The organism is Fervidobacterium riparium, assembly GCF_025370035.1.
Lineage (GTDB): Bacteria > Thermotogota > Thermotogae > Thermotogales > Fervidobacteriaceae > Fervidobacterium > Fervidobacterium gondwanense.
The window spans coordinates 535001-592671 of the sequence record NZ_CP009277.1; the positions used below are offsets into that span (position 1 = coordinate 535001).

Consider the following 57671-nt stretch of genomic DNA (forward strand, 5'->3'; position numbering starts at 1 on the left):
AGGCTACGGATGTCTTCTCCCCATATTGCATATCTTGATGGAGTTGCCTTGCATTCTTCATCACATGAGTCAAAAATCGCTCTTTCTAGTCTGTCCATGCACATTCTTTCACTGTCGTGTTCTTTTACTCTTGTGATTACTACGGGATCATTTCTGTTGTTAAAATTATAAAAGTTTATTACAGCCCGCATCAATGATTGTATTTGAGCCAATCTTTATCAGCCCTTTCATCTTAACAATCAATTATAATCAGTTTTCACTGATAAATATGTTTCAGACTGTTGGTAAGGATAAATCACTTCAAAATTCACATCATGGCTGTTTTTCATGTATACTACATTTAAATTCATCGCAATATCCTAAACCATCATCAAATTCCTTAATCTTTCCCTTTGTGCAGCACTTAGGTATACCATTTTCGTCATGTTTGCAAAACCAGCAAAAATCGCAAACTGGATCACAAACGGGGTCATTACAGATATACATTCTAATCCTCCTTCAACTTAATGTAGTTGCCTGGCAATGCTTCAAACATATCAGGGTAATGCCCGCACCTTGCCCTTATCTGTGTATATTCCGCCTTACTGCCATCCTTTTTTAAATACAGCCTACGCTTATATATCTCATCGGCAAGTTCAGCTGCATGCATCGTCTTGTTTTCTGCCTCAGATAAAACAATTCTCATGGCTTCATGAAGTGTATAGTTCGGCATCTCTTGCATGCCAATTCCTGCATCACTTAAATGGTTTTCATCATATTTTAAGACTATATAAATCGGCTTATTATCTTTAAGCAGAACGACTTTTCCGTTTTTATCAACTACAGAGAACACATGGTCTATATTGGTTTTCAATGAATCAAAGGGAATTAAGCTGTCTATTCTAATATCCATAATTCACCACCTCATTACAATTATATATGAAAATTATTTATTTGTCTATATTTGTTTATACATTTGTATAAAACAAATATGCCGCCAATTAAGAAGGTTTCCTCCTCAACTGGCGGCAATCTTATTACAACCTTATAAGTTTATTTCTATTTCTAACCCTGACTTAAACTCTACCACTAGCCTGTCATTATATACAGTTGCCTTTTCAATTAGTTTTCTAACCAGTTTATCATCAAATTCCGTAATACCACCGGTTTGCATATTAAGGAAGTCCGTCATCTCAGCGATCCGATCCCGCTTATCTTGACGGAGAGCGTTTCTTGAAAGGGTTTCTTGCCTTAAGTCCCGTAAGCGGTAAATCTCATTGACAATATTATCATATGCTTCCTTTGAATTTGCCAATTGGATCAACTCGGCTTGAAGCTCTTCCAGCCTTTTATCAATATCTGCCGTACTCTCGTCCAAATCCTCGTTTAATACGGTTTCAATATTCTTTTTCAGTATGGCCAGGAAAGAGTTTTTCCCGCTGACGGCTATATTGATAGCTTCTACAATCTTCTCTTTGAGAGTATCTTCAAGTATAGTGGAAGCGGTACAAAACAAACCGGTGTTTTCCAATCTGCTGACGCATCTCCATACGATTGATTTCTTTCCTCGGTTATTCCAATGAACCCTGCGGAATACTTCATGACACTTGCCGCAGAACACCATTTGGGATAAGGGATGATTATTGCTGTAGTTTCTCTTCTTTCCGTTCTTACTTATATGCACACATCTTCTTTTGACAAGCTGTTCCTGCACCTGCATAAAGATTTCACGCGGGATTATAGGCTCATGGCTGTTTTCTACATAGTATTGTGGAACTATACCGTTATTGGGTACCCTTTTCTTCGATAAAAAATCTACCGTATAGGTTTTCTGCAGCAGCGCATCACCGATGTATTTTTCATTCCTCAAAATCTTATTGATAGTGCTGGTATGCCATCTGGGATTGCCCGCGCCTGTAAGAATTCCGTCAGCTTCCAGACCTCTTGCTATCTGCAGCATACTGGAACCTTCGAGGTATTCTCTATAAATGCGTTTAACAATTTCTGCTTCTTCTGGCACGATAACTAAATTACCGTCTTTATCCTTTGTATAGCCAAGAAACCGGTTGTGATTAATATGGATTTTCCCTTGCTGATATCGGTACTGAATACCCAGTTTTACATTCTGGCTTAACGATTGGCTTTCTTGCTGTGCCAAAGATGCCATAATTGTCAGCAGGATTTCCCCTTTGGAATCCAATGTGTTTATATTTTCCTTTTCAAAGTAAACCGGAATATTTTTTTCTTTAAGCTGCCTTATGTACTTTAGGCAGTCCAGCGTATTTCTTGCAAACCGGCTGATAGATTTCGTAATTATCATATCGATTTTGCCCTGCATGCATTCTTCTATCATCCGGTTAAATTCTTCACGCTTTTTTGTGTTAGTTCCGGTAATGCCTTCATCTGCAAATATACCGGCTAACTCCCATTCTGGATTGCTTTTAATGTAATTTGTATAATGCTCGATTTGTGCTTCATAACTGGTTGCCTGCTCCTCGCTGTCCGTAGAAACACGACAGTAAGCTGCTACCCGAAGCTTAGGCAATTCCTCAGCCTTTGCACTATTCCCAATTCGCTTACGAGCAGGAATTATCGTAACATTCCTGGTTGTCATCTAAAATCACCTCGCTCTTAATAGAACTATAAGCATACTCTGCCTGCTGAAATGGATCATCGTATAGATTATCTGGCATTGAAGCATGAAACCTAAAATTCAGGCATTTCTTTTCATTTCCTTTATGTTCATAAATCCTGCCAAGCGCCTTAGCTCGTCTGCGTCTTTCCAGTTGTGCTTTTTCGAATGTGTCCCTGCTGATAATTGGCGGATAGAATTTGTCTTCAACATACCGTTTATCTGTCAGCATTCTTGCAATAGATGTATGGCAGCGCTTAATACCTGCTTTTTGTGCCGCTTTGCTTAAAGAAAGCCCGGAAAGATAAGCCTCAAATAGTTTCTCAATCTTAACTGCTTCCTCTTCATTAACGACAGCCCTGCCGTTTTGAATGTTATATCCAAAAGGTATATGGCTCATCATTTCACCAGCCTTTCTCTTAAGTTCAACCCGCATTTCATTTTGAAACTTATTTCTTCTTGTGAAAACACAATGATTTCTTCAATAAAATCCTCAAATATTTTTCTATCGAATGCATCAATCTGCTTTTCAGTGTTATTGTCAATACCTTTTCCCCACTTTTGATAATATTTTTTCCCCACCTGTTTTCAAAAAAATTTAATTATCATTATCTAACTGATTTGACTCATTCTTGGAATCATCTGTTAAAGCTTTTATAGCCCCTTCCCGTTGTTTCATCCTATAACTTTCACCCTTGATAACTACAAAATGACAGTGATGTACAAATCTATCTAAAATTGCCGTTGCTAAGACTGGGTCATAAAATATCCTCGGCCACTCTTCAAATACCTTGTTTGTAGTTATTATTATTGATCCTCTCTCGTACCTCTTCGATATTATCTCATAAAAATCATCTACACTGCTTTGGTTAAATTTCCTTAAGCTTAGCTTATCTATTATCAACAGGTCCACATTAACATAGTTTTTTAACTTTTGTTGATACGAATTATCAGCTCTTGAAATATACAGCTCTTCTAACATCTCGTTTGCTGTGGTAAACAAAACTCTATATCCAAGTGCTACAGCTTTTAGTCCTATTGCTATTGCAAGGTGTGTTTTTCCTGTCCCTGGCGGTCCTATTGATGCACACATTTTCTTTCTTGCAGACAAATTCACAGGTCGCCAAATTGTATATAAACCTCTTATTAATTGAAGGCTGATAACTAAAATTGTATTCTTCTAATGTCTTGTGCCATGGAAACCTCGCTTTGCTTATCCTCTTTTGATTACTGTTTATTCTCCTGTTACTCACTTCATCGTTTATCAATATTTCAAAAAACTCTTGATAAGAAAAGTTATTCTTAATAGCTTCCTCTACTCTTAAATCAAAACTCTTTATTATCCCAGATAATTTCAAATCCCTTAGCTTCCCCAACAAAAGATCATTCATCTTTGCAATTCTCCTATCTTAAGCAATTTGTCATATTCCCTGATATCCCTGTAAAGCTCTGTTATTTCCTCATTGATATAGCTCTCATCTTCATACTCAGGCAAATCGCTTATCCCTTTTTCACATATATTCTTCACAACCTTGTAGCTCAATCCTCCAAATTTTAAAGCCCTCTTACACGCATTGTCCACTGCCTCTGCTCCATATCTCTCTTTTAGTGCTATTATCCCACTTATGCTTCTGTAATCATCATGTTAATGATAAAATAAAAATGTACTGAAAGTGGAATATAAGGATGTACAAAATTGTACATTGATATGATATCCTTTCTCATAGTGAGGAGGGATATCAAATGCAGAACTTAACAGCACATTTAAACATGATAAGGGCGATGAAAATGAAACCTAACTTTTCAGAACTTGCAAGAATATATGGGATAGACAGAAGAACAGTAAAAAAGTATTATGAGGGTTATGAAGGAAAACCTAAGAATAGAAATAAACCAAGTAAATTGGACAAATACTATGATGAGATAAAATCAAAGCTTGCTATCAAAGGAGTTACAGTCAAGGGTGTTTATGAGTATTTAAAATCAAAAGATGAGACAATAGGAACATACTCAAATTTCAATAAGTATGTTAAGAAAAAAGGATTAAAGCCAGAGAAGAAAGTAAAAGGTCACCCAAGATTTGAGACAGATCCAGGTGAGCAAGCGCAAGTTGATTGGAAAGAGAATATAAAGCTTGTCTCAAGAAATGGAGAGGAGTTTGTTATTAATGTTCTTGATTTTAAATTAGGTTATTCAAGATATTGCTGCTTTGAGATAAACAGGACAAAAACTCAAGAAGAATTAATAGAAAGTCTAATAAGAATATTCAAAGATATAGGCGGAGTACCTAAAGAGATTTTATTTGACAATGCAGCAGCAGTTGTTGATATAACAGGTGAGAAAATTAAAGTAAATTCAAGATTTAAAAGTTTTGCAAAAGACTTTGGGTTTGAAGTGAAACTGTGCAAACCAAGACATTCGTACACAAAAGGAAAAGTTGAAGCAGCAAACAAGTTTATATATTGGATACTGCCATATCAGGGTGAATTTGAAACAGAAGAGGACTTAGTAAGGATAATAAAAGAGATAAACGCAAAGGTCAATATGCAGCCAAATCAAACAACTCAAGTCCCACCTGCTCTTCTGTTTCAAAAAGAAAAAGAGTATTTACAACCCTTGCCAGACAAAAGGTTAATAGAGAGTTACCTAAATTCCTACAAGTCAGTTAAAGTCCAAAAGGACTCTCTGATTTACTACAAGGGAAGTAAATACTCTGTTCCACCCGAATACATAGGAAAGACAGTCCAAGTAAAGGAGGTGGAAAACAAAATTTATATTTATTATAACACAAACCTGTTAAGGATACATGTTATTGATGAAAAAAGTATCAATTATCACGATGAAGATTACAAACAGCTAATGCTAATGAGAGTTGGTCAAAAAGAAGAGCTTAACAAGATATGTGAGGAGAACCTAAAGAAATTTGATAATCTGTTGAAAAACTAAAGAAAGGAGAAAATCTAAAAATGAGCAACTATGTGAAACTACTTAACAACTTAGAAGAGTTAGGTCTTCACAACATAAAGAATAACCTTGACAAATACTTAGATTTAGTGGCAAGCGGAGAAAAGAGTATGACAGATGCATTATATGAACTTAGTAATTTAGAGATAAAAGCCAAAGAAGAAAGGGCGATATTAGGATGTGTGAGGGTGGCAAATTTCCCATTTATAAAAGGTATAGAAGATTTTGATTTTTCATTTCAGCCAAGTATAAACAAGCAACAGATAATGGACTTAATGAGTTTGAGATTTTTAGAGGGTAATGAAAATATACTATTTGTCGGAACACCAGGGGTAGGGAAAACGCATCTAGCCACAGCAATAGGTATAGAGTGTGCAAAACGAAGGTATTCAACATATTTTATACATTTTCAAGAGTTAATAGCTCAGCTAAAAAAAGCACTGTTAGAGAACAGATTAGAATACAGGCTTAAACATTTTTCAAAATATAAAGTTTTAATAATAGATGAGATAGGTTATTTGCCAATAGACAATGATGGAGCGAATTTATTTTTCCAGCTGATATCGAGCAGATATGAGAAGAGCAGTACAATAATAACAACTAATGTTGTATTCTCTGAATGGGGAGAGATATTTGGTGGAGCGACGATAGCAAATGCAATTTTGGATAGGCTACTCCATCATTCTTACGTGATTTTCATAAAAGGTCCTTCATACAGATTGCAGTCAAAAACAGCATATTTTAGCAACACAAACCAGCAAAACTAAGTTTATTTTTTGTACATTTTTATTTTCGATTTTTTGTTCATTTTGATATTGACATTTACAGTAGGAGATGATAAAATAATATAAACAAGATTTAAAAGGAGGTATAAACCAATGGGAAAAGTTACATTTAAGGCTGAAGGAAAATGGCTTGGTAACCTCAAAGTAGAGGCAAAAATTAGAAACAAATTCACCATTAACATGGATGAGCCACCTTCCCTTGGAGGAGAGGATACCGCTCCCAATCCAGTGGAAGTAGTATTAGCAGCCCTTATTGGATGCTTAGGAATCGTAATACCAGTGGTAGCTAAAGAGAAAAATATCCCTCTTCAGAATGTAGAGATTCATACAGAAGGTGACCTTGATCCAAGAGGATTTATGGGAGATCCCAATGTAAGAGCGGGATATGATGAGGTAAGAGTAAAGATTAAGATTGAAGCTTCCGTAGATAGGACAAAAATTGAAGAGCTTATGAAAGAAGTAGAAAGAAGATGTCCAGTATCGGATATCATTAAGAATCCTGTAAACTTAAAGATATCCTTAGAATAATTTAAGCATTAACAAGAACTTTATAAAGTTCCCTTCTATGGGTATAAATGATAATACTAAAATTGGCTAAATAGAAATATAAAATATAAATATCCCCTGTAAAAACTTTATAAATTACAAAGGGAATCAAACACAAAAAACCATAAAATACCTTGAGAGCATCCTCTTCGGGGGATGCTCCGTGCCATTTTGCCAGATTAAATATAAACATGGAAAGACCCAAAAAGAGTGGTCTTTGTAGACCAGTTACTACTGTCCAAGCCCCAAAAGAAACTGAAATAGCCTTTCCTCCTTTTCCTCCAAGAAAGGGAGAAAAAACATGACCCAATATTCCTGCCAAAGCAGCTGTAGTGATTACAAACCTATCTCTTAGATCCCTATATTTTATAAACCAAAAGAGAGGAAATATCCCTTTAAGATAATCAAGAAGTACTCCTAATATTCCAATTTTCCAATTGGTAGAGATCCATAGATTATATGCTCCAGGATTACCATCCCTTACCTTTGTTAAATCTATATTAAGAAGCTTAGCTATAAAATAAGAATACATCATGGATCCAGAAAGAAACTGAAGAAAAATTATCATTAAACTATCCCACATTTATTTTTCTCCCCTTCCATGAAACAGATTTTAAAAAGGAGCCTTTCACTGTGGAATAGATAAGTACAAAGAGGAAAAAAAGAAAATGTAAAGGATAAAGTAAGGAATCTAAAACGTTATAATCTCCAAGTTTTCTTGTAAATATATAGAGCTGAAAAACAAAAAGTAGATAAAAAATATTAAAAACACCATCATAAAAAGAGCTTCCTAAAATTCCATAAAACCAAGCTAAAAGATACAAAACCTTTTTAAGACTCAAAGAAGATATAGCTTGAGAAGTATTCTTTGTAAATCCCTCCAATAAATCCCAAAAACCTCCAGGATACATCCTAAATCTTACATGCTCTCCTCCAAGAAGATTTGTAACATTTATTCCCTTTTTCATACAAAGATTCCCAAAATAAAAATCCTCCACTACCTTATCCCTTATCTCCAAATGTCCCCCAACTTTCTCATAATCTTTTCTGGATATGAGCATTACTGGTCCATAGGCACCTTCTTTCCCTAAGGAAGACATGGTAATAACCGCCCCAAGATTAAATATAAAATTCAAGTGTTCATAAAATTTTTCAAATCTTTGATAAGGCCAACAAGATACTAATCCTTTATATCTCTCATAGCTTTCTAAAAGCACTTCTATAAAATCTTCCCTTGGCTCTACATCAGCATCAAGAAATAAAAGTAGATCTCCTCCTGACTCCAAATATCCATTCCATATTGCCCAATTCTTTCCTACCCATCCTTCTGGTGGATCCTCATGTAAAGATATCACCTTCACATTAAATTTTCTTGCTACCTCTTCTGTGTTGTCCTCAGAATTGTCATTTACAACTATGATTTCATATGGTTTATAGGTTTGTTTCTCAAGAAGGGAAAGAAGTTTAGGAAGATTTCTTTCTTCATTTCTTGCTGGGATAATTACCGATATCTTATAGTCTTTTAAATTTTGATCTTCCCTCCTGAGAAACCTAAGAGTCTTGTAATATAACCAGCCTATCCCCCAAGAGAAAAGATAAATTATATCTCTCATAACAGAAATATTATAAATTATAAATGAATAAAATTACAAGGACAGATAAATTTTAAAAACTTTTCTATCACTCCCCTCCATAATAAGCAGTAAATCTTGCTCTTGGAAAGCATAATGATATTCCATGGATATTGTAAGGATGATAAGGACAGAGGTTTATCTTTACTTATCTCTTCATACTGGTGCTTATCTCCATACCTATTTACAACATTCCTATTTTTCTCTTGCCATCTTTTTATAATTATTATAAAATTTATAATATGAAAAATAGGGGTTTTACTTTATTAGAAATCTTAGTTGCCCTTTTCATAATTGGTATTTTGGTTGCTATAGCAACACCCCTATATTTTGATGCCATTAGACAGGCAAAAAGAAATGCTCAACTTGAAAACATGAGAATTATAAAAACTTCTTTAGAACTATATTATTTAAAAAACCATTCATATCCTGACGGAGGATCTGATCATACAGGAGATGCCTGGGCTTTTACCACATATTTTTTCAATAATCCTCAATATTTTCCTGAACCCTTAATATGCCCATATAATAATAGACCATATAGTGTGATTTTTTGGCAGGATGATTATACTGATTGGGATAGCATTTGGGACTGGATAGAAAGCACAAAAAACTATCACATTATATATTATAGAACTGATAAACCCACTAAGGATTACGCCCTTACCTATTACTCCCGTTGATTAAAAACCAAAAAGTATAGTAAGATAACTAAATAGGTAAATTTTGCATATAAGGAGGGATTTTTGTGCCCAAAGTATTAATCCTATATGATAGTGTTTCTGGAAACACAAAGAAGATGGCAGAAGAAATTGAAAAAGGTGTAAAAGAAGTAGAAGGTGTAGAAGTTACATTAAAATATGTGGATGATGCAAAACCTGAAGATCTTTTAATTTATGATGGAATTATAGTGGGATCCCCTGCCTATTGTGGTACCCTTACATGGAAACTTAAAAAGTTCTTTGATGAAAGTGTTAGTGTAGCTTGGGGAAAAGTAAAGGGGAAAATTGGATCCGCCTTTTCCTCTTCTGGAGGACTTGGGGGAGGAAATGAAGCTACTTTATATTCCATACTAACCATACTTATGAATTATGGATACTTAGTATTTGGACTTCCTGATTATTCAGCACCAGGTGTGACCGCCCATTATGGAGCAGTCTCTGTAGGATATCCCAAGGAGGCAGAACAAAAGGCATGTAGACTTCTTGGTAAACAGATGGCAGAATATGTGAAGATGATAAATTGTGGAAAGGAGAAATAAAAAATGAAGGTAAAATTTTTATTAAGTCCTATAGCTTATGATGTAGAAAATAAATTAAGAGAAGCAAAAGAATACTTTGGGAAATATAGACCCTGGCCAAAGTGGGATGTGAAATTGGAGGGATGAGTTAACAAATAAAAAAGAGAGTTAACAAAAAGGGGGAACCGTGCCAAAATTGTATCGAACACCAATCAATACGAAAGGAGGCACAGTTCCCCGTGATCAAAGTTATTATACCAGAAAAATCATTAGAAGCTATTGCGAAAATTGTCTTTAAGAGGTCAAGGAGGATGTTTACGAGGAAATATTCGGATTTAGACATATTAAGAGTCATCATTGCAATGTGTTTGACGAAATGTCAGTATGTGAGGGAGTTCTACGATGAAGTCAAGAGAGGGAATATCTATTATCCATACAAGTTACCAACTCGGCAGACGTTAACGTATCGGATGAAATATATAGACAAAGCGAAGATATCAGGAATAATGAAGAAGGTAGCAGGGAGCATACTTGCGATAGATTCGAGCGAGTTGAGAAATAAGAAAGAGAGATTGCATGCGTTGTACAACAGCAAAGAGAAAGTAGTAGTGGACTTCGAGGTAAGTGAGAGGCGAGAATGGGACGTAGGGATAGAAATGACGAAAGGGTGCAAAGGTAGTTTAATAATAGGAGACAGGGGATATCACGTTAAAAAGTTCAGGGCAGAAGGGGAAGGAGAAAAGATAATCAGGCCGAGGGGAAAAGCTGGTGAAGAATTCATGAAAAGTGAGCTGATGAGGGCGATATACAGGAAGAGGTGGGAGATAGAGTACTATTTTGAAAGGTTGAAACTGGGATTAGTGATAGAGAAGATAAACAAAGCGACGTTGTTTACGAAGTTAACGATAAGGTTAATTGGGCAGGAGTTAACATACTTGATAGGGATGCTGAAGAAACAACCGAAGCTATACACAGTTCTGTTCACTTAGATTTTACATTGGCCAGGGTGACTTTGGGAAATATATTACTCTGGAAGAAAGTGAAGATCCTGAGGCTTTAATATTACTCACAGGAGTCAACTATGTAAAATTAAATTTTGAGTAGAAGACGAAAATGTATGATCGATGTTGAATTTCTCGCGCTTTTTCATCATAGCAAATATCGTCCTTAGCAATTTGTGCGCTACACTCATCATCGCTTTTTTGTATACTAACCCTTGCGCTCGTTTTCTTTGAAAATATGCTTTAAAATATTCGTTGTGTCTCACTACATTCACACTCATCAGCCAAATTATTCGTCTCAGGTGTGCATTGCCCCTTTTGGATATACGGCTTTCTCCTTTGTGTTTGCCTGATTCATCTACGCTTGGGTCAAGCCCACAATAGGCAATTAGTTTTTTGTATGTGCTAAATCTTGAAATATCGCCAACTTCGGCAAGAAAATACAGTGCGCTATTTTCACCAATTCCGTCAATGGACGTGAGTATTTCAACATCTTGATTAAGCGAAGCACATTTGCAATATTCTTTGAGCATCTCATCAAACTCATTAAGTTGCTGTTGTAAAAATCGAAGTTCCTTGATAGTTTGAATAAGAATCTTCTCTTTCACTGGCCAATACTGAGCGATGGAGTTGTTAGCAAGCTCTTTAAGAGTTTCTGGGGTAAGTTTTAACTTTCTACCGATTGTTTTTGAAAAGAAAACACGTAGAGAATCAATGGAGGCTTTTTGGATAGCTTTAGCAGAAGGGAAAGAAGAAAGCAAATCCAAGATAGCATCATTGTAGATGTTGGTCACTTTTTCAAGTTCAGGGAAGAGGAGAGAAAGAAGCTTTTCGATGTCGTTTTTGACTCTTGAGATTTGATGAGTGATGCTTTCCTTTTTCCTTGCAATATCCCGAAAATCTGAGTTGAGGAAAGAAGAAGTAGGAAGAATGTGATGGGTATAGAAGATGGTAAGAGCAATAGAGCGAGCATCGATTTTGTCAGTTTTAGTTTTCCTAAGCCCAACGGGAAGAGATTTGTTAACAAGCAAAGGATTAAGAACGACACAAGAGAAATCATTGAGAGAGAGGAAAGAAAGAAGGTTAAGATGGTAACAGCCAGTAGACTCCATAGCGATAAGGACAGAAGACTTAGGGAAAACGGAGAGCTTTTGAACAAAGGAGGAAAACCCTTGTTTGGACATATCGAAAGCAGATTCGAAGATGATAGAATTAGGATTTTGGATAGCACAGGCGTTGAACTTATGCTTGGAGATGTCAATACCGACAAAGATGGAGAAGTTTTGAGACATACTAAAACCTCCTTTCGATTGAATAGGTTAAAAGGCGAGGGCAGGGGCCTGCTGAACCAAACCTCCAGTGTGACGAGGGTTAAAAACCCAACCAACTTATCATGGTTAAAGGCAGGCGACAGACTCCTGTAATGGCTTGAAAGCCAAGGGACACTAAGTCGTCCTGCCCTGCCTATTTTTTGACTAAAATATTTATACCATACTTTTACGTAGGAGGAGATCCATTAGTAAGATTTGATGAGTTGTTAAAATTTATGAGCATTGCTTCTAAATATAAATTTGACTTCTTTCTCATCACGAATGGAATGTTATTAAATGAAGACAGGATTTCTATTTTAAATAAATATCCTATACAGATTTTACTTCAAATTGTTGGTAATAATATTGAATATAACCGCAAAATTAGCTGGAAAATCCATTTGTTAAAAAAATATAATATCCCTTTTCAAGTGGTGCTTAATCTTCCAAATGAATTTATTTTAGACCAAACAAATAAAGAGGGGGTTATTTGGAATTTTCCATATAAAAATAAGTTATATTCAATTCAAAATAATATTATAAAACCAACTATTTACAATTATTTCATGAACCCTAACAAATGTCTCCAATTCAAAATGTACTTGTCTCCAGAAGGATGTATATATCCATGCATAGCTTTCTATAAACAATGTGAGTATAATTTTGGTTCTCTTACTGAAGATATAAGAGTTTCTCAGCTGATAATTAAATTGGAAAAAGTTTGGGATGACAGAACTTTGGAAAATCCAATATGCAAAGACTGTATTCTGAATAATTTTTGTTTATCATGTGTAGTACTCAAAAATAAACTCATTGAGTTTGATAAATGTAACTTGAAAGATATTATGAAATGATGGAATAAAAAATAAATGTAAATGGTATCTCAAGAAGAAGTCAATTTATACATAGTTTTTTCGAGGGTAATGGATAGCTACACAATGCTTTAAGGATAATATTAAAAATGCGACTTTTTGTTTAGGGTAAAATAAGAATGGACGAAGTTGAAAAGGAAAAATCTTTAGACTTGCAAAGGGTTATTATAGGCACCCATAAATTATCCTTGTAGTTAGAGAAAACTTAACTGCAAGGAAGAAATAGAGGATGCTCACAATGACCCAAATAGATGATATCAGAAATGCGTTCTTTTTTAAAGGGTTAAATATCAGTGAAATAGCAAGGAAATTTAAAGTTGACCGAAAAACAGCATTACGGTTTTGCTTTTTATGTCTCTTTTTAATTTAAAAGTTTCTATTGTTTTCTATTTACTTTTCGTTTTAATTTAGCCAAAAAGCAGAACTAGCAAAAATCATTATATTATCTCCTAATGCATTTGCAGTATATTTTTTATTAATTTTTCTTTTAATTTCAAACTATCTTTCTTATTGTGAAAAATATTGGTAATTTGGTATAATTTTAACATAAGGTTATAATTATGCATGTTGGGAGGAATTTGTATGAAAAAATTCTTTTGGTTGTTAGGCTTTCTCGGTTTTCTTGGTTTTTTAGGATTTTTTAAATCTTATATGTATTTTGCATTTTTTGCTTTTTTCTCTAACTTTTTTACTAGTCGATATATTAACATTTTACAGGATAAACAACTTCAAAACAAAATGGCAGAAGCTCACTCGATCAGTTTTGTTGTGACTAGTTTTTTCTTATCATTCATGTTAATAATGCTGATATTCAACGTAAGTTATGAGATTTTTAAAGCTACATTTTGCATTGTTTTTGCTTTAATATTTATCATAGATTCGTACTTACTTTATAGGCACCACGAGAAACTAACAAGAAATAAGACTTAAACTTCTATTTCCCTAGTCCCTAATAGGCATCACTAATTGGTACATAATTAACCCAGAGGAAACGAAAAGAGATTGGCCCATCACATGTCGGAATATTTCTATGATTTAGATTACACTTTAAAGGATCGAAGGGAAATAGGAAACGTTTGGAGAAAGTCTATTAAGTTGTAAATGTCAATATCAAAATGAACAAAAAATCGAAAATAAAAATGTACAAAAAATAAACTTAGTTTTGCTGGTTTGTGTTGCTAAAATATACTGTTTTTGACTGCAATCTGTATGAAGGACCTTTTATGAAAATCACGTAAGAATGATGGAGTAGCCTATCCAAAATTGCATTTGCTATCGTCGCTCCACCAAATATCTCTCCCCACTCTGAAAATACAACATTAGTTGTTATTATTGTGCTGCTCTTCTCATATCTGCTTGATATCAGCTGGAAAAATAAATTCGCTCCATCATTGTCTATTGGCAAATAACCTATCTCATCTATTATTAAAACTTTGTATTTCGAAAAATGCTTAAGTCTGTACTCTAATCTGTTCTCTAACAGTGCTTTTTTTAGCTGAGCTATTAACTCTTGAAAATGTATAAAATATGTTGAATACCTTCGTTTTGCACACTCTATACCTATTGCTGTGGCTAGATGCGTTTTCCCTACCCCTGGTGTTCCGACAAATAGTATATTTTCATTACCCTCTAAAAATCTCAAACTCATTAAGTCCATTATCTGTTGCTTGTTTATACTTGGCTGAAATGAAAAATCAAAATCTTCTATACCTTTTATAAATGGGAAATTTGCTACCCTCACACATCCTAATATAGCCCTTTCTTCTTTGGCTTTTATCTCTAAGTTGCTAAGTTCATACAATGCATCTGTCATACTCTTTTCTCCGCTTGCCACTAAATCTAAGTATTTGTCAAGATTATTCTTTATGTTGTGAAGACCTAACTCTTCTAAGTTGTTAAGTAGTTTCACATAGTTGCTCATTTTTAGATTTTCTCCTTTCTTTAGTTTTTCAACAGATTATCAAATTTCTTTAGGTTCTCCTCACATATCTTGTTAAGCTCTTCTTTTTGACCAACTCTCATTAGCATTAGCTGTTTGTAATCTTCATCGTGATAATTGATACTTTTTTCATCAATAACATGTATCCTTAACAGGTTTGTGTTATAATAAATATAAATTTTGTTTTCCACCTCCTTTACTTGGACTGTCTTTCCTATGTATTCGGGTGGAACAGAGTATTTACTTCCCTTGTAGTAAATCAGAGAGTCCTTTTGGACTTTAACTGACTTGTAGGAATTTAGGTAACTCTCTATTAACCTTTTGTCTGGCAAGGGTTGTAAATACTCTTTTTCTTTTTGAAACAGAAGAGCAGGTGGGACTTGAGTTGTTTGATTTGGCTGCATATTGACCTTTGCGTTTATCTCTTTTATTATCCTTACTAAGTCCTCTTCTGTTTCAAATTCACCCTGATATGGCAGTATCCAATATATAAACTTGTTTGCTGCTTCAACTTTTCCTTTTGTGTACGAATGTCTTGGTTTGCACAGTTTCACTTCAAACCCAAAGTCTTTTGCAAAACTTTTAAATCTTGAATTTACTTTAATTTTCTCACCTGTTATATCAACAACTGCTGCTGCATTGTCAAATAAAATCTCTTTAGGTACTCCGCCTATATCTTTGAATATTCTTATTAGACTTTCTATTAATTCTTCTTGAGTTTTTGTCCTGTTTATCTCAAAGCAGCAATATCTTGAATAACCTAATTTAAAATCAAGAACATTAATAACAAACTCCTCTCCATTTCTTGAGACAAGCTTTATATTCTCTTTCCAATCAACTTGCGCTTGCTCACCTGGATCTGTCTCAAATCTTGGGTGACCTTTTACTTTCTTCTCTGGCTTTAATCCTTTTTTCTTAACATACTTATTGAAATTTGAGTATGTTCCTATTGTCTCATCTTTTGATTTTAAATACTCATAAACACCCTTGACTGTAACTCCTTTGATAGCAAGCTTTGATTTTATCTCATCATAGTATTTGTCCAATTTACTTGGTTTATTTCTATTCTTAGGTTTTCCTTCATAACCCTCATAATACTTTTTTACTGTTCTTCTGTCTATCCCATATATTCTTGCAAGTTCTGAAAAGTTAGGTTTCATTTTCATCGCCCTTATCATGTTTAAATGTGCTGTTAAGTTCTGCATTTGATATCCCTCCTCACTATGAGAAAGGATATCATATCAATGTACAATTTTGTACATCCTTATATTCCACTTTCAGTACATTTTTATTTTATCATTAACAAACGGTGCATTAAACATACTCAAAAAGGTATCTCCAAGCTCCGTAAATGGAGTAGGAGTAGGGGCTTTGGCCAACCCAATGCGGTTAAGGTTAGTAAGCTAACATACCGCATAAAGAATCCTCGCATTTTAATGCGGGGAGTAGGTCAACAGGTTTTCTCTCGTCATGAATATTTTTTGGTCCGTCTAAAGTAACTTGTATTTGAGAAATATTATAATTTTTCAATAAAGGAATGTAACTTTCCAGATGTACACCATTTGTAACAATTTCTATACTGTAATTTTTTGTGCTTGCGGTATCTAAGGTTTGTTTTAATCGCTGATATAAAAATTTATTTCTAATTAATGGTTCTCCACCAAAAAGGACAATTTCTACTTTTTCATGATTGTTCTCAAGTTTTAAAAACTCAATAGTATCAAACATTCTTTGAATAACAATCTCTTTAGCTATTTTTTTGGAGCGACTTATGTTTTGAAAACAATATTTGCATCTCAGATTACAATCATAGCTCAATATGAGATGTACCCTAAGTGGCTTTTTCATCTGTTTAATAAAATTGCTTAATTTTTTATGAAGTTTTTCTTCTTCTGAAACATCAAAAAATATATAACCTCTATCTGACAACATTTTTAAAAACTCGTAATTTTTGCTCTTTTTGTTTTTTACTAAATTCCACTCTTGTATAAATTGTTCATCCGCTATTTTATCTAAAGAACCACTTAACGGATTAATAAGATAAATGCAGTTTTCTACATTAAATTCTATAGTGTTCTCACTTATATAGTATTGCATCATCTCTTCCTCCTTGTATTTTATGAGAGAATATTGATTTAAAATGGAACCTGCGTAAAATACGCAGGTTCCTGTGTAAAAAAACGAATTATTTTGTTAACTCTGATTTACAATATGGCGAACAGATTAGACCACAACCGCCAAATATTCGATCTTTAATTTCGAACTCTTCTGTTTGTAACCAATTATACTTAACGACTGAATACATCTTATCCCTCCTTTCTATATTTTATTTATCCCCACCGGCAGGGTATGATAATTATTTTACATCCTATCCAAAGTAGCAAACTAATTAAGAAGGATTTCAAGTGTCCTCGGTTCTCTCGTTTTATACGACTTACTAAATACACTAACATCCTCCCTATCAACATCCACTCTATCCATACTTTTACGTCCAGCCACTTTTTCCGCTCAAAATTTATGAGTTTTTCGTTATTTTTCAGCTTTGTGCTATCTATAGTCGCGATACTTCCGATTAGTTTTTTCATTAATCTTGATAACTTTTCTTTGTCTATTTTCTTCTTTCGATAGCTTATCGTTTGTATTGATGGAAGTTTCTCATCGAAAGCTATTTGATTAGCTTTTATTTTCCTTTATAGTTCTCTAATCGAGTTTGTTTGGAGGAAATAAAAAATAATCAAGAACTTGAGAAAGACGATATCGTTATATTTACGAATATGCATACGTTTAGAAGGTTTACAGACAAGATTTGTAATAGATTCAAGAATATTGCTTGGGATATTGAAAGAGATAGTAATGTACTGAATTTGTTCCCTAATGAGCTACACCTCCGAGTGTAACTAATTACTAACTGAATCTTATTTGGTATAGCTCATTTTTTTCAAATATCATTCGCTACTTACTTTGGACAGGGTGAAATCCAAAAACTAAAGTATTTTCATATGTTATAAAAAACTATCAATGTAAATTATGATGATTATCTTACAATTGAATTTTATAATTATGACCTGAAATCTTCAAAGGAAAAAAAAGACAACCACAGAAAATTATAGTCATTTATAAGCCCATTTCTTATTTTTTTTGCATTTAATCTAATAAATAATTACATTTGTATGAACTAAATTCACTGTATTGTTATGTAACAAAACTAATTGCACTAGGTTCACATGCATATACGAGTAATTGGATATTGGTTAATATATTTTCCAAGAAAATGGTTTATGGTGAATACAAAAAAATACTCTGTCTGATATGACAGAGTATTTAAATATGCGACTTGTTGCTTTATTTTTATTCAAAAACTATTAAAACACACTAAGAATTTTTATATGTTTCTTGATCAAAAAATGAACCGATACGAAAATAATGACAAAAACAATGTTGAGTTGGATAAAGTATTTAGTTGTGTAAAAATTACTTGTGAAATTCCAAAGCGTGTGAATTACTGTTGGTACGAAGATATTATTACCTGAGAAGATGTATGTTATTGAAAGAAAGATTGCTACTAAAAAAACAAATATTAGTGATGTTATTAACGTGTCCTTGTAGAAGAGCATATAGACAGGGAAGTGTCTAAAAGAAAATAGCAAAGAAGATAACAAAACTCCACTCAAGGTACCCATTTGCTTTTTCACAACGTTAAATACTATGTCACGATAGGTTAGTTCTTCAAAATATGCAGAGATAAAGTAAATGAGACATGTAATAATTAGCCATGATAATGAATTTGAAATTTTTATTCCAAAAAGATAAACATTGTCTCTGGGAGAATTATCTACAAAGTAAATTAGAGTAGTGATAAATAAAAGATAAATTGAAAAGAGAATAAGATTTCGTTTGGTTCCTAACTTTTTTAAAAAAACGAGGCTTGTGTATTTGCTGATAGTTAAGAGCTCAAAAAACAACAAAAATAGAAAATAAAACAAGAAACTACGAAGAAAGATCACGAGAACAAAAAATAACTGTATTTGGATAGGTTCTGAGAAAAAAGAAAGGATATTTTGAGGAGTTTTGTTTAAATAATATCCGCCTAGATTAGCATTATGAAAAAATAAGGGATAAAACTTGTAAAAAATTTCTGGAAAAAGTATCAAAACTCTTATTCGCTGGGAAAAAATTAAAAAGATTAAAAATCCGTAGATAAAAAACCTATTTTTGTGATTCATTATCTTACCACCTTGATAATTTTGCTTCTCCCTAATAAAAGCATTGTAGATTAATCGTAAAACAAAAATCCAAAACGGTTTTAGCGAGTATTACTATAAATTAAACTGCTAATGCCACAGTGTTGATTGTAGAGAAGGTCAACAATAAATACTTTTTGCTTAACAGAAAGGTGCCCATTGTTGTATAGACAATAAGCAATCTCGAATTTACCAAAATTTTGAGACTGTTTATTAGTAAGAAACTTGTATGGCATTTTTTGGTTTATTAAAACCATATCACCTGGTGATATTTCGAAAGACGAAGCTCTTAATACATCGTTATTTAACTTAACAAAAAGCGAAATTTTTCTATGCAAGGTTTTTTCGGTTGTGCTTTGTAAAAATACTTTTATGTAGAACTTTGTATCTATGCCGAAGTACAGATTTTTTCTTTCAACGTTCTTCACATCCAATATTTTGACAATTAAATTATCATTTTCATGGTATTTCTTCTTCGTTTTTTTGAAGATAGTTGAGTTATTATTTGGATTAAACAACATAATATCTCCAAAGATATTCTCATTTAATATTTTTTCGTCCACTTTTATATTATAAAATTCATCAATTTCTATTTTATCATATTCATCGATTTCCAGTTCAAATGTTTTTCCATAATCTTTGTTGTATTTTTCAAGGTAAATTCTCATTATATTCCCCCCACTTTGAAATATGAACAATATTTTAAGGCAGTGGGGGACGTAATTTTAGAGATTAAATTTCATCTTACTCCCCATGAATCAAAGTCAATATCTAGAATTGCAGCTCCGCTTCCTCCACCTACTTTAATAACACCAGTGTTATTCACTGTTTTGTTAAAATTATCGATGTATTGTTTGTAAATAACCATCGGAGCATCAGGAGGATTTTCATACGCTTCATCCAAAATTCTTCTAAGTAATTTTTCTACATTGTTTGAAAAAGACTCGAGATTCGCAGTAGCACTGTTCTTAATGTTTGTAACACCATAATAATTAGAATACGAAATCATCGGAGAGACACTGCCAGCAGAATTATCAATTACAGTCCTCATTTGCTCCCCTCCTGTCTATCCCCCACTGCTATTTACATTATGGCGTTTGTTTTTGTCAAAATCAAGTTTTATTTCCAAACTTTTACTTATTTCGTTTGCTTTTTTCTTTTCTTTTCTTTTCTTTTCTTTTCTTTTCTTTTCTCGTGTTTGCACAATTTAGCGTTGTTTTTTATCAGTCAAAAATTATTTTATAATACACTTGAAAGTAACTTTACGTATGAATTCAATAGTTAAGGGGGGACAGAGCTTTGGGATATCTTATAATTGAATATGTTATTTACAGCTTTTTATATTACCTTGGTAAAAGCTTTTCAAAGTTGGTAAACTACGTTGTCGGTGTTGATGTTCATTATCTGTTTTTGAAGAAAACCTTATTTTTTATAATTGATGAATTTAATTCTGGAAAGTGGTATATTGTTTTCCAACCGTTTTTGGGGATGGTTTTTGAAGTTATTTTTCTATTAGTTATAATAAGTATCTTTAACAAAAAACACTCGGAACAAATACTGTATCTGAAAGATTTTGTTCCAACAAAGAAAATGATATTTCCATTGTTGATTTTTGCATTGCTATTTACAAGAATTTTTTTGAAAGCTTCAAGTGAAAGTCTGCGTTTATTTTTCCAATCTTTGGTATTAATGTTACCAGTTTTTATTTACGATGCTATAGATGAAATTTATTTTCGAAAGGTTATTTATCAAACAACAAGAAACTATTTCAATGTGTTTCTTTCAGTTGTTATAACTTCGATTATGTTTCTGATTTTTAATTTTTCAAATCCATATATTTTTTCCGCAGTTCCGAAATTACATTTTGTTACTTTGATTATTTTAAGCATCATATACACAGCACTTTTTGAACTAACAAATAGCATTTTTTCTTCAATATCAGTGCGTACTATAAATGATTTTCTCATAATACAAGTTCTGATATCAGTAAAAAACTGGATGTACCTTGCAGTTTGGAACTTGGTAATAATATTCTACTGCGTAGTCTTGGCTGTGATGAAAAAGTTTAAGAAATATCCGGTGGTCTTTGATTCTCTTGATGGTGGTGATAAAGATTAAAGTTAGGACAAAGCATCTTATTATCCTTTTATTTTTGCTGCTTTTTGTTATTTCAATGCTCTCTGTTATTTCTCATATATCAAAGCTCCATCTCAAGGGAAGCGGAACAAAAACGGATCCGTACTTGATAGAATCTCCCGAACAATTTACAAGATTGGGAGATTCTAAATTTGCGTATTACCGTATAGAAAAAGATCTGGATTTCTCTAAAGTGAAATTTCGTCCCATAAGGTATTTTAACGGAATTCTTGATGGGAATGGTAAGTCTCTTTTAAATATAAATATTGACGGGACAAAACAGTTTAAAACAGCTATTTTTTTGGAATTGGGAAAGGATTCTAAAATAATTAATTTAAAAATTGAAAACATCGATATTCTGTCAGGACTTGAGGGTGCCATTTTAGTTCATACAAACAACGGTGTTATTGAGAACGTTACTATTTCAGGTAACGCTATCATAAATCCGCCTGTAGGAACTTATTCCAGCTTATCCTCAGATATCATGGATATCGCTGTACCTAATTATAATGAAGAAGGGAAAGATATTTCATTTTCACGTTCCAGCGAGGCTAAATATTTCAATATTAATTTGATTGGGTTTGCTGGCATATCGTTTATAAACAGGGGAGAAATATTAAATTCTGAATTTAAAGGGAAGATATTGTATTCTCAAAGAGCTAAAAATTCTGGTTTTATTTTAATAGCTTCAGGAATTAATTTGTATAATTCTCGGGAAGGTATTATTTACAATTCTAACTTTGAAGGAGAATTGAATTTTGAGGTTGAAAGATCATTAATTGGAGGTATATCGGTATATAATAGAGGAAAAATACAGAATAGTGGTTTCAAAGGAAAAATTTCTGTAGAAGCTTCAGATTCTAAAAATTCCATTTATGGAAATTATATTGGTGGGATTGTGTATCATAATGGTGGTGTAACTGAAAATTGTAAGTTTACTGGTGAGCTGTTAGGTGACGTTGTTTCTATGGTTGTCTACAACGAAAATGGAGCTTTGATTGACACTATGGATGCGCATAATTTGGGAGTAACAAGCAGAATATTCTCTTCATTCTCAATACAAAATTATGGTAAAATACTCAGTTCTAAACTTGAAGGAATCATTTCAGCAAATAGGTTTGGTGGTTTTGTATTTAATAATTATTCTTCTGGTGAAAGAGTATTTAACTGTCAAGTAGATGCGAGTGTTACTGCGAACGAAATTGGACAAATTGCGTATTTTACATCAGAATATTCGCTTGTTAAGTTAAGTAAAATATTTATTAGATGTTCTAATCGTGTTGTAAAATCTTTCCCATTTATTTACTTTGGAACAAAGAGTTTTCCTGACCTCGATAAACATGAAACAGGGAACATTATGTCTTACAATCTGATAGAAACAGATATAAAGATGCTCAAGAATGAATAATTTAAAATAAACCGCCAGCACTTGCTGGCGGTTTTTTAAATTAATTCATCGCATACGCATTTAAATCAAAGTATCCGTGGCCTGAGAGTGTGAAGACAATAGCTTGTTTATCTTGTTTTTTCGCTTCTTTTATTACATACGCTATTGCATGGGCTGATTCTGGTGCAGGGACTATTCCTTCAAGTTGAGCGAATAATCTTCCTGCTTTGAATACTTCTTCTTGTGATACGCTTGCGGCGTCTATTAATTTTTCGTGGTAAAGTTTTGAAACTATCGGTGAAGCACCGTGATATCTTAAACCACCGGCATGGATAACAGGTGGTACGAAATCTTTTCCAAGTGTGTACATTTTCATCAATGGTGTTAAACCAGCTGTGTCTCCGTAATCGTATCTGTATTCACCTTTCGTCAACGATGGACAACTTTCTGGTTCAACTGCAACAATTTTAATGTCTTTTCCAGATAACACATCTGGTATAAACGGCAACGCGGTACCACCGAAGTTTGAACCACCACCATGGCAAGCTACGATCATATCTGGTTTTACGTTCATCACCTCAAGTTGCTTTTTAATTTCCAAACCAATCACAGTTTGATGCAAAAGCACGTGATTCAACACACTTCCAAGAGCGTATTTTGAGTTATTTTCGTTTAAAACTGTATGAACTGCCTCTGATATGGCTATACCAAGACTTCCGGGATGTGATTCATCAAACATTCTACCAATTTCTGTTAAATTGCTTGGACTTGGTGTAACGTCTCCATCGAATATATTCATGAGAATTTTTCTAAAAGGTTTTTGATGGTAACTGACTTTTACCATGAAGACCTTTACATTCAATCCGAATTTCTTACCAGCGTATGATAATGCACTTCCCCACTGACCTGCGCCTGTTTCGGTGATGAGTGTTTTTGTTCCGGAGATTTTGTTGTAATACGCTTGAGCAAGTGCCGTATTGACTTTGTGGCTTCCGGTTGGACTTGTCCCTTCGTATTTGTAATATATCTTTGTTTTTGTTCCCAAATATTCTTCCAAAAATGTTGCACGTATAAGTGGTGTGGGTCTGTAAACTGCGTATTCTTTAAGAACAGGTTCTGGAATAGGTATGAAACGATCTTTACTCACCTCTTGTTCAATAAGTGGTTCTGGGAATATGGCAAGTAACTTTTCAGGTGCGATAGGTTGATTCGTTTGTGGATCAAGTGGTGGATCCAACTCAAACGGTAAATCGGCAAGAACGTTGTAATACTCTCTTGGTAAATCTTCCGGTTTTAAGTAAACGTACTCTCTCATAATCCCAACCTCCTCTAAGAATGAAATGAAAATAATAGCGGTGTATTTTGTGATTTTGTAATTAAATAAAAAAAGCCGGGTATGAATTTTTTCATACCCGGCGATTGCCCTACCTATTTATGCTTGTGCCTAAGTTTTCTTAGAATATATGGCAACAAGCAGGTGGACAACCACCGGTTGTCCACCACCACCAGAAATTGGAATTGATTGTGTTTAATTCACATATCACTTGCAAATTACGTAAATCTACTGTTTTCATGTTTTTGCTCCTTTAAACACTTGTTTTCTGTATTCTATCAAATAAATTTTGTAAAGTCAAGTTTTTGATTATCTGAGAGAAAATATTCAAAACTTCCCGTTATTGTTGGTATTTTTCATAAACTTGGGCCAGTCGCTTTTCATGATATCTTTCGATGAAACTTTTATTGCTTGAACGATACCATCTTCGGTTACTACGACTAGTAAATTGTTTCTTAGATTAAGGCTTGCTTTTGTTGTTCCAGTTGAAAATGTCCATAATTGTTTGCCTTTTGAATTTAATGCGTATAGGTCTCCGTAATGATTTATGAAATAGATAATCCCATCGTCTCCTATCAAAGGGGTAGAGTAAATATTCGCTTTTGTTTTAAATTCCCATAGTTTCTTTCCGGTAGAATTTAAAGCATAAATCGTCCCTTCTTCGGTGCAAAAGTATATGTTCCCGCGGCTATCTATAACAGGGCTACTGTATATTCCACCATCGGAGAGGAATTTCCATATCAGTTTTCCATCTTTGGATATGCAGTGCAAGTAGTTGTCGTAACTGCCTATTAGTATATTCCCATTTTTATCAAGCGCAGGACTTGAATTTGTTTCAGTGTCTATTTTGAATTTCCATACCAGTTTTCCAGATTCTGAGAGCTTGTAAACATATCCATCCGAAGAAGCAAAGACGATATTTCCGGTGTTATCTATAGCGGCACTTGAATATATAGCTCCTTGCGTTGTGAATTTCCATAGTAATTTACCATCAAATGAGATTGCGTAGAAATTTCCATCTTGACTACCAACGTAAATTGCGTTTTTGCTTATCGCAGGTGTGGAGAAAATGTACTTTTCCGTAGCGAATTTCCAAAGTACTTTCCCATCTTTGCTAATTTTGTAAACGCATCCATCCCAACTTCCAATGTATATGTCGCCTTTTTCATCAATCGATGGAGAGGACGAAAATCCTTTTTCTATACTAACTTTCCAAAGTATTTTTCCATTCATGTTTAATTTGTATAGACTTTTGTCTCCGTCGATTATATAAACGTAATCTCCGTCTATAGCAGGACAGTGAGTTATTGAAGAACCATTGTTGATCTTCCATTGGACTGAGATAGAGAATGTGATTGTATTTAAGAGAAGGATTATAATAACAATCATTTGAGTAAAGTTCGAGATGCTAAACCTTCTCAAATTCAACACGGTTCCTCCCCCTTGTTTTGGCTTTGTAAAGTGCTTTATCGACTCTTGATAATACAGAATCGGTAGTGTCTCCGTCAACGTACTGAGTAACACCAAAACTTATCGAGATAGGCTTAATGATGGGATCTATCGTTATGTTTATCGCTTTTCGAAGTCTTTCGGCTATCGTTATCGCTTCTTTTAGATATGTGTTGGGGAGTAATATGACAAATTCCTCTCCACCCCAACGCGCTAAGGAATCAGATGATCTTAGATGAGAGCTTAGTATAAAACTAACTTCTTTTAACACCTTATCTCCCATCAGATGTCCATATATATCGTTTATCTTTTTAAAATGATCCAAATCACCTAAGATTATCGAGAAAGTACTACCATCCATTCTTGCATGTTCAAGTTCTTCTTTGATCAGTCTTCCGAATTCTCTTCTGTTGTTTATCTTTGTCAATTCGTCTGTTACTGACATATTTTTTGCATCTTCGAGGGCATTTTGGAGATCTCTTGTGCGTTCGTCTAATTTTTCTTGTAACCATCGGTTTTTCTCTTCCATTTGTTTAAGTGGAACTGATTCATCTTTTGATAAATCCAGTTCTGATTGTGAAATGTGAAGATGGTAAATAAGCCAACTTTCACCTTCTTTGACAAAGAGCATACTCATTCTAAGTCGTTCAATTTTGTAATCCGTCTCTTCTATTCTTAGATTAAACTCTAAACCACATAGAGCAAGAGCGACGGTAGGGGTTACTTCAGATGCTTTGAAAAATGTTATTTTGTATGGAATTGTTTCGGGGTATTGAGACATTTCCCGTTGATATAGATAAACGCTCTGTTCATATGTCAATCCAATTTCATCTTCACCGGTACCAATTGCAGATAGGTCAGGATGAAAGCATTTTAAAACCTTCTGCAAGTCTCTGTCAATTAGATAGGCTTTCAAATAACTTTCCAGTACAAACCTAATTTCTTCTTCAAATGAATTATTGTTTTGATTCATTAGGATACCTCCAACGCGAAATATAAAATAATTATATCATAATTTTTGATTTTTGGTAATGAACTTAAAAAAACTATTCCCCTTCTCAGAAGGGGAATAGTTTTCAGAAGAATTTGCTATCCAATTAGCATTACTATAACATCATTCACATTCGTCCCGGTCGAACCTGTTATTAGCAAATCACCAGAAATCTTCAGTGCGTTGTAGGCATCGTTGTTCTCTAAAAAGACTTCAGGTGAATATCCTGCTTGTCGTATTTTTTGGCATGTTTCACCATCAACTATACCACCTGCAGCATCCGTTGGTCCATCTGTACCATCAGTTCCAAAAGAACACAAAGTAACGTTTTCCATGCCCTCTATTTCAATAGCAAAAGAAAGTGCAAGTTCCTGATTTCTGCCACCTTTTCCTGTACCTTTGACATGCACTACTGTTTCACCGCCAAGAATTACCGCACAAGGCTTTTTAACAGGTCTATCGTTCTCCAGAATTTCTTTAGCAATAGATGCAAGGAATTTTCCGGCTTCTCTTGCTTCACAACTTAGATTTGTTGTGAGCAAAATGGTGTTGTATCCAAGTTCTTCTGCGGTGTTTTTTGCCGTTTCACATGCTATCTTCACACTTCCTATGATATGGCTTTCAACATTCGTAAGTTCTTTAGGAGTTTCATTTTTAAGTGCTTCGATTATTTTTTCTGAGACTTTTATGTTGTATTTTTTGATTATCTCAAGTGCTTGCTGAGATGTCGAACTATCAGGATACGCTGGACCGGAGGCGATACTGTCGAGTCTATCACCGAGTACATCTGAAAGTATCAAGGAGATAACCTTTGCAGGATAAACATGTTGAGCAAATCTTCCACCTTTGACTTTCGATAGATGTTTTCGTATCGTATTTATTTCAATTATGTTTGCTCCGCTTTTCAGTAATTGATTTGTTAGGTCTTGAATTTCTTCGAGTGTTATGCCATCCGCGGGTATTTCAAATAGAGCAGATCCGCCACCAGAGACCAAAAACAAAACAGTATCTTTTTCTGATAGATTTTTTGTCATATCAAGTACTCTTTGCGTTGCACGGATTGTATTCTCATCTGGTACAGGATGACCTGCTTCGTAAATTTCTATACCTTCGATTTCTCCTTCTGAATGGTTGTATTTTGTTATCACTATTCCAGATTTAATTTTATCTTTGAGTGTATCTTTCGCTGCTTTTGCCATACGCCAAGCGGCTTTACCTATGGCTATGAGAGTTATATTATTCAGTTCTTGTTTTGATAGTATATCATTTAAGGTCTTTTCCACAGATTTATCTGGTTTGGATGTGCTTATAATTTTTTCGATGATTAATTTCATGTGTTCTTTTAATTTATTCATTTTCCCACCTCGCTGAATAACCAGTCTTCTGACTATATATCCAATTTGATAGAAATGACCGGGTTTTTACCCGGTCATTTAATTAATTTATTGCAAACTGTATGTTGTTACACAACAAAGAAACTCATAATCCATACAACTACAGCCGCAGTTAAACCTTCTAAAAGAGTACCAAACGTTTGCAATTTGTATCCAGTTTTAACATCCATTTTTGATAATTGGCTAACTACCCAGAAGTAACTATCATTTGCGTGTGATACAACCATTGATCCAGCACCGATAGCTACCACAGTGAGTGCTTTGGCTATTGGTGAAACGAAGCCAAGTGATTCCATTAATGGTGCTAGTAATGATGCAGTTGTAATTATAGCTACCGTTGAAGAACCTTGCGCAGTTTTTATTGCTGCAGCTATTATGAATGGTAACCACATGCCAAGGTTGGCTTTCGATAGGTACTGACCTATTACGTTTGCTATGCCGGAATTTTGGAGCACCTTTCCGAATGCTCCACCAGCTGCTGTTATCAATATGATAACACCAGCTTGAACAACCGCTTGGCCTACCCATCCGCTCATAGATAACATTTCTTTGTCAAATTTCTTGGGCAATAGGAAAGCTATGAGCACACCTATCATTAAAGCGGATACTGGATGACCTATGAAACCGATGAAGTCTTTGAAGAATCCTTCTCCAAATGGTTTTGTTGGGAAATCAGAAATTGATTTTAGAACTATGAGAATTATTGGAAGCACGATTGGCAAAAATGCTTTCGGTGCATTTGGAGCTTCTTTCATCGTCTTTTCAATTTCGCTTTCGGTGAGCTCGGGCTCAGGATCTATTTGGATTTTTGAAGCGAATTTAACCGAGAAAAGCCAACCAACTATTATCGCAGGAATTGAAACTATCATACCAAGTAGGATTGTAAGACCAAGGTCAGCACCAAGAGTTCCAGCAGCTGCAACTGGTCCTGGAGTTGGAGGTACCATGGTATGTGTGGCATACAAACCAAGGCTGAGAGCTATACCGGTTGTAGCAAGGCTTAGATTTGCTCTTTTCGTCAGTGCTTTGTTAAGAGGAGTTATAATGACAAAACCAGAATCACAAAAGACTGGAATTGATACGATGTATCCTATTATACTCATCGCAAGTGGTACGTTCTTTTTACCTGTAACCTTGAGTACGGATTCTGCCATGGTGAACGCTCCGCCGGATTTTTCAAGGAAGATACCGATTATTGTACCTGCAACTATAACAATACCAATGGAGCTTACAGTTCCACCGAATCCTTCGGTAATAGACTTAATAATGTCGGGCAAGTTCATCTTTGAAAGCAGACCGTAAAGGAAGGCAGCGAATATCAATGCTAAAAAAGGATGTAGTTTCCACCGTACAGTCGATACAACGATGAAGACTATCGAGAGTAGTAGCAGAATAGTCAACCAAACACCCATGATCGTTCCCCCCTTTGAAAGTTTGTGGGTTTCCCCAAGGGTATTATAACACAAGGGTATTATAACATAATTTACAATGATAATGCATTGAACTTTAGAAAATATCCAATTTTGTTAATCAAATTTTTTGCTTTTTACTGTTCAATCTCAACTGTTTACTGATCACCGTTCACTATCAGCTGCTCACTGATCACCGTTCACCGATTGCTACTTCCCAAGCGCTGCTGTTGCCAGTGGTTCTACCCACGTTCCGGATGTTCTATCGTAGATACCGAATCCTGCGCAAAATTCCCAGTATGCGAGTGAAAATCCAAATTCTTCGGCGGTTTTTCTTACTGTTTCCGTCCATTTTACTCTTGAATCCATATCCGCTTTTGAGTAAGCTCCGAATTCGCCAAGGAATATCGGTACATTGTTTTTCTTCGCCCAATCACTAACGTATTTGAAGTGGTTTTTGATCTGCTCCACTTCCCAGTCTTTACCTTCCCATTTTACTCCTACTGGTAGTTGTGGGGTGACCCATTCTGCACCTTGGTGAGTGAAATTGAATGGTTCATAGTAATGGAAGGATACTATTATATTCTCATCGTCTGGTAATTTGAGATCCTTCACAGCAGAGTAATGTGCCCAATTCGGTACATCGATTATAACTATTCTTTTGGGATTGATTTTTCGTATCATGTAAATGTCAATATCAAAATGAACAAAAAATCGAAAATAAAAATGTACAAAAAATAAACTTAGTTTTGCTGGTTTGTGTTGCTAAAATATACTGTTTTTGACTGCAATCTGTATGAAGGACCTTTTATGAAAATCACGTAAGAATGATGGAGTAGCCTATCCAAAATTGCATTTGCTATCGTCGCTCCACCAAATATCTCTCCCCACTCTGAAAATACAACATTAGTTGTTATTATTGTGCTGCTCTTCTCATATCTGCTTGATATCAGCTGGAAAAATAAATTCGCTCCATCATTGTCTATAGGCAAATAACCTATCTCATCTATTATTAAAACTTTGTATTTCGAAAAATGCTTAAGTCTGTACTCTAATCTGTTCTCTAACAGTGCTTTTTTTAGCTGAGCTATTAACTCTTGAAAATGTATAAAATATGTTGAATACCTTCGTTTTGCACACTCTATACCTATTGCTGTGGCTAGATGCGTTTTCCCTACCCCTGGTGTTCCGACAAATAGTATATTTTCATTACCCTCTAAAAATCTCAAACTCATTAAGTCCATTATCTGTTGCTTGTTTATACTTGGCTGAAATGAAAAATCAAAATCTTCTATACCTTTTATAAATGGGAAATTTGCCACCCTCACACATCCTAATATCGCCCTTTCTTCTTTGGCTTTTATCTCTAAATTACTAAGTTCATATAATGCATCTGTCATACTCTTTTCTCCGCTTGCCACTAAATCTAAGTATTTGTCAAGGTTATTCTTTATGTTGTGAAGACCTAACTCTTCTAAGTTGTTAAGTAGTTTCACATAGTTGCTCATTTTTAGATTTTCTCCTTTCTTTAGTTTTTCAACAGATTATCAAATTTCTTTAGGTTCTCCTCACATATCTTGTTAAGCTCTTCTTTTTGACCAACTCTCATTAGCATTAGCTGTTTGTAATCTTCATCGTGATAATTGATACTTTTTTCATCAATAACATGTATCCTTAACAGGTTTGTGTTATAATAAATATAAATTTTGTTTTCCACCTCCTTTACTTGGACTGTTTTTCCTATGTATTCGGGTGGAACAGAGTATTTACTTCCCTTGTAGTAAATCAGAGAGTCCTTTTGGACTTTAACTGACTTGTAGGAATTTAGGTAACTCTCTATTAACCTTTTGTCTGGCAAGGGTTGTAAATACTCTTTTTCTTTTTGAAACAGAAGAGCAGGTGGGACTTGAGTTGTTTGATTTGGCTGCATACTGACCTTTGCGTTTATCTCTTTTATTATCCTTACTAAGTCCTCTTCTGTTTCAAATTCACCCTGATATGGCAGTATCCAATATATAAACTTGTTTGCTGCTTCAACTTTTCCTTTTGTGTACGAATGTCTTGGTTTGCACAGTTTCACTTCAAACCCAAAGTCTTTTGCAAAACTTTTAAATCTTGAATTTACTTTAATTTTCTCACCTGTTATATCAACAACTGCTGCTGCATTGTCAAATAAAATCTCTTTAGGTACTCCGCCTATATCTTTGAATATTCTTATTAGACTTTCTATTAATTCTTCTTGAGTTTTTGTCCTGTTTATCTCAAAGCAGCAATATCTTGAATAACCTAATTTAAAATCAAGAACATTAATAACAAACTCCTCTCCATTTCTTGAGACAAGCTTTATATTCTCTTTCCAATCAACTTGCGCTTGCTCACCTGGATCTGTCTCAAATCTTGGGTGACCTTTTACTTTCTTCTCTGGCTTTAATCCTTTTTTCTTAACATACTTATTGAAATTTGAGTATGTTCCTATTGTCTCATCTTTTGATTTTAAATACTCATAAACACCCTTGACTGTAACTCCTTTGATAGCAAGCTTTGATTTTATCTCATCATAGTATTTGTCCAATTTACTTGGTTTATTTCTATTCTTAGGTTTTCCTTCATAACCCTCATAATACTTTTTTACTGTTCTTCTGTCTATCCCATATATTCTTGCAAGTTCTGAAAAGTTAGGTTTCATTTTCATCGCCCTTATCATGTTTAAATGTGCTGTTAAGTTCTGCATTTGATATCCCTCCTCACTATGAGAAAGGATATCATATCAATGTACAATTTTGTACATCCTTATATTCCACTTTCAGTACATTTTTATTTTATCATTAACACCATAAAATAGGATAAGCGCAAGCATTTTTCTGTAAATAGAGCGAAACATTTCATTAATATTCAACCTCATACAGATACTTATCCATTAGAACACTTTTAGAACATTTTCTATAGATATTTGATTGGCGTAACATATGTTACAGCATAATTTTACAGACACACGTATAATATTGTTGACTTAGGCAAAACTAATTAATAACTTTTCTGGAGGTGGTAGTATGGCAGAGGTTTTCAACAAAAGAGAGTACTTGAAGAATCTCATAAGAAGAGCGGACAGGAATCCGGAAGAATTGGAAAGGCTTAAGGACGAAATCAAGGCTGTTATCAAGGAACTGCAACCTGTTGAGATTGCAATTGTTGAGAATGAACTTTCGAGAGAGGACGGTATAAGCGTTGAGAGGATTAGAGAGATATGTGACATCCATCTTGAATTGATGGAAGATTTCCTAAAAGAAGAACCGAATCTCGAGCACTGGCACCCGATATACATATCGATGAAGGAACACGAAAAACTTATCATACTTATGAAGCAAATGAAAAATCTCGTCGAAACAATAGTGTCCAATCCAACCTTCGAAAATCTCGTAACTCTCGGAAAGTTAACAGAAGAGCTGAAAGGGATAGAACTCCACTTTCAAAAGCAGGAATACGGCATATTCCCATACGTGGAGAAATATGGTGTTGAACAACCACCAAAGGTCATGTGGTCTGAACACGATACGATGAGAGCGATGATAAAGGAATTTGCACAGATAATCGAAAACAGAGACTTGGAAGGGTTAAAATCACGCGGTTTGCAAATTATGACTCAACTGCTTGAGATGTTCATGATGCACGTGCATAAAGAGAACCATATCTTGTTCCCAACAGCGCTTAGTCTTGTGCAGGAAGATGAATTCAAACTCATCAGGAAAACTTTTGACGAAATTGGATATTGTTGCTACTTCCCGAAAACTTTTACAGAGAACGCACAAGAACAGAAGACTCTAAGCAACGAAGGCATAGAAAAGCTCCTAACCGCATATAAAGATATGAAAAATGCCTTGAAGGCAATGGGCTACATAGATGAAGAAGATACGGATACCGTAAAACTCCCCTCTGGAAGCTTTAGGAAAGAAGAACTCGTTGCACTGCTCAACACTTTACCATTTGATATCACATTCGTAGATAAAGATGACAAGGTAAAGTACTTCAGCGAAGGGAAGGATAGAATATTCTTAAGAACACGTTCTATTATTGGAAGGTCAGTTCAGAATTGCCACCCACCAAAGAGTATACACATCGTCGAAAAGATTCTGAACGACTTCAAATCCGGCAAGAGAAACCACGCAGATTTTTGGATAAAGCTCGGCGATAAGTATGTACTCATAAGATACTTTGCGGTAAGGGATGAAAAAGGCGAGTACCTTGGTACGTTGGAAGTCACCCAAGATATAGCACCTATTCAGAAGATAACAGGCGAAAAGAGAATTTACGACGAAGAGTAATTTAAAAACGAGGAGGGAGAATCATGGTTTACAGAGTGAGCGACGTAGAGAATCTAATGAAAGGTCCAATCGATGCGAGAAAGTTTTACAACTCTGAAAAGGCAATTGTAGCAAAAATCACGCTCCAGCCAGGTGCAGTTCTTGAAAAACACTCATCGAAAGAATTCGCGTTGCTCTTTGTCATCAACGGTCAGGTACAGGTTGAAATTGGAGACAACGCTTACAATTTAGAAAAAGATTCTCTTATAGAATTCCCAGAAAACGTACTTCACAGCGTTGCAAACAGAACAAGCGAAGTAGCAGAAGTTTTAGTTGTCAAGATTAAATAAATCCTCCGAAATATGATAAGAAGCCGGTAATACCGGCTTCTTTCTTGTTATCTCTTAGTTCGTAGTTGGTGTACAATTATAAATACCGCTACAGTATCCACTCTGAAGGGAGGTGGAAATATGAAGCATAGAAATGCTATCGTCTTTCTTTTAGTTACTATGCTTATTTTTCTGAGCACTTCAGGCTTTGCCAAATGGACTGAAAAGAAGGAAAAGGACCCAAAAACCGGCAAACCTGCGGTCATTATCGTTTCTCCAGAAGGGAAAGCAAACCCGAACAAATCACTCCCAAACCTAACGGCAAGTCTTGTTATATCAACAGTAGGCTCTTCAGAGAACGTATATATCCGCTTTGGGATAGCCCTGCCATTTGTAATTAAAGAGATACCAACTCAAATCAAGATCGTTCAGCCGGGCAAGAAGAACCAAAAAGTGGTAGATGTAAAGCTCGTCAATTACAATGGCTATTGGTACGTCGTTGATGGTCACAAATTCTCTAAGGATTTGAAAAATGCTTCAAGTGTTGAGTTGATATTAAACTTTGGAATGTTTTCAGTGACGGTAAATATCCCTATAAACTAAAAAAACAAAACGGGCGGTTTTATCCGCCCGTTTTGCTTATTTAACTATCATCGCTTATTGTTGCTCTCCGGTCGTTCCACCCTGTGCTTGCTGTTTGTAGAGATACTCACCTATCTTCATACTTTCTCTCTGCAAGTCGTCGAATAGCATCTTAATCTTTGCAATGTCGTCTCTGTTAATCGCGTCTCTCAGGTCTTTGATTATTTCCTCGAGCCTTTCTTTTGTATCAGCCGGTATCTTATCGCTGTTTTCTTTAAGGATTTTTTCTATATGATATGCAAGATCATCTGCTTTGTTCTTCAATTCGACTTCTTCTCTCTTCCTCTTGTCTTGCTCTTCGTACATCTGAGCTTCTCTAATCATCTTTTCGATTTGGTCGCTGCTCAGCTGTTGCCTTCCTGTGACAACCATGGACTGTTCTTTACCAGTGCCAAGGTCTTTGGCAGAAACATGGACTATACCGTCACTGTCTATGTCGAACGTAACTTCAATTTGCGGTACTCCTCTTGGCGCCGGTGGAATTCCGACGAGCTGGAAGCTTCCAAGGAATATGTTGTCCCTTGCCATTGCGCGTTCACCTTGGTAAACCCTCACTTCAACGCTTGTCTGACCATCCTCAGCTGTTGTGAATACCTTGCTCTTTTTGACAGGAATCGTTGTGTTCCTCGGTATGACTGGTTCGAGAAGCCCACCTTTAACTTCAACGCCAAGCGTCAACGGTGTAACATCAACAAGTACAACGTCTTTGTCCTTTGCACCTTCTGTACCGCCAAGAATTGCTGCCTGAATTGCCGCACCGATAGCAACAGCTTCGTCTGGGTTGACGTTCTTGTTTGGGTCTTTTCCAAATATATCTTTGATGAACTTTTGGACCATTGGTACCCTCGTCATACCACCGACGAGGATTATTTCGTCTATGTCCTGCGGTGAAAGTTTTGCGTCGTTCAATGCCCTTTCAATTGGTTCTCTTGTCTTTTCAACTAAGTCTCTTGTTAGAGACTCAAACATAGCTCTTGTAAGTCTTATTTCAAGGTGTAGTGGACCTTCGGCTGTCGCGGTAATGTACGGCAGGCTTATGTCCGTTTCAAGCTTTGAAGAGAGCTCTATTTTTGCTTTTTCTGCAGCGTCTCTCAATCTTTGCAGTGCTTGTTTGTCGTTTCTCAAGTCAACACCGTATTGTTTCTTGAATTCGTCGGCAAGATAATCGATTATTCTCTGGTCGAAATCATCACCACCGAGGTGGTTGTTACCGCTTGTTGCAATAACCTGAATAACTCCGCCACCTATCTCGAGTATCGAAACGTCAAACGTTCCACCGCCGAGGTCGTAGACAAGGACCTTTCTTTCGCCTTCCATTTTATCAAGGCCATAAGCAAGAGCAGCCGCTGTTGGTTCGTTGATAATTCTAAGAACTTCAAGACCTGCTATGATACCAGCTTCTTTTGTTGCTTGTCGCTGAGCGTCGTTGAAGTAAGCTGGACAAGTAATAACTGCCTTCTTAATCTCACCACCGAGGTATTCTTCTGCGTCCTTTTTGAGCTTCTTAAGTATGTACGCACTGATTTCTTGTGGAGTGTATTCTTTGTCATCGATCCTCACCTTGTAGTCAGAACCCATTTTTCTCTTTATAGACTTAATGGTTCTTTCTGAATTGAGAATAAGTTGCCTCTTTGCCGGTTCACCAACGAGTATCTCACCATTTTTCGCAAAAGACACAATCGATGGTGTTGTTCTGTTTCCTTCTGCGTTTGGAATGACCTCTATGCTTCCATCCGGTTTCATCCAAGCTATAACTGAGTTTGTCGTTCCGAGGTCTATACCAACAACATACTCCTTCTTCGCCATATCTATCCACCTCCACGTGTGATTATTATTATCTTGTGCCATCTTTATTTTAACAGATTAGCACTCACTTGTCAAGAGTGATAATTAAAAATTTCAAAAAATACCCGAAGTTAAAGAAACTTCGGGCGTTTATTGATGAACTCTTAATGTACTACTTTGAATTTGAATATTGTAGTATGGTAGTAGACCTCACCAGGTCTCAACACAGTAGGCGGGAAGTTTTCATGGTTTGGCGAATCTGGGAAGTGTTGTGTTTCGAGGCAGAATCCAGTGTGCTTATCGTATACGTTACCTCTCTTGCCCCACCATCCCAGTAAGTAATTTCCTGTGTAGAATTGTAATCCCGGCTGTGTTGTATACACTTCTATACGTACCTTTGATTCCGGGCTGAATACACTTGCTGCGTGTTTTAACACCTTATCGTTTCTCTCAGACAATACATAATTTATGTCGAATCCATTAATACCTTGATTTTCAAGTTTTGATATTGCTTCTCCGATTAATGCCTCATTCCTCAAATCGTACCCTGTTCCTTCAACCGGTTTAATCTCTCCAGTCGGTATGAGATTTTCATTTACAGGTGTGAACTTTTCAGCATATACCTGTATTTTGTGGTTATATATCTTCCCTTTCCCAGAAAGGTTGAAGTATGTATGCTGAGTGAGATTGACAATTGTCGGCTTGTCAGTTCTTGCGGTATATTCTATCTTCCATTCGTTATCATTCGTCAGCGTGTACACAACTGTTGTTTCGAGATTTCCTGGATATCCCTCCTCACCATCGTGGCTTGTGTATTTTAAGATTAGTTTCGAACCCTCAGGTGTAATTTCGGTTGTGGCGTTCCACACCTTCTTATCAAACCCCTTCCAACCTCCATGTAATGCGTTAGACCTTTTGCCACCACCATCGTTAAGCGCGAGTTGGTACTGTACACCATCGACAGTAAACCTACCACTCGCTATTCTATTTGCGTATCTTCCCACAATTGCACCCAAGTAGCCGGGATTTTTCTCGTATTCTTCCAAAGTGTCATACCCAAGTACCACATCTACAAACTGCCCATCTTTGATCGGTATCCACAGCTCCCTTACAATTCCACCATAATTCAGTACGTTCATAATCATGTTGTTTCTGTTTATCAAGATGTATTCGTATACAGGTATTCCCTCTTTTGTGTAACCAAAAAACTCTTTTTGAATATTGCCGTAGTCTAACAATTCGCTCCAACTCCTTTCCTAAGTTTAGCATTCTCAAATAGCCAAGAATTCATCGACCGCCTCTTCTATGACTCTAAGCGAGGACTTCCAAAATTCCTTCTTTGTTATGTCTATTCCGACACTCGCCGCAACTTCTTCCGCCGTTCCTTTTCCTGTCGAAGAGAGCAATTTCTTGTACGTCTCAAAGAATCCTTCTTCATCTCTTTTTGCATAAATACCGAGTCCGAAGAGCATGCCGAATGTGTATGGAAAGTTGTAGAAATGGAACGTCGGTGAATAATAGTGGGGTTTCACAAGCCACATGTATGGGTGCTGGACATTCTCATCAAGGCCTTCTCCATATGCTTCTCTTTGAGCACTTGTCATAATCTGTTTGAGCTCATCAACGCTCAAAGGTCCCGAAGTTCTCTTTTCGAAGACGGTTTTTTCAAAGAGGAATCTACTGTATATATCTATTATTATCTGTACAGCGTCGGAAAGTTCTTTATCTAATAAGGCAAGTTTTTCCTCAGCTTTTGCCTCCTGCTTTATTTTGTTCAGCAAGAGCGTTTCGTTAAAAATCGATGCCGTTTCTGCCAGGGTTGCAGGCGTTGTGCTGTTAAGAGGTGTCTCTTCTTTCAGGCAGTAATTATGGAACGCATGTCCAAGTTCATGAGCTAATGTTAATACATTATCGAGCGTTCCGTCGAAACTCATCAGAATTCGCGATTCTTTAAGCGCTTTCACGGAAGAACAGAACGCACCACCGCGTTTGCCCGGTCTTGTTTCTGCGTCTATCCACTTTCGCTCAAATGCTTGGTCTATGAATTCACCAAGTTCATTTGAAAACTCCGACAGCTTTTCAACAATGAAGTTTCTTGCCTCTTCGAATGACCAAGTCCTCGTATACCCACCAAGCGGCGCAAACAAATCGTACCAAGGCAACCCTTTTGAGCCATCTGAATGTCCCAATATTTGAGCCTTCTTTTGCAGATATTTTCTTAGCTTCGGCATGCTCTCTTTCACAGCTTCCATCATCGCATCGAATGTTCCTTGAGAAATTCTGTTCTCAAATAGCATCGGTTCAAGCGGGGAAGAGTAACCTCTGAGCTTGACTTCGGTCAAAAATTCTCCTTTTATGCTGTTGAGACATTGAGCTATGACCGACGCAACACTTTCGCAAGCTTTCAGCTCTGATTCATACGCCTTTTTCCTAACTTCTTGAGATTTATCGTATGCCAAGTTTCTTATTCTCATAAGCGGAAGTTTCTTCTTCTCGCCGTTGAGTTCAATGTCGCAAAGTAGGTTAGATGTTGTTTTTTCGTACAAGTTGTTCCATGCGTTTCCGCCCGTGAGCCTCATCAGGCTTATAATCTTCTCTTCGCTCTCAGAAAGCAGGTATTTTGATAGCAGTTTCTGTTCTTTTATGACAAATCTGTGCGATTTAACTACTTCTGACTGAGAATGCTCGATGCCTGATATATCCAGTTCTTTCAAGAACTTTCTAAACTTTGTTCGCGCTAATGATAGATCTACGAATTTACTTCTTATTATATCAAGGTACTTTGCAGCTGCTTCGTTGTTCGCATCTGCACTGAGTGTCAAACTCGCAAAGTTGTAAAGCTTACCAGCCAAGAGAGATAGCTCGTTCAACTTAGAAATTACATATTCAAGTTTTTCCTCTGCGTTTTCAATCGTCTGGAAATTCTCGTCCATCCAGGATAGAAACGCCTTGACTTCACTTTCAAGTCTTGTTATGTCCCCTTTGAACTCTTCTGATTCAAACGAAGCGTAAATGTTAGACAAATCCCACCTCATTTGCTCACACCCCTTTTTTGATTAATCAGAAACTAATGTGGATATTTATATTATAGCACGTTGGTGGTATAATTAATTCGCATCGTTATCTTTCCATAAGCGATTTTAGAGTTATGACAGGGGGTGTCAAATATGGTTACCACGAAGAAGATTATAGATATGAAAGGCAAAGAGCCCATTGTAATGATTACAGCGTATGATTATCCAACCGCAAAGATTGCTTCTGAGTCTGGCGTAGAAATCATCCTCGTTGGTGATTCCCTCGGAAATGTTGTACTGGGATACGACAGCACGATACCAGTGACGATGGAAGATATGCTTTTTCACATTAGGGCAGTTAGAAGAGGCGCACCTGATGCGTTTATAGTTGGCGATATGCCGTTCTTATCATATGAAGTTAGCATTGAAAAAGCCGTCGAAAACGCCGGTTTGATGCTTAAAGCTGGTGCTAATGCGATAAAGTTGGAAGGTGGACAGGAATACGAAGAAACGATTAGAAGAATAATAGCTGCTGGCATACCGGTAATGGGGCATCTCGGCTTTACTCCACAATCCGTTAATCTCTTAGGCGGTCACAGGGTGCAAGGAAAAACTCAAGAGAGCAAGGAAAAGTTGCTTAAAGACGCTAAAGCACTTGAATCAGCAGGTTGTTTCGCTATCGTTCTTGAACTCGTTGTGGAGAATGTAGCAAAAGAAATAACTGAGAGTGTTAATATACCTACCATAGGCATAGGTGCGGGGCGGTATTGCGATGGGCAAGTACTCGTCTTCCATGACGTTGTTGGATTGAGCACAGCGAATTTTAAATTCGTCAAAAAATACGCCAACACTTACGAAATAATGTCCGAGGCTGTTAAGAACTATAGGAACGAAGTGAAATCAAGAACCTTCCCAGCTCAGGAAAATATTTTTGAGTAATCAAAAAAGTCCCCAAAATTGGGGACTTTTTGTTATTCCTAAGGGGGTCAACCTTTTATAAACTCATTCCACACGGTGACAAAGAATATTGCAACAGGCACGGCAAAGAAAGTTCCTACAAGTCCATATGCTAAACCAATGACAAAGATGAATATTATCATCAACACGGGATTTATATCAGCCTTGTATTTCATTATGAATATGAAAAATAAGAACGCACCAAGATGGACAAGTGCGACAATGATGTTGACGATGATAAAATCCTTCAGCCCAAGTACGAGTGTGACAATAATCACCGGTATCCATTCTATTACGACACCAACTATCGGTATCAGATTCGTTATGAATCCCCAAAATGCGAGCAAAACTTTGTACTGCGGAAGATATACAGAAAAAAGTATGTAAAAGCTTACTGAGACGATAATCGCACCAAGAAGCATTATGTCAACATAGCTTTGAAGTGCTGTACCAAGTTTCTTCAAGAAATCTTCGACTACTGGTCTCACCTTTTTTGGAAACAATCCGGGAAGCGAACCTGTCGTCCACCTTGTGTAAATCGTTATGTATATTGTAAACAGTATGCTGTAGAAAAGTATCACAAGGAAATTGGGTATTTTCTTTGCAAATTCTAACAGGTAAGTGTTGAATATTTCATTAATCTGAGGACTTGCCCAATCGGCAATTTTTCCTATTATTTCGGACAACTGAGGGTTATTTTTCAAGTAGTCTTGCCAGTATTTTGAATCAAGAATGTTTCTGATGAACTCAGAAAATGGACCAACTTGCTTCACCACAACAGGTATTATGTTCACAAACGCGTACGTCAGAACTCCAAAATAGACTACCAAAGAAATAATAACCGCAAATGCATGCGGTATTCTAATTCTGACAAGGTTTTTGTATATATAGTTGACAACCAATATGGAAATTAACGAAAAGACGAAGACATATAAGAGCGTCTTCGAAATCATAAATGCAATGAAAAAGGCAACTGCGTAAATGATTATATACAACAAAGCCTGTTGCTTAATGCTCAATTTCACTCATCATACCTCCTATGTGGATTTCAAAGTATTTTCTTATTTCTTCTATATCAGAAGTTATTCCAAGCACCAACATCAATTTAATCCTTGCTTTCTGCGATAGGGGGTGTTCGCTAAGTATAGCACCCTTCCTGCGAAGATCCGCCCCTCCGCCGGCATAACCATATATCGGGTATACTCTCCCTTTAAAACACCTCGAAGTTATAACAACCGGAACCCCAGAATTCACTATCTCTTCAACAGCTTGTGCAACTTCTGGCGGAATGTTTCCTCTTCCAAATCCTTCAAGAACTATCCCCTTATATCCCATGTTGTGTACCGCACGCAAAATAGCTCCGTCATCACCTGTGAACGCCTTCACCACCGCAACTCTTTCTTCTATCTTATCTGTTATTATCTTCTCTCTTGTAAGTGACTTTCGAAAGTATATAACATTGTTTTCGTCAACAACACCCAGCGGTCCGTAACCTGGCGAGTCAAACGTTGCCACGTTGCTCGTATAGGTCTTCGTAACTTCTCTTGCAGCGTGAATCTCATCGTTCAAACATACTACAACTCCCATTCCATAGCTGCTGTCTGAAGATGCTACAAGCACTGAAGAAAGTACATTTCTTGGACCATCTGTACTCAATTCGCTGATATTCCTCATCGATGCGGTTAGAACAACAGGCTTCTCTGTTTTTAAAACTAAATCAAGAAAGTACGCGGTTTCTTCGAGCGTATCCGTGCCGTGCGTAATAACTGCACCATCGTAATTATCCTTTTCAAGAAATTCATCAATCTTTTTGGCAAGCTCTAACATCAACCTCGGTGTCATTTGAGGGCTTGGGATATTCGAAAATTCGCACAACTCTACCTCAGCTATTTCATGTAATTCCGGAATATCCGTCACAAGTGCGTTTCCCTTGTCAAAAGGTACAACCGTTCTTCCTTTCTTAACCATCGCTATCGTTCCGCCCGTACTTATGATAATTATTCGTTTTTTATCCATCCCACTCTCTCCCTTTCACAGTTTAATAAAGATTAATACCAGTACCTCTTCTTTCTAACCCTGAATCCAACTAAGACACCGTAAATGAAACCACCTGCGTGCGCCCAATAGGCTACACCAGTACCTGTGACATCCGCATACATGCCGTTGAGTATCTGCATAATGAACCAAAGGAACAAGTATATAACAGCTGGAATCTCGACAAGAAAAGGCAGAATAAAAAACACAAGCGAGACTATGCGTGAATAATAAAACAACACAAGGTATGCACCCATCACAGCGGATATAGCGCCTGAAGCACCAACCAATGGGTAAGGAGAGAATGGATTGAAAATTATGTGGAAAAACAATGCAAATATGCCTCCAGTTATGTAAAAGAGAAAAAACTTGAAATGTCCCATCGCATCTTCAACGTTGTCACCAAAGATCTTCAAAAACCAAAGATTTCCAATTATGTGAGCCCAACCTCCGTGGACAAACATGTGAGTAAAGAGTGCAACGACTGGAAAAGCGTAAAACATCTTTTCAGGCACAAAACCAAACGTGTAAAAGAATGAATTTAAAAGTTCTTCATCCCAAAAAAGCGTCAGCTCATACAGAAAGACCAAGATGTTTGCAAATATTATTAGATAATTAACAACCGGACGTTTCAAGCTTGGTATCGTATCATATAACGGGAACATTGAATCACCACCTTATTTTTTAAACAGAGCGTACTGAAGGATTCCAACCCATTCGTAAAAGACCTGACAAAATGCGTAAAAACCACCATGGTTCGGAATATAATCGAGATAAACGTTGCGAAAGTCGATAGGATAATCAGCCTGAACATGGTAAATTTTACTAAAAAATTTTCCAAAAGACAAAAGAGATCGCCTCATATGCGTTGTACTAGTTACAAGAGTTATAGGAACATTGCCTATCAACTCATACGTGTATTTCGCATTTTCGTATGTGTTCCGAGCCATTTCTTCGACTATTATATTCTCTTCTGGAACCCCGAAGCTAATGAAAACATCTCTCATAACCGAAGCTTCTGGTATACCTTTCGTCACAACTCCGCCAGTAACAATTATTTTCCTTGGGTTCTTCAAATACAGCTGATAAGCTTTGTAGAGGCGTCTGAGCGTGTGCTTTCCGATTTCTTCCATACCACTGTATATGTCAATCCCGCCACCTAATACTACTATGTATTCACCACTATCATCGGTATCTGGAATGTATAAAGTTTTGCTTAAAAAATACGCAAACCAACCGGAAGAGATGACATAAAAAATTAACGATAGCCCTAAAAATATTTTCCACATTCTGCTGCGTTGCTTGTATAAAAATACGGATAGTGCTATAAAAATTAGGACAATTATTCCGGGAAAGACAACGAATGAGGAAATAACCCTCAATAAAGCAAACATGTCCTACCCTCCGTTTACTGTTTATTCTACTGTGTAAAATCCAATATTCTAAGCTCCTGAAGTATTCCTAAGGTATTTTTGAAGAGCGACCTCATCGATGACTATCCTTTCTTTCCTATCGCTTTCAAGCATTTGTGCCCTGATATACCTCTCCTTAAGCTTTTCAAAGCTCCTTCTTTCTGTTCTCTTTTCCAAATACATTTGCAGGGTCTTCTCTTCAAGAAGTCTCAGCTCAGATAGTCTCAATTTCAAGTTTCCAATGTGTTCATTGTACATCTTTATTAGGTAAATGAAAAAAGCAACTTGCGTGCCGGTTTGAGTACCGGTACGAAGTTGCGTTTCTATCTGTTTTTTAGAATTTTCGACGCTATCGATTTCTCCTTCAACTTTTCTAATCTCGGTTCTGATTCTGCTCAGTTCACCCTTTAATGATTCCTCTTCTTTTGCTCTTAAATATAAGAGTTTCTCAAGTCTGAAAGCCAAGTTTCAATCCTCCAAAATTGAATTTACTTGCCGGATAAGAAAGCAGACAGAAGCTCGACAAGTATTTGGAGAACTTTCTTGCTTGTTTCTGAAAATCTTTGCCCTTCAAAATTATCGAGTGAGATTATTATAACTTTCTTGTCTCTAACTTTCACACTTCCGACAAGCGGTATAAAGTTTGGAGTTGTGACTCCTGCTCTTTCCCATATTTCCCGCTGTTTGCTCTGAAGATTAAGTCGGTAAGCGTCAAGGAGCTCAACAACCTTGTTTTCTCCGATATTTGGTCCGTAGTTATCATCGGATGCTTTAATTAGAACATTCTTGACTTCATCATCGTAGTTGTACACCGCAACGCACTTGTATGTGTCGTTTTCCAAAAGCCAAATGGATGCTTTCTGTGTTTCTGGTACAAGCTTCACAAGGTCACCTAAGATTCTTTCAAGGTACTCTTCAAGTGTATTCGATTCGTTCCAGAGACTTATAATCTTCGTTATAGAATCGAATTTTTCTATTACATCCTTGTACATCCGTTGATTTTCTATAACTTTCATAGCTGCAAGCACCTGTGAACCGAGGAATGAAGATAGTGCCTTTGCAAGACTTAAATAATGCTCTGGTACATGGACAACAAACTTAAAATTCTCTATGGGGATTACCTGGTAGTTCTGTTTTTCGTGAGTGAATGTCTTTACCTCATCAATTTGCTTTACCTTTTCGATTAGTTTATAATCTTTAGAGCCTATCAAGTATTCGTTGTCTTTCAAAAGCACAACAGCTATATGTGGATACTCAGCATGAAATTTCCTCGAAAAAGTCGTGACGAATTTATCCAAATCACCCTCAGCTTCACCAAGCGATTCAAGTATTTTTTGTTCGACAAAGGAAAGAAGTTTGTATAGAGTTCTCTCGAGGACCTTTTCTGTAATATCGTACATGAAACCTGCAACGCCATAACCACCGGTTCCTAATCTTATTGGCATTCTTTGGATGTTGTAATGTCTCCCAGCGATCATGAGTTCGTGAGATTGATTCCTTCTATTCTTCATAACCTTCTTATCTATTTCATCTATTTCTTCGATCCCAAGTATTTCCGATTCTTTCTTACCGACAACTTTTTCTTCAGGCAACCCCACGACGTTTTCAAGTTCTTTATTAACCCACAGATACCTTCCCTTATTGTCTTTTATGAACGCTGGCGTGGGTAGTTTTTCGAAAAATTGCTGCAAAAAGTATAAGTACCTCATGCTGTTACCTCCTCTATCTTCACTTGAATAATCTTTGATATGCCGTCAACCATGGTCACTCCGTGTACTATATCTCCAGCCTCCATTATAAGTTTATTGTGCGTGATTACTATAAACTGCGAATTTTGTTGCTCAAGTAGCCTTCTGAACTTTTCTGAGTTGTAGTCATCAAGCGGTGCATCGACCTCATCCAAAACGTAGAAAACACCTTTGTTAGATTCAAGCATCGCCATTATTAACGCAATTCCAACAAGTGCTTTTTCGCCGCCAGAAAGCAACTGTAATCTCTGAACCTTCTTACCCATCTTAGATATATTTATCTCGATACCTGCTTCGAATATATTAACATCATCTGTGAGTCGCATACTACCCGTTCCACCGTAGAAGAGCCCTTCGATATATCCTTTGAATGCCTTGTTAATTTGATTAAATGTCGCTAAAAACTGTTCCCTTGCTTGTATATCAGTTTGCTCTATCAGCTCTTCAAGTTTCTTCTTCGCATCTTCCAAGTCAAGTTTTTGCTTCATTAGTTCGTTGTACTCTTCTTCAACCGCTTCGTACTCATCTATTGCTGATAAATCAACCGCACCAAGCATCCTAATTTTGTTTTCTAAATCTCTCATCTGCTCACCAAGTTCATCGATCTTCTCAGGATCGAGTTCAATCGGCTCCCTGTACTCTTCTGGAATATTAGATATTCTAAACCTTATTTCTTGGAGTCTCAAGTCAGTCTCATGGATTCGTTCTTTTGTTGTTTCTATCTCTGCCTTTACCTTTCTTATTTCTTCCTCGAGGTATTGCAGCTGTTGCAGTTTCTCTTCCTTTCCGCTCTTCCTCTCTTTTATGCCTGTAAAAATGTCCTGTGCGGTGGCTTTTAAACTTTCGAGCTCTCTCTCGTTTTCAATCAAGAACTGCTTGGTATTGTTTATCTCTTCTTCAAGTCTTGCAATAACGTTCTTGGCTTCGCTACTTTCTTGAGCTATCTCTTCAAGCCTCTTGTTTGCCCGCTCATTCTCAGCAGTGTACTGTAATTTTCTTTCGTAGAGGTTCTTCACTTCAGCCCTATACGTTGCGATGCTTTCGTTCAACACTTCAAGCTGTTTCCTACGCTCTTCAAGCTCTTTTGAGAATTCACTAACGCTACTTTGCAGTTCTTTCCGTTTCTCTTCAAGCGATTTTGTTTCTACTTCAAGATTCTCTATTCTCGCGACATTACCCTCGTACTTTGCATTGTATTCAGCTTCGAGCTTGGTCAACTCAGAAAGTTCATTAGAAACGTCTTTTAGAGCTTTCTGTATTTCTTCGAGGACCCTTCTTGAAGATAAAGATTTGCTCGAAACACTTGCCAGCTCTTCTCTTATAAGGTTTATGTTGTCCTGAATTTGTTTCATCTCGTTGGAAATATCTTCTATGTCACTTTCGAGATGAGTCTTTTCTTTTGTCATATTCTCTAATTCTTCCTGCAAAGTTTTAAGCCTGACTTTTCTTGCAATGAGAGAATTCGAATAATCTTCTTTCGACTTTCCTCCACTCATCGAACCTCTGCCGGATATTAATTCGCCATCTAAGGTTACGATCCTGGAGCGCAAGTTATATTTTCTCTTTATAGCTATGGCTGAGTCTATGTCTTTAACTATTATATCGTTTCCAAACAAATAGTATGGAAGTGTCTCGTACCTACGGGAAACATTTACGAGCTTTGCGGCATATCCGATAAATCCGGGCTCATTTTCAACCCCGGCAATCGGGCTGAAAGAAGTGTCAATGAGGTCGAGGGGTATAAAAGTGGCGCGTCCGTACTCTCCAGCTTTCAAAAACTCAATAATTCTCTTACCGTCTTCGGCTGTTTCGACAACCACATGTTGGACAGCTCCGCCTAACAGTGTTTCATAAGCTGTCGACAATGATTTTTCGAAGTCCACTAAATTTGCAACAACATCTATTAGACCTGTGAAGATATCCTTGTTTTCAAAAATCTTTCTGATGGCAAACCCAAAGCCATGATACTCCGAAATCTGCTTGTTTACAACCTCTATTTCTGCCTTAATTTCTTTCTCGTGTCTTAATATTGTATCGAGAGCTTTCATTTTTCTCTCTTTATCTGAGCTTAATTCTTCCAACTTATCCTTCGCTATCTCAAGCTCTCTTACCAATTCATTTTCTTTTTCGGTTATCTCAAGGAGGTGATTTTCGAGATCTTTGATCTCCTCCTCCAGCTCGAGTTTTCTCGTCTCTTTCGCGGTTCGCTGACTATGAATCATCTCAAGCCTGTGCGAGATATCTTGGTTGTTTTCTTTTAACCTTATAATTTCATTGTGTATTTTGGAAAGCGATTTGTCTACTTCCTCATATTCCTGTTTCTTCTTCAGTATCTCTCGTTCTTGCTCTGAGTACTGAGTGTATATCCTTGACTTTTCCTCTTCGAGTTTTTCCAACTCTTCTTCCTTTTTAGCAAGCTCTTCAGATATTTTCGAAACAATTAGCTTTATCTCTTCATATCTATTCTTTAAAGATTCTGACTCGTTACTCAGCATGTCGAGCCTTGTAGTTGTTTCTATGTACTTACTCTCAAGCTCGTTAAGTTTCTTTGTGAATTTTTCCCTTATTTCTCTGAGTTGATCTTCACGCATTTTGAATTCTTCGAGAGTCTTTGTATAGCTCTCCATCTCAACGTCTATTTGGTTGAATTCTTCTCTAAGAGTAGACCAATTTATCTCGAGCTGAGCAACGTGTCTGAGTTTTTCTTTGAGCGAAACGTTCAGTTCGTTATAATAGCTCTCCATATCCGCAAGCCTTTGAGACTCTACTTTGAAAACAGCTCCGAAGTACTGTTTTTTGATTTTCTCAAGCTCTTCTGAATACTCTACGTACCTTTCCGCCCTCTTAGCTTTCAAATAAAGAGATTTCCTATTCTTATCTACTTCGAAGAGAACATCGCTTATTCGACTAAGATTTATCTGTGTAGCATCGAGTTTGACTAAGGCTTCTTTCTTCTTTTCTCTGTATATCCCAATACCTGCGATCTCTTCTATCATCGTCCGCAAGCTTTCAGGTGTAGCCGATACTATCTTGTCTATTTGACCTTGACCTATTATCGAATAAGGGTTCTTACCGTAACCATGCGACATCAACAGTTCTCTGATGTCTTTGAGCCTTGCATCGTCACCATTAAGAAGATATCTGCTCGTGCCATCTCTTGATAATTCCCTGCCTATGCTTATCTTATTTCCTTGATCATCAAATACAAGTTCGACATACGCATATTGAGCTGGTGGTCTTTTCTCATTTCCCCAGAAAACAACATCATCGCGCTCTTGTGCGCGAATTTCTTTCATTGATTGCTCACCAAGTACCCATCTAATTGCATCAACAACATTGGATTTTCCTGATCCATTTGGTCCAACAACAACCGTAACCTTATCTGAAATATCCAGTTTTGCAGGATCTGCAAAGGACTTAAAACCTTTAATAAATATCTCTTTGAGGACCACCAGCAATCCTCCCCATGCGACTACTTAGAATAATAAAAGAAATCTTAACCTTTTAACAACTCTTTCCTTATGGTCTGTGAAACCTCATATATATCTCCTGCACCGACAAACATATAAACACTGTTATCCTCGAAGTTAATCCCCTTCAACTGTTCTAGTTTTTCCACGAACACGGCTTTTGGGATACCTTCAACTATCTTCCTTGCACTTACCCCGTTTTTGCTTTCAAATGCCCCGTACACTTCTGTTATGTATATCTCATCTGCATCTTTCAAAACATCTTTAAACCTTTCAGCCTCTCTTTTTAATCGAGTGTAGCGATGAGGTTGGAAAACAACCACTATTTTTCTGCCGGGATAAATCTCCTTTGCAGTTTTCAATATGACTTCGAGTTCATCCGCCGTATGTGCGTAATCATCAACAAGCGTTAGATTACGGCTCTTATCGTCATAGCTTACATTGAATCTTCTTCCGGGTAATGAAAAATCTCTGAAAGATGATAAAACGTCGTCGATGTTGTACCCTATGCTTGAAAGTAACGAAACCACAGCTAATGCGTTCAATGCGTTATGATATCCTGGAACAGGTAAAAGCAATTTCTTCTCACCCCATGGTGTTAAGAGCGTGACTATCTGTCCAAAACCGTCTTGTCTGCGCTCAACCATTTTGAAATCGCCGGAGTACACGCCGTAGCTGACATCTCCTGAAAACTTCTTTTCGTCTGCAAACGTCACGACAAATTTTGAGTTTTTTATAAGTGTTTCAAACGAGGAATAATAATGTTCTAAGTTCTTGTAATTCTCAAGGTGATCTTCTCTGATATTTGTTATTATCAGATACTCCGGCTTGAATAATTCAAATCCCGGTTGGCTTTCATCCAGTTCGTAAACAGCTATCTCTTTCCCTTTCCTATAGTTGCCATGTTCAAGCTTTTGGTGTAACGCACCAAGGAAGACGTAAGGCTCTGCTCCAAGGTTTATCAAGCTATTTGCTAACATGGACGTTGTTGTAGATTTTCCATCTGTTCCAGTTACGGCAAAACCTTTGTACGGCTCTAAAATTTTCCTGAAATGATCTATTCGCATCGTTATCTTAATATTATTTTTGATTGCATAGACGTACTCAGGATTTTCTTTCGATATAGCCGGTGTTACGACTATTTCATCCACGCCTTCAACATTTAATTCTTCGTGCTTGTCGTATACCTTAATTCCCAGATGTTTTAAGTAAACTGTTCTCTCTGAACTATACGGGTCACTGCCTGATACTAATTTTCCGTTAAAATGTTCATGCATGGCTTGAGCACTCATTCCAATACCGCCAACGCCTAAAAAGTGAATTCTGCAAGTCTTCTCTGAGTTTCCAAGGTTCTCAAAATTTCCAGACGAGTCAAATTTTCCACACATCTGCTATACCTCCAGGTCATAGTTTTATCTCAATAATATTACACTCTTTGAATTTTAAAAGCCTAAGTCTTCTTCTATCATCTGAACAATTCTTTTTGATGGATTTTCACGCTCTTCAAATTTTCTACCTCTCTCGAGCATTTTCCTTATGAGCTCGACAATCTTCTCAGGTGTGTATTCCACTTCACGTACCATCGTACCGAGTCCTTCTTTTTCAACGAGCTTCGCATTAACTACCTGATGCGATTCGGTTGCACCTTCCCAAGGTACAACAATTGCAGGGACGTTGAAATGGATGAGCTCTGAAATAGTCGTTGCCCCAGCACGCGTTATTGCCAGATCAACGCTTCGCCAGTAAGCGTACATGTTCTCAATATAATCTCTTAACTCAACATTTTGTGGAACTTCATCTTCTAACTTTTTCCCACCCGTTGACAAAATAAAATCGATGTCAGGTAGCAACTTTGCAACTTCGATTGTCATGCGATTTAAGAATTCGCTACCGCCACTCCCACCTATCACTAAAACTGTTGGATGACGAATTTCTGCAACGCCTTCCCTAGTCCAGACCGGATTTCCTGTCACGGCTATCTTGCTCTTTGCACTTTCAGGAAAGTGCTGTACGCTCTCCTCGAAAGCGACAAAGACTCTTTTAGCAAAATTGGAGATAACCTTATTCGCCCTTCCTGGAATCGTATTTTGCTCTTGCACATATACAGGAAATCCGAGCTTTTTGCCAGAGAGTGCCACCGGATAGCTGACATAACCACCGGAGACGTAGATAAAATCAGGTTTGAACTCTCTGAGCTCTCCTTTTATACGAATTCCGTTTGCTCTCAACTTGAAAAATCTAAACACATTCTCTGGATGAATTATTGGGCGCCTTAATCCTTTGACAGAGATACTTACTCGTCTGTATTCAGGATGAACCTTAGGAAGCAACCGCTCTTCAATTTTTCCTTCAACACAAAAGTACAAAACTTCTGAATCGTACTTCTTGGCGAGTTCTTCAAGCACCGCGAGATTAGGATAAAGATGACCACCTGTCACGCCACCTGCTACCGCGACTTTCAATTTGCCTCTGCTCATATTACCTTTCATTCTCTCCCGTCTCGTAAGATTTTCTATTTAGCAAGCCGGATAATATTATACCAAACCCTGTAAGAAGTGCCATCATCGAACTTCCACCAGTACTTATGAATGGCAAAGGAATTCCAGTTACTGGAAAAACACCCGCGAAAACACCAAGGTTAACTGACACGTGAAACAAGATCACAGTTGCATAAGACCAAGTGAACGTCCTGAGGGCGATGTCATCTATATAGCTTGCAACCCTCATCAACGAATAACTCAAAAGCAAATAAGCCACACTGACAAGCAGTATGCCAAAAAATCCGAAGTCTTCCCCAATAACAGCAAGAACAAAGTCACTCTCGGCCTCGGGAACATAGACTTTCAGCCAGCTGTTCCCAATGCCCCATCCTGTTGCTCCAGAATTCTTTATCGTTCTCAAAGCAATATCAACTTGCGGAGCTACTTCGCCACTGAAAAAGTATCTCAACCTTCCAAGCTGATAAGAGTGGAGAAATCCACCAATAACGGCAACGATAAAGAGAGCAATTACTATGAAAAGCAATATCAAAAAGTACCGAAACTTAGCCCCTCCGTAGTACAAAGTAACCGCGGCAATCATAAAAGTGAAGAGCGCTGTACTCAAATTGGGTTCGATCAAAATTAAGCCTGCATACACTGCACCTAAAAACAAAGGAAAAAGAAAACCGCGTTTGAACTCTTCCATTCTTCCCTTGTTATTCTTTGCGTAGACAGAAAGATAAAGAATGAGTATTATCTTTGCAAACTCAGAGGACTGCAGTGTAAATCCACCAATTCTTATCCACCTATGCGCCCCATTGATAGACGGGAATAAAAAAACTAAAATTAACAAACCTATACCTATGAAATAGAACAATGTCGCGTTCTTTTCATAAAAACTAAAAGGTATGTTCATCGCGGCAATCATTATTACCAAACTCAAAACAAGCATAATAACGTGCTTTTGGAAAAAGCTACTCGACGTACCAAGCACTTGCTCTCTGGCAATATCTAAACTGTACATAGCGATTGCACCAAGTACAAAAAGGATCAGATATGCGATTATCGTAACAGCAATTTCTCTTCTCACTTGAAGTATTCCTCCCAAATATTTAGCATTGTCACAAAAAAGAGATTACTGAAGTCCATACCCTTTTCCGAAAGTTTCACGCCGTCAAAAAAGTCGAACCTTCTTTTCAAAATATCCAGAATTTCAGACACATCTACGTGAGTCTTTTCCTTGAGGTACTCAATATTCACGCCCCATTTTGTTCTAAGAGACATGAAGAGCGTTTCTAACGCCTCACGTTCGGGAGTGTTTACCACTTCATAGACTCTCGGCAGTCTCCCTTCAGATATAGCGATGAAATAATCATTTAAAGATTCGTAATTATTGTACCTAATAAACCCAATGTGCCCACCAGCTGCAATCCCTAAACCGATGTAATCAGCGTTGAACCAGTATTTCAAATTGTGCAAACAATACTTCCCGTTCATAGCAAAATTCGATATTTCATACCTTTCATATCCTAAATTCTTAACGGCATCTAAGAACATTTCGTATCTTTGAAAAGTCTGCTCGTCCGGTCTTTTCAAGATTTGATTACCATTCTCACCGTGCACTTCGAGCATGTAAATAGATATATGATCCGGTTGAAAGTCGTTAATAAACCGAACATTCTCTTGGATGCTTTTCCAACTTTCACCCGGCAGACCAACTATAAAATCGACATTGATGTTATCAAAATATCTTCGGGCCAAGTCAAACTTTCGCAAGAATGTTTCGAAATCATATAATCTACCCGACTTCTTTAAAACTATATCATCCGCACTTTGCAATCCCATGCTCAATCTGTTTATGCCGAGGGCTCTATACCCTTTCGCAAGTTCTTCGCTCAACGAATCAGGATTAACCTCTATTGTAAACTCTTCTAAACTTAGGTACTTTGAAAGTTTTTCGAATATCATTGCTATATTCCTCAAAGGAAAAATACTCGGAGTGCCACCGCCAATGTATATGGTGGAAATGCCAGTCGAAAGGTATTCACTGTACATGTCAATTTCTTTTAAGAGATACTCTGTGTACTCTTCGTAGTTCTTATCAACAAAACTCACAAAATCACAGTAAATACATCTACTTTTGCAAAACGGAATGTGAATGTAAACCCCTAAACCATTCGGAACTCTCTCTAACAAGATATCTTCACACAATTTACCCAACTCCGTAAAAAATATCTGTTTTCAGTCGGAAAATTTAAACCTAAAGTAAGCAACATTATTTTGAATTATTAAATCTCCTGAGACAGGCGAGAGGAACCTCATCCATATCCCATACTTTATACTCTCTGAAGACGGGACATATGTACCGTACGCAGCAAAGAAAAATCTAAAATCTTGAAAGTCTATGAATATCCTACCACCTAATATTCCTACAGGCCTACCTTCTTCAAAATCCCAACCGAGATTAGCTGTTACACCCTGCTCAAGTGATTTATCAGCGAAGACATAAAATCCAAGTGAATGTATACTGCCAAGCTGGACATAACTCAACTGGAGTGAGTCTATCCCTGCAAACCCCCTTCTGATATTTATGCTCGGTTGATTTATACCCATTTTGCTAAGTGAAAAACCTTCGTAATTGAGTGAAAATGGACCAATTGTACCTTCACCAAAAGGAATACTTGGTAGCGAGAACCAGGTCTTTGAATACTCGGTTTGAATGACTTGGTTTTGTGAGATATAATAAGTCCTCTCAAAACCTGTACTCGGTATTGAATAATTTTCATATCCTAAAGTAAGTGCTACACCATATGTCTGACCAACAAAGGTAAGCAGGTCAAAATAACTTTTGTCCACTGTTCTTTTCGCAGTTATAAATCCAAGTTTATAACTCTCGGTTCGAATATTTTCATCATGCAATCTCAAACCAACAGCCAATTTCGAATCTTCGTAGACCAAAGAAAGGTTCCACAAGTTGAAAGAAACAGAACTATACAAACCACTTACCCATGGTTGCAAACTTTTAATGAATCTCTCTCCGTAAAAAAGTTCGCCATCATCTGAGAAACCAATTGTCGACACCAAGACGAAGAGTACTATAACAATTGTAATCTTAAAACTCGAATGTATAGGAGTTTTTTTCGACACTCTATACGGTTTGAAATCCATACTTTCCCCCCTTAAAAAGCTGAAAATTATCCTCTCAAAAGTTTATTAAGAACATCGTTAACGGTCTTTGGATTTGCCTTCCCTTTCAGTTCTTTCATAACTTGTCCCACAAAGAACCCGAAAAGACCTTCCTTGCCAGCTTTGAACGTTTCCACTTGTTGTGGATAGCTTTCGATCACTTTCTTTGCTACCTCTTCTATCAACGATGAGTCATCAACCTGCTTAAGCCCCTTTTCCTCGACTATTTGCCTTGGCAACTTGCCAGACAATGCAGATTCTTGGAAGACTTCTTTTGCCATATTTCTTGATATTGTTCCGTTTTCTACGAGTTCTATAATTTCTACGAATGTATCACTTGTCACACTAAGTCTTTCTTGTCCGTATTCTCCGTAAAGTCTGAAGAGCTCCGTTAAAAACCAATTAGCTACTTCTTTCGGTTTATTCACTTTTCTCACAACTTCTTCATAGAAGTCGGCTATCTGTTTATCTTCAACAAGAACCCACGCTTCTTTTTCGCTCAGTTTATATTCAATGACAAATCTGTCCAATCTCTGGTCTGGTAATTCTTCCAAGTTATTTTTCACATTCTCTATATAATTTTGAGTTAAAATAATTGGTGGTATATCAGGTTCTGGAAAATATCTATAGTCGTGCGCTTCTTCTTTACTTCGCATACTGACAGTTGTTTTCGTACTAAGATTCCAACCTCTCGTTTCCTTTTCAACTTCCAAACCTTTTTCCATTAAATCTATGATTCTTTCATACTCGTACTGCAACGCCTTTTCAACAAACTTAAAAGAATTCATGTTCTTAACTTCAACTTTATTACTTTGCTTACCTGTGAGAGTGTCAATCACAGAGATATTCGCATCGCATCGCATAGCACCTTTCTCCATATCTCCCGTGCTTACATTTATATACCTCACGATGCTTCTAAGTTTTTCCATAAAAATTCTTGCTTCTTCAGGAGACTCTATGTCAGGTTCTGTAACAATCTCGGCGAGCGGAATACCACATCTATTCATATCCACAAGAGAGTGTTCTGCTTCTGTTATGCTATCACCTGCATGAAATAATTTACCGGCATCTTCTTCCAAGTGTATTCTTCTTATCCTGACTTTCTTGCCATTAACTTCCAAGTATCCATGCTCTGCAAGTGGATAAAAGAACTGTGTTATCTGATATCCTTTTGGTAAATCAGGGTAAAAGTAATTTTTTCGATCAAACCTCGAGTATGTATTTATTTTGCAGTTCAGCGCCAAGCCAAGTTTTGTGCCAAGGAGAAACATCTCCTCCGAAGGTACAGGTAACGCACCAGGTTGACCAGTACAAACTGGACATATCGATGTGTTCGGTTCAAGCTCAAACACATCTGCACTGCAGTCGCAGAACGCTTTTGTCCTTGTGTTAAGCTGTACGTGTATTTCAAGTCCGATTACTGGCTTGTATCTTTTATCCATCACACCTTCCTCCTTCAATTAAAACAGTTGATTAAAACATATCATTTAATATTTCTCTCTATTTCATCGGCTATGCCAAGCACGAGTGCATCAGAGAATCTTGGTCCCATGATCTGAATGCCAACTGGAAGATTCTGCGACTTACCAAAAGGTACGCTGATAGCTGGCAGTCCAGCAAGATTTGCCGGAATTGTGAATATATCCATCAAGTAATACACGAGCGGATCACTGACCGAGCTAACTTCAAACGCGGCTATTGGCGATGTCGGAGTTACTATGAAGTCGTAATTTTCAAATACCTCTGATAACTTTTTTGATATCTTTCTTCTTACTTTCTGTGCCTTTTCGAAATAAGCATCGTAGTAAGCTGAGCTCAAAGTAAACGTTCCGATAAGTATCCTTCTCTTCACTTCTTCACCAAAGCCGTATCCTCTCGTCTTTTCATACATTTCGCGAAGGCCTTCTGCGGAAATTCTATATCCATACTTCACACCATCGAACCTCGACAAATTAGAACTCACTTCAGCAGGAGCGATTATGTAGTACGTTGCGACGGAATACTTTATCTCATCTATATCTACAAGCTCAACTTCATGACCAAGCGACTCAACAAATTTTGCGAATTCATCAACTCTCTGTTTGATACCATCATCAACACCTTCACCGAAGGACTGTTTTGCAATAGCAAATCGTTTCTTTGGCATTTTCTTACCTATGAACTGAGTGAAGTCTATATTGCGCTCCACTGTCGTTGAATCCATTTCATCTTTTCCTGCTATTATATTCATGACTATGGCACTGTCTTCAACATTTTTTGTAATAGGACCTATCTGATCAAGTGACGAAGCGAAAGCAACTAAACCGTACCTTGAAACTAATCCATACGATGGTTTAAATCCGACAACACCACAAAATGCTGCGGGCTGTCTTATAGAACCACCGGTATCACTGCCGAGCGCAACGACAACCTCACCAGATGCAACGGCCGCGGCGGATCCACCACTGCTTCCACCCGCTACCCTGCTCTTATCGTGAGGGTTTCTCGTGGGACCAAAAGCAGAATACTCCGTACTTGCTCCCATTGCAAATTCATCAAGGTTAGTTTTTCCAACAATCGAAAAATTCATTGATTTAAGCTTCTTAACTACAGTCGCGTCGTAAGGAGCGATGTAATCTTTCAAAATCTTTGAAGCGCAAGTCGTTCCAAGACCTTTTACATTTATATTATCTTTTATGCCTATCGGTATGCCGGGTTTGGCGTCTTTATTCACACTTATGAAGGCATTTAGAACACTATCTTCCTTTTCTATAACCTCTAAAGAAGTCTTTACAAGATATTCTCCATAACCTTGCTCAACTAATTTCGAAGCTTCACTTATAGTAATTTTTTCGAATTCTACAGTACCGAACAGCAAATTAAACACCTCCAAAGCAATCCAGAAATTTCGATATTAAAATTAAAGCGCACTCTGGATGAAATTATACCACACATTCAGCAAAATGTACTTATATATGTTAAAATAATAACGGTAATCCAAGACTTAGTAATTGGGAGGTGCAATAATGATTTTTGAAAAGAATAGTTCGAAATATTATTTTCACTACCCATTCCCAGTCGCTATAATCGGTGTTGTT

The 57671-nt window shown here is 36.7% G+C and carries 53 protein-coding genes and 2 pseudogenes (2 of these 55 running past the window's edge); 15 read left to right on the forward strand and 40 right to left on the reverse strand.

The window, feature by feature from the left end:
• From IB67_RS02360 to IB67_RS02385, 6 genes and pseudogenes are all read right to left on the reverse strand, one after another.
• Nucleotides 1-98, reverse strand: partial view of a hypothetical protein gene (locus IB67_RS02360; RefSeq protein ID WP_498875415.1) — the start only. 262 nt of this gene lie to the left of the window's left edge; only the first 98 of its 360 coding nucleotides appear in the window; the start codon lies at nt 96-98; its stop codon lies beyond the left edge, outside the window.
• 389 nt (nt 99-487) lie between these two features.
• A complete protein-coding gene (locus IB67_RS02365) occupies nt 488-892 on the reverse strand; it encodes a hypothetical protein (protein ID WP_498875416.1) in 405 nt (134 codons plus the stop codon).
• A gap of 132 nt (nt 893-1024) precedes the next feature.
• Nucleotides 1025-2593 carry a recombinase family protein gene (locus tag IB67_RS02370; RefSeq protein ID WP_498875417.1) on the reverse strand — a complete coding sequence of 523 codons (1569 nt, stop codon included), beginning with the start codon at nt 2591-2593 and terminating at the stop codon, nt 1025-1027.
• On the reverse strand, nt 2556-3047 hold the full coding sequence (locus tag IB67_RS02375) for a recombinase family protein (protein ID WP_498875418.1): 492 nt from the start codon (nt 3045-3047) through the stop codon (nt 2556-2558). The genes IB67_RS02370 and IB67_RS02375 overlap by 38 nt, the downstream gene beginning before the upstream one ends.
• Nucleotides 3048-3209: 162 nt before the next feature.
• A pseudogene (gene istB, locus IB67_RS02380) lies at nt 3210-4002 on the reverse strand (IS21-like element ISCsa9 family helper ATPase IstB).
• Nucleotides 3999-4250 (reverse strand): annotated as a pseudogene (locus IB67_RS02385) (IS21 family transposase); the annotation flags it as partial. The pseudogenes istB (IB67_RS02380) and IB67_RS02385, both read right to left, overlap by 4 nt.
• Nucleotides 4251-4354: 104 nt before the next feature.
• Here IB67_RS02385 and istA (IB67_RS02390) point away from each other — a divergent pair.
• The 3 genes from istA (IB67_RS02390) to IB67_RS02400 all read left to right on the forward strand — a co-directional run bounded on the left by istA (IB67_RS02390) (nt 4355) and on the right by IB67_RS02400 (nt 6888).
• A complete protein-coding gene (gene istA / locus IB67_RS02390) occupies nt 4355-5557 on the forward strand; it encodes an IS21 family transposase (protein WP_214496180.1) in 1203 nt (400 codons plus the stop codon).
• 20 nt (nt 5558-5577) lie between these two features.
• Nucleotides 5578-6342 (forward strand): IS21-like element ISCbe3 family helper ATPase IstB, encoded by a 765-nt coding sequence (istB, locus tag IB67_RS02395; protein WP_014043191.1) that lies wholly within the window; start codon nt 5578-5580, stop codon nt 6340-6342.
• Nucleotides 6343-6453: 111 nt separating this feature from the next.
• The gene (locus IB67_RS02400; RefSeq protein ID WP_372590151.1) at nt 6454-6888 is read left to right on the forward strand and encodes an OsmC family protein; all 435 of its coding nucleotides are present in this window, start codon (nt 6454-6456) and stop codon (nt 6886-6888) included.
• A 1-nt stretch (nt 6889) separates the two neighbouring features.
• On the opposite strand, the gene IB67_RS02405 is transcribed toward IB67_RS02400, so the two are convergent.
• Both IB67_RS02405 and IB67_RS02410 read right to left on the reverse strand, forming a co-directional pair.
• The gene (locus IB67_RS02405) at nt 6890-7489 is read right to left on the reverse strand and encodes a glycerol-3-phosphate acyltransferase (protein ID WP_498875419.1); all 600 of its coding nucleotides are present in this window, start codon (nt 7487-7489) and stop codon (nt 6890-6892) included.
• Complete coding sequence (locus IB67_RS02410; RefSeq protein ID WP_372590149.1) at nt 7479-8519, reverse strand: glycosyltransferase family 2 protein; 1041 nt, start codon at nt 8517-8519, stop codon at nt 7479-7481. Before IB67_RS02410 ends, IB67_RS02405 begins: the two co-directional genes overlap by 11 nt.
• Nucleotides 8520-8779: 260 nt before the next feature.
• On the opposite strand from IB67_RS02410, the gene IB67_RS02415 reads away from it, so the two are divergent.
• From IB67_RS02415 to IB67_RS02430, 4 genes are all read left to right on the forward strand, one after another.
• Nucleotides 8780-9220 (forward strand): type II secretion system protein, encoded by a 441-nt coding sequence (locus tag IB67_RS02415; protein ID WP_372590148.1) that lies wholly within the window; start codon nt 8780-8782, stop codon nt 9218-9220.
• Between the two features lie 65 nt (nt 9221-9285).
• Nucleotides 9286-9798 (forward strand): flavodoxin family protein, encoded by a 513-nt coding sequence (locus IB67_RS02420; protein ID WP_148805294.1) that lies wholly within the window; start codon nt 9286-9288, stop codon nt 9796-9798.
• Between the two features lie 3 nt (nt 9799-9801).
• Nucleotides 9802-9924 (forward strand): hypothetical protein, encoded by a 123-nt coding sequence (locus IB67_RS02425; protein ID WP_498875420.1) that lies wholly within the window; start codon nt 9802-9804, stop codon nt 9922-9924.
• 92 nt (nt 9925-10016) lie between these two features.
• The gene (locus IB67_RS02430; RefSeq protein ID WP_498875164.1) at nt 10017-10766 is read left to right on the forward strand and encodes a transposase; all 750 of its coding nucleotides are present in this window, start codon (nt 10017-10019) and stop codon (nt 10764-10766) included.
• Between the two features lie 86 nt (nt 10767-10852).
• Here IB67_RS02430 and IB67_RS02435 read toward each other — a convergent pair whose 3' ends face one another.
• The gene (locus IB67_RS02435) at nt 10853-12070 is read right to left on the reverse strand and encodes an IS110 family RNA-guided transposase (protein WP_014450884.1); all 1218 of its coding nucleotides are present in this window, start codon (nt 12068-12070) and stop codon (nt 10853-10855) included.
• 254 nt (nt 12071-12324) lie between these two features.
• Here IB67_RS02435 and IB67_RS02440 point away from each other — a divergent pair, with 254 nt between their 5' ends.
• Complete coding sequence (locus IB67_RS02440; RefSeq protein ID WP_498875421.1) at nt 12325-12942, forward strand: radical SAM protein; 618 nt, start codon at nt 12325-12327, stop codon at nt 12940-12942.
• 1174 nt (nt 12943-14116) lie between these two features.
• Here IB67_RS02440 and istB (IB67_RS02445) read toward each other — a convergent pair.
• The 6 genes from istB (IB67_RS02445) to IB67_RS02470 all read right to left on the reverse strand — a co-directional run bounded on the left by istB (IB67_RS02445) (nt 14117) and on the right by IB67_RS02470 (nt 20191).
• Nucleotides 14117-14881: an IS21-like element ISCbe3 family helper ATPase IstB gene (istB, locus tag IB67_RS02445; protein ID WP_014451263.1), complete on the reverse strand. Its 765-nt coding sequence runs from the start codon at nt 14879-14881 to the stop codon at nt 14117-14119.
• Between the two features lie 20 nt (nt 14882-14901).
• A complete protein-coding gene (istA, locus tag IB67_RS02450) occupies nt 14902-16104 on the reverse strand; it encodes an IS21 family transposase (RefSeq protein ID WP_214496180.1) in 1203 nt (400 codons plus the stop codon).
• Nucleotides 16105-16294: 190 nt separating this feature from the next.
• Complete coding sequence (locus IB67_RS02455; protein ID WP_498875422.1) at nt 16295-16996, reverse strand: radical SAM protein; 702 nt, start codon at nt 16994-16996, stop codon at nt 16295-16297.
• Between the two features lie 1265 nt (nt 16997-18261).
• Nucleotides 18262-19122 carry a CPBP family glutamic-type intramembrane protease gene (locus IB67_RS02460; RefSeq protein ID WP_498875423.1) on the reverse strand — a complete coding sequence of 287 codons (861 nt, stop codon included), beginning with the start codon at nt 19120-19122 and terminating at the stop codon, nt 18262-18264.
• An 80-nt stretch (nt 19123-19202) separates the two neighbouring features.
• A complete protein-coding gene (locus IB67_RS02465; RefSeq protein ID WP_498875424.1) occupies nt 19203-19808 on the reverse strand; it encodes a hypothetical protein in 606 nt (201 codons plus the stop codon).
• 71 nt (nt 19809-19879) lie between these two features.
• On the reverse strand, nt 19880-20191 hold the full coding sequence (locus IB67_RS02470) for a hypothetical protein (protein WP_498875425.1): 312 nt from the start codon (nt 20189-20191) through the stop codon (nt 19880-19882).
• 248 nt (nt 20192-20439) lie between these two features.
• On the opposite strand from IB67_RS02470, the gene IB67_RS02475 reads away from it, so the two are divergent.
• The gene (locus IB67_RS02475) at nt 20440-21258 is read left to right on the forward strand and encodes a CPBP family glutamic-type intramembrane protease (protein ID WP_498875426.1); all 819 of its coding nucleotides are present in this window, start codon (nt 20440-20442) and stop codon (nt 21256-21258) included.
• Nucleotides 21239-22684 (forward strand): hypothetical protein, encoded by a 1446-nt coding sequence (locus IB67_RS02480; protein ID WP_498875427.1) that lies wholly within the window; start codon nt 21239-21241, stop codon nt 22682-22684. The genes IB67_RS02475 and IB67_RS02480 overlap by 20 nt, the downstream gene beginning before the upstream one ends.
• Nucleotides 22685-22724: 40 nt before the next feature.
• On the opposite strand, the gene IB67_RS02485 is transcribed toward IB67_RS02480, so the two are convergent.
• The 8 genes from IB67_RS02485 to istA (IB67_RS02520) form a co-directional block, all read right to left on the reverse strand.
• Nucleotides 22725-23978, reverse strand: coding sequence for a TrpB-like pyridoxal phosphate-dependent enzyme (locus IB67_RS02485; protein ID WP_498875428.1), 1254 nt, complete (start codon nt 23976-23978; stop codon nt 22725-22727).
• Nucleotides 23979-24323: 345 nt separating this feature from the next.
• Entirely contained in the window at nt 24324-25424 is a 1101-nt protein-coding gene (locus IB67_RS02490) for an outer membrane protein assembly factor BamB family protein (RefSeq protein WP_498875429.1), read from the reverse strand.
• Nucleotides 25405-26418 (reverse strand): diguanylate cyclase, encoded by a 1014-nt coding sequence (locus IB67_RS02495; protein ID WP_498875430.1) that lies wholly within the window; start codon nt 26416-26418, stop codon nt 25405-25407. The genes IB67_RS02490 and IB67_RS02495 overlap by 20 nt, the downstream gene beginning before the upstream one ends.
• Before the next feature lie 116 nt (nt 26419-26534).
• A complete protein-coding gene (locus tag IB67_RS02500; protein ID WP_498875431.1) occupies nt 26535-27791 on the reverse strand; it encodes a glycerate kinase type-2 family protein in 1257 nt (418 codons plus the stop codon).
• A 107-nt stretch (nt 27792-27898) separates the two neighbouring features.
• Nucleotides 27899-29242 (reverse strand): GntP family permease, encoded by a 1344-nt coding sequence (locus IB67_RS02505; protein WP_498875432.1) that lies wholly within the window; start codon nt 29240-29242, stop codon nt 27899-27901.
• A gap of 207 nt (nt 29243-29449) precedes the next feature.
• The gene (locus IB67_RS02510) at nt 29450-29923 is read right to left on the reverse strand and encodes a glycoside hydrolase family 5 protein (RefSeq protein WP_498875433.1); all 474 of its coding nucleotides are present in this window, start codon (nt 29921-29923) and stop codon (nt 29450-29452) included.
• Between the two features lie 59 nt (nt 29924-29982).
• The gene (istB, locus tag IB67_RS02515) at nt 29983-30747 is read right to left on the reverse strand and encodes an IS21-like element ISCbe3 family helper ATPase IstB (protein WP_014451263.1); all 765 of its coding nucleotides are present in this window, start codon (nt 30745-30747) and stop codon (nt 29983-29985) included.
• A gap of 20 nt (nt 30748-30767) precedes the next feature.
• Nucleotides 30768-31970 (reverse strand): IS21 family transposase, encoded by a 1203-nt coding sequence (gene istA / locus IB67_RS02520; protein WP_290853041.1) that lies wholly within the window; start codon nt 31968-31970, stop codon nt 30768-30770.
• Nucleotides 31971-32289: 319 nt separating this feature from the next.
• Between istA (IB67_RS02520) and IB67_RS02525 the strand changes: the two genes are divergently transcribed.
• From IB67_RS02525 to IB67_RS02535, 3 genes are all read left to right on the forward strand, one after another.
• Nucleotides 32290-33558, forward strand: coding sequence for a DUF438 domain-containing protein (locus IB67_RS02525; protein ID WP_339747712.1), 1269 nt, complete (start codon nt 32290-32292; stop codon nt 33556-33558).
• A gap of 23 nt (nt 33559-33581) precedes the next feature.
• Nucleotides 33582-33887 carry a cupin domain-containing protein gene (locus tag IB67_RS02530; protein WP_339747709.1) on the forward strand — a complete coding sequence of 102 codons (306 nt, stop codon included), beginning with the start codon at nt 33582-33584 and terminating at the stop codon, nt 33885-33887.
• A gap of 120 nt (nt 33888-34007) precedes the next feature.
• Nucleotides 34008-34469, forward strand: a complete 462-nt coding sequence (locus tag IB67_RS02535; RefSeq protein ID WP_424695552.1) for a hypothetical protein — start codon at nt 34008-34010, stop codon at nt 34467-34469.
• A gap of 54 nt (nt 34470-34523) precedes the next feature.
• On the opposite strand, the gene dnaK is transcribed toward IB67_RS02535, so the two are convergent.
• The 3 genes from dnaK to IB67_RS02550 form a co-directional block, all read right to left on the reverse strand.
• Nucleotides 34524-36314: a molecular chaperone DnaK gene (gene dnaK, locus IB67_RS02540; protein WP_339747703.1), complete on the reverse strand. Its 1791-nt coding sequence runs from the start codon at nt 36312-36314 to the stop codon at nt 34524-34526.
• Nucleotides 36315-36457: 143 nt separating this feature from the next.
• Nucleotides 36458-37531, reverse strand: coding sequence for an aldose epimerase family protein (locus IB67_RS02545; RefSeq protein ID WP_339747700.1), 1074 nt, complete (start codon nt 37529-37531; stop codon nt 36458-36460).
• Between the two features lie 33 nt (nt 37532-37564).
• Nucleotides 37565-39328 carry a M3 family oligoendopeptidase gene (locus IB67_RS02550; RefSeq protein WP_339747697.1) on the reverse strand — a complete coding sequence of 588 codons (1764 nt, stop codon included), beginning with the start codon at nt 39326-39328 and terminating at the stop codon, nt 37565-37567.
• A gap of 132 nt (nt 39329-39460) precedes the next feature.
• Here IB67_RS02550 and panB point away from each other — a divergent pair, with 132 nt between their 5' ends.
• A complete protein-coding gene (gene panB, locus IB67_RS02555) occupies nt 39461-40246 on the forward strand; it encodes a 3-methyl-2-oxobutanoate hydroxymethyltransferase (RefSeq protein WP_339747694.1) in 786 nt (261 codons plus the stop codon).
• A 47-nt stretch (nt 40247-40293) separates the two neighbouring features.
• Here panB and IB67_RS02560 read toward each other — a convergent pair whose 3' ends face one another.
• Genes IB67_RS02560 through gatA form a run of 14 tightly spaced genes read right to left on the reverse strand, consistent with a single transcriptional unit; the run spans nt 40294 to nt 57451 of the window.
• Entirely contained in the window at nt 40294-41289 is a 996-nt protein-coding gene (locus tag IB67_RS02560) for an AI-2E family transporter (protein ID WP_339747691.1), read from the reverse strand.
• Nucleotides 41273-42280: an asparaginase gene (locus IB67_RS02565; protein WP_339747688.1), complete on the reverse strand. Its 1008-nt coding sequence runs from the start codon at nt 42278-42280 to the stop codon at nt 41273-41275. Before IB67_RS02565 ends, IB67_RS02560 begins: the two co-directional genes overlap by 17 nt.
• A 32-nt stretch (nt 42281-42312) precedes the next feature.
• Complete coding sequence (locus tag IB67_RS02570) at nt 42313-42963, reverse strand: rhomboid family intramembrane serine protease (RefSeq protein WP_339747685.1); 651 nt, start codon at nt 42961-42963, stop codon at nt 42313-42315.
• Between the two features lie 12 nt (nt 42964-42975).
• Complete coding sequence (locus IB67_RS02575) at nt 42976-43692, reverse strand: YdcF family protein (protein ID WP_339747681.1); 717 nt, start codon at nt 43690-43692, stop codon at nt 42976-42978.
• A gap of 48 nt (nt 43693-43740) precedes the next feature.
• Complete coding sequence (fliJ, locus tag IB67_RS02580) at nt 43741-44175, reverse strand: flagellar export protein FliJ (protein WP_498875434.1); 435 nt, start codon at nt 44173-44175, stop codon at nt 43741-43743.
• Nucleotides 44176-44198: 23 nt separating this feature from the next.
• Nucleotides 44199-45419, reverse strand: a complete 1221-nt coding sequence (locus tag IB67_RS02585) for a PAS domain-containing protein (RefSeq protein ID WP_339747675.1) — start codon at nt 45417-45419, stop codon at nt 44199-44201.
• Complete coding sequence (gene smc, locus IB67_RS02590) at nt 45416-48910, reverse strand: chromosome segregation protein SMC (RefSeq protein WP_339747672.1); 3495 nt, start codon at nt 48908-48910, stop codon at nt 45416-45418. The genes IB67_RS02585 and smc overlap by 4 nt, the downstream gene beginning before the upstream one ends.
• Before the next feature lie 44 nt (nt 48911-48954).
• Nucleotides 48955-50316 carry a UDP-N-acetylmuramate--L-alanine ligase gene (gene murC, locus IB67_RS02595; protein WP_339747669.1) on the reverse strand — a complete coding sequence of 454 codons (1362 nt, stop codon included), beginning with the start codon at nt 50314-50316 and terminating at the stop codon, nt 48955-48957.
• Between the two features lie 54 nt (nt 50317-50370).
• A complete protein-coding gene (locus IB67_RS02600) occupies nt 50371-51405 on the reverse strand; it encodes a UDP-N-acetylglucosamine--N-acetylmuramyl-(pentapeptide) pyrophosphoryl-undecaprenol N-acetylglucosamine transferase (RefSeq protein ID WP_498875435.1) in 1035 nt (344 codons plus the stop codon).
• A 1-nt stretch (nt 51406) separates the two neighbouring features.
• On the reverse strand, nt 51407-52498 hold the full coding sequence (locus IB67_RS02605) for an FtsW/RodA/SpoVE family cell cycle protein (RefSeq protein ID WP_498875436.1): 1092 nt from the start codon (nt 52496-52498) through the stop codon (nt 51407-51409).
• Nucleotides 52495-53619 (reverse strand): radical SAM family heme chaperone HemW, encoded by a 1125-nt coding sequence (gene hemW / locus IB67_RS02610; RefSeq protein WP_498875437.1) that lies wholly within the window; start codon nt 53617-53619, stop codon nt 52495-52497. Before hemW ends, IB67_RS02605 begins: the two co-directional genes overlap by 4 nt.
• A gap of 30 nt (nt 53620-53649) precedes the next feature.
• Nucleotides 53650-54576 (reverse strand): hypothetical protein, encoded by a 927-nt coding sequence (locus tag IB67_RS02615; RefSeq protein WP_072759532.1) that lies wholly within the window; start codon nt 54574-54576, stop codon nt 53650-53652.
• A 26-nt stretch (nt 54577-54602) separates the two neighbouring features.
• The gene (gatB, locus tag IB67_RS02620) at nt 54603-56036 is read right to left on the reverse strand and encodes an Asp-tRNA(Asn)/Glu-tRNA(Gln) amidotransferase subunit GatB (protein ID WP_072759543.1); all 1434 of its coding nucleotides are present in this window, start codon (nt 56034-56036) and stop codon (nt 54603-54605) included.
• Nucleotides 56037-56077: 41 nt separating this feature from the next.
• Nucleotides 56078-57451, reverse strand: coding sequence for an Asp-tRNA(Asn)/Glu-tRNA(Gln) amidotransferase subunit GatA (gene gatA / locus IB67_RS02625; protein ID WP_498875438.1), 1374 nt, complete (start codon nt 57449-57451; stop codon nt 56078-56080).
• Nucleotides 57452-57599: 148 nt separating this feature from the next.
• On the opposite strand from gatA, the gene IB67_RS02630 reads away from it, so the two are divergent.
• A protein-coding gene (locus tag IB67_RS02630) for a flavin reductase family protein (RefSeq protein ID WP_339747648.1) crosses the window boundary here: on the forward strand, nt 57600-57671 show its start. It continues 501 nt past the right edge of the window; only the first 72 of its 573 coding nucleotides appear in the window; it begins with the start codon at nt 57600-57602; its stop codon lies off the right edge, out of view.

Excerpts from the sequence above, each read along its gene's own strand:
- IB67_RS02485 (WP_498875428.1), bottom strand. The coding sequence starts at position 23,978 with ATGAGAGAGTACGTTTACTTAAAACCGGAAGATTTACCAAGAGAGTAT.
- istA (WP_214496180.1), bottom strand. The coding sequence starts at position 16,104 with ATGCAGAACTTAACAGCACATTTAAACATGATAAGGGCGATGAAAATG.
- IB67_RS02400 (WP_372590151.1), top strand. The coding sequence starts at position 6,454 with ATGGGAAAAGTTACATTTAAGGCTGAAGGAAAATGGCTTGGTAACCTC.
- IB67_RS02500 (WP_498875431.1), bottom strand. The coding sequence starts at position 27,791 with ATGAATAAATTAAAAGAACACATGAAATTAATCATCGAAAAAATTATA.
- istB (WP_014451263.1), bottom strand. The coding sequence starts at position 30,747 with ATGAGCAACTATGTGAAACTACTTAACAACTTAGAAGAGTTAGGTCTT.
- istA (WP_214496180.1), top strand. The coding sequence starts at position 4,355 with ATGCAGAACTTAACAGCACATTTAAACATGATAAGGGCGATGAAAATG.
- IB67_RS02425 (WP_498875420.1), top strand. The coding sequence starts at position 9,802 with ATGAAGGTAAAATTTTTATTAAGTCCTATAGCTTATGATGTAGAAAAT.
- IB67_RS02480 (WP_498875427.1), top strand. The coding sequence starts at position 21,239 with ATGGTGGTGATAAAGATTAAAGTTAGGACAAAGCATCTTATTATCCTT.
- panB (WP_339747694.1), top strand. The coding sequence starts at position 39,461 with ATGGTTACCACGAAGAAGATTATAGATATGAAAGGCAAAGAGCCCATT.
- IB67_RS02370 (WP_498875417.1), bottom strand. The coding sequence starts at position 2,593 with ATGACAACCAGGAATGTTACGATAATTCCTGCTCGTAAGCGAATTGGG.
- IB67_RS02410 (WP_372590149.1), bottom strand. The coding sequence starts at position 8,519 with ATGAGAGATATAATTTATCTTTTCTCTTGGGGGATAGGCTGGTTATAT.
- gatB (WP_072759543.1), bottom strand. The coding sequence starts at position 56,036 with ATGGATAAAAGATACAAGCCAGTAATCGGACTTGAAATACACGTACAG.
- IB67_RS02495 (WP_498875430.1), bottom strand. The coding sequence starts at position 26,418 with ATGAATCAAAACAATAATTCATTTGAAGAAGAAATTAGGTTTGTACTG.
- IB67_RS02535 (WP_424695552.1), top strand. The coding sequence starts at position 34,008 with ATGAAGCATAGAAATGCTATCGTCTTTCTTTTAGTTACTATGCTTATT.
- IB67_RS02565 (WP_339747688.1), bottom strand. The coding sequence starts at position 42,280 with ATGGATAAAAAACGAATAATTATCATAAGTACGGGCGGAACGATAGCG.
- IB67_RS02600 (WP_498875435.1), bottom strand. The coding sequence starts at position 51,405 with ATGAGCAGAGGCAAATTGAAAGTCGCGGTAGCAGGTGGCGTGACAGGT.
- IB67_RS02455 (WP_498875422.1), bottom strand. The coding sequence starts at position 16,996 with ATGCAATACTATATAAGTGAGAACACTATAGAATTTAATGTAGAAAAC.
- IB67_RS02375 (WP_498875418.1), bottom strand. The coding sequence starts at position 3,047 with ATGCGGGTTGAACTTAAGAGAAAGGCTGGTGAAATGATGAGCCATATA.
- IB67_RS02465 (WP_498875424.1), bottom strand. The coding sequence starts at position 19,808 with ATGAGAATTTACCTTGAAAAATACAACAAAGATTATGGAAAAACATTT.
- IB67_RS02525 (WP_339747712.1), top strand. The coding sequence starts at position 32,290 with ATGGCAGAGGTTTTCAACAAAAGAGAGTACTTGAAGAATCTCATAAGA.
- IB67_RS02435 (WP_014450884.1), bottom strand. The coding sequence starts at position 12,070 with ATGTCTCAAAACTTCTCCATCTTTGTCGGTATTGACATCTCCAAGCAT.
- istB (WP_014451263.1), bottom strand. The coding sequence starts at position 14,881 with ATGAGCAACTATGTGAAACTACTTAACAACTTAGAAGAGTTAGGTCTT.
- IB67_RS02510 (WP_498875433.1), bottom strand. The coding sequence starts at position 29,923 with ATGATACGAAAAATCAATCCCAAAAGAATAGTTATAATCGATGTACCG.
- IB67_RS02570 (WP_339747685.1), bottom strand. The coding sequence starts at position 42,963 with ATGTTCCCGTTATATGATACGATACCAAGCTTGAAACGTCCGGTTGTT.
- dnaK (WP_339747703.1), bottom strand. The coding sequence starts at position 36,314 with ATGGCGAAGAAGGAGTATGTTGTTGGTATAGACCTCGGAACGACAAAC.
- IB67_RS02505 (WP_498875432.1), bottom strand. The coding sequence starts at position 29,242 with ATGGGTGTTTGGTTGACTATTCTGCTACTACTCTCGATAGTCTTCATC.
- murC (WP_339747669.1), bottom strand. The coding sequence starts at position 50,316 with ATGTGTGGAAAATTTGACTCGTCTGGAAATTTTGAGAACCTTGGAAAC.
- IB67_RS02460 (WP_498875423.1), bottom strand. The coding sequence starts at position 19,122 with ATGAATCACAAAAATAGGTTTTTTATCTACGGATTTTTAATCTTTTTA.
- IB67_RS02615 (WP_072759532.1), bottom strand. The coding sequence starts at position 54,576 with ATGGATTTCAAACCGTATAGAGTGTCGAAAAAAACTCCTATACATTCG.
- IB67_RS02415 (WP_372590148.1), top strand. The coding sequence starts at position 8,780 with ATGAAAAATAGGGGTTTTACTTTATTAGAAATCTTAGTTGCCCTTTTC.
- IB67_RS02575 (WP_339747681.1), bottom strand. The coding sequence starts at position 43,692 with ATGTTTGCTTTATTGAGGGTTATTTCCTCATTCGTTGTCTTTCCCGGA.
- IB67_RS02585 (WP_339747675.1), bottom strand. The coding sequence starts at position 45,419 with ATGAGGTACTTATACTTTTTGCAGCAATTTTTCGAAAAACTACCCACG.
- IB67_RS02530 (WP_339747709.1), top strand. The coding sequence starts at position 33,582 with ATGGTTTACAGAGTGAGCGACGTAGAGAATCTAATGAAAGGTCCAATC.
- IB67_RS02440 (WP_498875421.1), top strand. The coding sequence starts at position 12,325 with ATGAGCATTGCTTCTAAATATAAATTTGACTTCTTTCTCATCACGAAT.
- istA (WP_290853041.1), bottom strand. The coding sequence starts at position 31,970 with ATGCAGAACTTAACAGCACATTTAAACATGATAAGGGCGATGAAAATG.
- IB67_RS02550 (WP_339747697.1), bottom strand. The coding sequence starts at position 39,328 with ATGAGGTGGGATTTGTCTAACATTTACGCTTCGTTTGAATCAGAAGAG.
- IB67_RS02470 (WP_498875425.1), bottom strand. The coding sequence starts at position 20,191 with ATGAGGACTGTAATTGATAATTCTGCTGGCAGTGTCTCTCCGATGATT.
- IB67_RS02405 (WP_498875419.1), bottom strand. The coding sequence starts at position 7,489 with ATGTGGGATAGTTTAATGATAATTTTTCTTCAGTTTCTTTCTGGATCC.
- IB67_RS02365 (WP_498875416.1), bottom strand. The coding sequence starts at position 892 with ATGGATATTAGAATAGACAGCTTAATTCCCTTTGATTCATTGAAAACC.
- istB (WP_014043191.1), top strand. The coding sequence starts at position 5,578 with ATGAGCAACTATGTGAAACTACTTAACAACTTAGAAGAGTTAGGTCTT.